The sequence below is a fragment of the Proteiniphilum sp. UBA5384 genome, assembly GCF_002410825.1.
Lineage (GTDB): Bacteria > Bacteroidota > Bacteroidia > Bacteroidales > Dysgonomonadaceae > Proteiniphilum.
Map to the genome: position 1 here is coordinate 57,672 of NZ_DHOS01000030.1, position 57,671 is coordinate 115,342.

General features: G+C 43.4%; 47 protein-coding genes, 2 tRNA genes and 1 pseudogene (2 of these 50 cut by a window edge). 25 read left to right on the plus strand and 25 right to left on the minus strand.

From position 1 onward, the window contains the following. On the plus strand, positions 1-929 hold the 3' portion of the coding sequence (locus tag B4G81_RS05590) for an ATP-binding protein (RefSeq protein WP_294080938.1). The gene continues 415 nt to the left of window position 1, outside the view; 929 of the gene's 1,344 nt are visible here — the last part of the coding sequence; the start codon falls outside the window, past its left edge; its stop codon occupies positions 927-929. A 110-nt stretch (positions 930-1,039) separates the two neighbouring features. Here B4G81_RS05590 and B4G81_RS05595 read toward each other — a convergent pair whose 3' ends face one another. The 6 genes from B4G81_RS05595 to B4G81_RS05620 form a co-directional block, all read right to left on the minus strand. Next, entirely contained in the window at positions 1,040-1,891 is an 852-nt protein-coding gene (locus B4G81_RS05595) for a discoidin domain-containing protein (protein ID WP_294080940.1), read from the minus strand. A 114-nt stretch (positions 1,892-2,005) separates the two neighbouring features. Then, positions 2,006-3,802, minus strand: a complete 1,797-nt coding sequence (locus B4G81_RS05600; RefSeq protein WP_294080941.1) for a RagB/SusD family nutrient uptake outer membrane protein — start codon at positions 3,800-3,802, stop codon at positions 2,006-2,008. Between the two features lie 23 nt (positions 3,803-3,825). Further along, complete coding sequence (locus B4G81_RS05605) at positions 3,826-7,134, minus strand: TonB-dependent receptor (protein WP_294080944.1); 3,309 nt, start codon at positions 7,132-7,134, stop codon at positions 3,826-3,828. Between the two features lie 9 nt (positions 7,135-7,143). Further along, the gene (locus B4G81_RS05610) at positions 7,144-8,346 is read right to left on the minus strand and encodes a FecR family protein (protein ID WP_294080946.1); all 1,203 of its coding nucleotides are present in this window, start codon (positions 8,344-8,346) and stop codon (positions 7,144-7,146) included. A gap of 92 nt (positions 8,347-8,438) precedes the next feature. After that, positions 8,439-9,020 (minus strand): RNA polymerase sigma factor, encoded by a 582-nt coding sequence (locus B4G81_RS05615; protein ID WP_294080948.1) that lies wholly within the window; start codon positions 9,018-9,020, stop codon positions 8,439-8,441. Between the two features lie 72 nt (positions 9,021-9,092). Further along, complete coding sequence (locus B4G81_RS05620) at positions 9,093-9,422, minus strand: cupin domain-containing protein (protein ID WP_294080951.1); 330 nt, start codon at positions 9,420-9,422, stop codon at positions 9,093-9,095. Between the two features lie 556 nt (positions 9,423-9,978). Here B4G81_RS05620 and B4G81_RS05625 point away from each other — a divergent pair. Genes B4G81_RS05625 through B4G81_RS05635 form a run of 3 tightly spaced genes read left to right on the plus strand, consistent with a single transcriptional unit; the run spans position 9,979 to position 15,664 of the window. After that, positions 9,979-11,112 carry an efflux RND transporter periplasmic adaptor subunit gene (locus tag B4G81_RS05625; protein ID WP_294081136.1) on the plus strand — a complete coding sequence of 378 codons (1,134 nt, stop codon included), beginning with the start codon at positions 9,979-9,981 and terminating at the stop codon, positions 11,110-11,112. Continuing rightward, the gene (locus tag B4G81_RS05630) at positions 11,109-14,273 is read left to right on the plus strand and encodes an efflux RND transporter permease subunit (protein WP_294080953.1); all 3,165 of its coding nucleotides are present in this window, start codon (positions 11,109-11,111) and stop codon (positions 14,271-14,273) included. The genes B4G81_RS05625 and B4G81_RS05630 overlap by 4 nt, the downstream gene beginning before the upstream one ends. After that, complete coding sequence (locus B4G81_RS05635) at positions 14,270-15,664, plus strand: efflux transporter outer membrane subunit (protein ID WP_294080955.1); 1,395 nt, start codon at positions 14,270-14,272, stop codon at positions 15,662-15,664. Before B4G81_RS05630 ends, B4G81_RS05635 begins: the two co-directional genes overlap by 4 nt. Positions 15,665-15,699: 35 nt before the next feature. Here B4G81_RS05635 and aspS read toward each other — a convergent pair whose 3' ends face one another. Further along, positions 15,700-17,457, minus strand: a complete 1,758-nt coding sequence (gene aspS / locus B4G81_RS05640; protein ID WP_294080957.1) for an aspartate--tRNA ligase — start codon at positions 17,455-17,457, stop codon at positions 15,700-15,702. 140 nt (positions 17,458-17,597) lie between these two features. Here aspS and B4G81_RS05645 point away from each other — a divergent pair. The 12 genes and pseudogenes from B4G81_RS05645 to B4G81_RS05695 form a co-directional block, all read left to right on the plus strand. Continuing rightward, positions 17,598-17,672: transfer RNA gene (locus tag B4G81_RS05645), tRNA-Pro, on the plus strand. Between the two features lie 206 nt (positions 17,673-17,878). Next, complete coding sequence (locus tag B4G81_RS05650; protein ID WP_294080959.1) at positions 17,879-18,607, plus strand: phage integrase SAM-like domain-containing protein; 729 nt, start codon at positions 17,879-17,881, stop codon at positions 18,605-18,607. 536 nt (positions 18,608-19,143) lie between these two features. Beyond that, on the plus strand, positions 19,144-19,266 hold the full coding sequence (locus tag B4G81_RS05655; protein ID WP_294080962.1) for a hypothetical protein: 123 nt from the start codon (positions 19,144-19,146) through the stop codon (positions 19,264-19,266). Between the two features lie 85 nt (positions 19,267-19,351). Further along, entirely contained in the window at positions 19,352-20,146 is a 795-nt protein-coding gene (locus tag B4G81_RS05660; protein ID WP_294080964.1) for a hypothetical protein, read from the plus strand. Between the two features lie 95 nt (positions 20,147-20,241). Beyond that, positions 20,242-20,445, plus strand: coding sequence for a hypothetical protein (locus tag B4G81_RS05665; protein ID WP_294080965.1), 204 nt, complete (start codon positions 20,242-20,244; stop codon positions 20,443-20,445). Beyond that, positions 20,399-20,608, plus strand: coding sequence for a hypothetical protein (locus B4G81_RS05670; RefSeq protein WP_294080968.1), 210 nt, complete (start codon positions 20,399-20,401; stop codon positions 20,606-20,608). Before B4G81_RS05665 ends, B4G81_RS05670 begins: the two co-directional genes overlap by 47 nt. Continuing rightward, the gene (locus B4G81_RS05675; RefSeq protein ID WP_294080970.1) at positions 20,605-20,940 is read left to right on the plus strand and encodes a hypothetical protein; all 336 of its coding nucleotides are present in this window, start codon (positions 20,605-20,607) and stop codon (positions 20,938-20,940) included. Before B4G81_RS05670 ends, B4G81_RS05675 begins: the two co-directional genes overlap by 4 nt. An 85-nt stretch (positions 20,941-21,025) precedes the next feature. Continuing rightward, positions 21,026-21,268 carry an antitoxin gene (locus B4G81_RS05680; RefSeq protein ID WP_294080973.1) on the plus strand — a complete coding sequence of 81 codons (243 nt, stop codon included), beginning with the start codon at positions 21,026-21,028 and terminating at the stop codon, positions 21,266-21,268. After that, positions 21,265-21,456, plus strand: coding sequence for a PIN domain-containing protein (locus B4G81_RS15230; RefSeq protein WP_349678736.1), 192 nt, complete (start codon positions 21,265-21,267; stop codon positions 21,454-21,456). The genes B4G81_RS05680 and B4G81_RS15230 overlap by 4 nt, the downstream gene beginning before the upstream one ends. 5 nt (positions 21,457-21,461) lie before the next feature. Next, positions 21,462-21,671: a PIN domain-containing protein gene (locus B4G81_RS15235; protein ID WP_349678737.1), complete on the plus strand. Its 210-nt coding sequence runs from the start codon at positions 21,462-21,464 to the stop codon at positions 21,669-21,671. Positions 21,672-21,910: 239 nt separating this feature from the next. Next, positions 21,911-23,314: a S41 family peptidase gene (locus B4G81_RS05690; RefSeq protein WP_294080974.1), complete on the plus strand. Its 1,404-nt coding sequence runs from the start codon at positions 21,911-21,913 to the stop codon at positions 23,312-23,314. A gap of 119 nt (positions 23,315-23,433) precedes the next feature. Then, positions 23,434-23,565 (plus strand): annotated as a pseudogene (locus B4G81_RS05695) (helix-turn-helix domain-containing protein); the annotation flags it as partial. On the opposite strand, the gene B4G81_RS05700 reads toward B4G81_RS05695, so the two are convergent. After that, the gene (locus B4G81_RS05700; RefSeq protein ID WP_294080976.1) at positions 23,558-24,058 is read right to left on the minus strand and encodes a DMP19 family protein; all 501 of its coding nucleotides are present in this window, start codon (positions 24,056-24,058) and stop codon (positions 23,558-23,560) included. The pseudogene B4G81_RS05695 and the gene B4G81_RS05700 overlap by 8 nt on opposite strands. A gap of 200 nt (positions 24,059-24,258) precedes the next feature. Between B4G81_RS05700 and B4G81_RS05705 the strand changes: the two genes are divergently transcribed. From B4G81_RS05705 to B4G81_RS05720, 4 genes are all read left to right on the plus strand, one after another. Then, on the plus strand, positions 24,259-25,500 hold the full coding sequence (locus B4G81_RS05705; protein WP_294080978.1) for a DUF1015 domain-containing protein: 1,242 nt from the start codon (positions 24,259-24,261) through the stop codon (positions 25,498-25,500). Between the two features lie 20 nt (positions 25,501-25,520). Beyond that, positions 25,521-25,997 carry an Lrp/AsnC family transcriptional regulator gene (locus B4G81_RS05710; protein WP_294080980.1) on the plus strand — a complete coding sequence of 159 codons (477 nt, stop codon included), beginning with the start codon at positions 25,521-25,523 and terminating at the stop codon, positions 25,995-25,997. A 164-nt stretch (positions 25,998-26,161) separates the two neighbouring features. Next, positions 26,162-27,610 (plus strand): glycoside hydrolase family 125 protein, encoded by a 1,449-nt coding sequence (locus tag B4G81_RS05715; protein WP_294080982.1) that lies wholly within the window; start codon positions 26,162-26,164, stop codon positions 27,608-27,610. 24 nt (positions 27,611-27,634) lie between these two features. Next, positions 27,635-29,947 carry a GH92 family glycosyl hydrolase gene (locus B4G81_RS05720; protein ID WP_294080984.1) on the plus strand — a complete coding sequence of 771 codons (2,313 nt, stop codon included), beginning with the start codon at positions 27,635-27,637 and terminating at the stop codon, positions 29,945-29,947. A 58-nt stretch (positions 29,948-30,005) separates the two neighbouring features. Here the strand turns inward: B4G81_RS05720 and B4G81_RS05725 are convergent, their stop codons facing one another. From B4G81_RS05725 to B4G81_RS05735, 3 genes are all read right to left on the minus strand, one after another. Beyond that, the gene (locus B4G81_RS05725) at positions 30,006-30,299 is read right to left on the minus strand and encodes a LytR/AlgR family response regulator transcription factor (protein WP_294080985.1); all 294 of its coding nucleotides are present in this window, start codon (positions 30,297-30,299) and stop codon (positions 30,006-30,008) included. A 371-nt stretch (positions 30,300-30,670) separates the two neighbouring features. After that, positions 30,671-31,279: a nucleosidase gene (locus B4G81_RS05730; RefSeq protein ID WP_294080987.1), complete on the minus strand. Its 609-nt coding sequence runs from the start codon at positions 31,277-31,279 to the stop codon at positions 30,671-30,673. 98 nt (positions 31,280-31,377) lie between these two features. After that, positions 31,378-31,450, minus strand: a tRNA-Met gene (locus B4G81_RS05735). Positions 31,451-31,566: 116 nt separating this feature from the next. Between B4G81_RS05735 and B4G81_RS05740 the strand changes: the two genes are divergently transcribed. The 3 genes from B4G81_RS05740 to B4G81_RS05750 all read left to right on the plus strand — a co-directional run bounded on the left by B4G81_RS05740 (position 31,567) and on the right by B4G81_RS05750 (position 35,661). Beyond that, entirely contained in the window at positions 31,567-32,316 is a 750-nt protein-coding gene (locus B4G81_RS05740; protein ID WP_294080989.1) for a polyprenol monophosphomannose synthase, read from the plus strand. A 732-nt stretch (positions 32,317-33,048) separates the two neighbouring features. Further along, entirely contained in the window at positions 33,049-34,419 is a 1,371-nt protein-coding gene (locus B4G81_RS05745) for a dihydroorotase (protein ID WP_294080991.1), read from the plus strand. 168 nt (positions 34,420-34,587) lie between these two features. After that, positions 34,588-35,661: a glycosyltransferase family protein gene (locus tag B4G81_RS05750; RefSeq protein WP_294080994.1), complete on the plus strand. Its 1,074-nt coding sequence runs from the start codon at positions 34,588-34,590 to the stop codon at positions 35,659-35,661. Positions 35,662-35,697: 36 nt separating this feature from the next. Here B4G81_RS05750 and B4G81_RS15295 read toward each other — a convergent pair whose 3' ends face one another. The 11 genes from B4G81_RS15295 to B4G81_RS05800 form a co-directional block, all read right to left on the minus strand. Continuing rightward, positions 35,698-35,829, minus strand: a complete 132-nt coding sequence (locus B4G81_RS15295; RefSeq protein ID WP_414703170.1) for a DUF4411 family protein — start codon at positions 35,827-35,829, stop codon at positions 35,698-35,700. A 143-nt stretch (positions 35,830-35,972) separates the two neighbouring features. Further along, positions 35,973-37,934, minus strand: coding sequence for a DUF5689 domain-containing protein (locus tag B4G81_RS05755; RefSeq protein WP_294080996.1), 1,962 nt, complete (start codon positions 37,932-37,934; stop codon positions 35,973-35,975). A gap of 61 nt (positions 37,935-37,995) precedes the next feature. Further along, positions 37,996-39,138, minus strand: coding sequence for an endonuclease/exonuclease/phosphatase family protein (locus B4G81_RS05760; protein WP_294080997.1), 1,143 nt, complete (start codon positions 39,136-39,138; stop codon positions 37,996-37,998). A 4-nt stretch (positions 39,139-39,142) separates the two neighbouring features. Continuing rightward, positions 39,143-40,915 carry a RagB/SusD family nutrient uptake outer membrane protein gene (locus B4G81_RS05765; protein WP_294080998.1) on the minus strand — a complete coding sequence of 591 codons (1,773 nt, stop codon included), beginning with the start codon at positions 40,913-40,915 and terminating at the stop codon, positions 39,143-39,145. Between the two features lie 29 nt (positions 40,916-40,944). Continuing rightward, positions 40,945-44,514, minus strand: a complete 3,570-nt coding sequence (locus B4G81_RS05770; protein ID WP_294081000.1) for a TonB-dependent receptor — start codon at positions 44,512-44,514, stop codon at positions 40,945-40,947. A 121-nt stretch (positions 44,515-44,635) separates the two neighbouring features. Then, positions 44,636-45,799 carry a FecR family protein gene (locus tag B4G81_RS05775; protein WP_294081002.1) on the minus strand — a complete coding sequence of 388 codons (1,164 nt, stop codon included), beginning with the start codon at positions 45,797-45,799 and terminating at the stop codon, positions 44,636-44,638. A 64-nt stretch (positions 45,800-45,863) separates the two neighbouring features. Then, positions 45,864-46,385: an RNA polymerase sigma factor gene (locus B4G81_RS05780; protein WP_294081003.1), complete on the minus strand. Its 522-nt coding sequence runs from the start codon at positions 46,383-46,385 to the stop codon at positions 45,864-45,866. Between the two features lie 421 nt (positions 46,386-46,806). After that, the gene (aroB, locus tag B4G81_RS05785) at positions 46,807-47,862 is read right to left on the minus strand and encodes a 3-dehydroquinate synthase (RefSeq protein WP_294081005.1); all 1,056 of its coding nucleotides are present in this window, start codon (positions 47,860-47,862) and stop codon (positions 46,807-46,809) included. An 11-nt stretch (positions 47,863-47,873) separates the two neighbouring features. Next, positions 47,874-50,861, minus strand: coding sequence for a glycoside hydrolase family 3 N-terminal domain-containing protein (locus B4G81_RS05790; RefSeq protein WP_294081007.1), 2,988 nt, complete (start codon positions 50,859-50,861; stop codon positions 47,874-47,876). Positions 50,862-50,995: 134 nt separating this feature from the next. Then, on the minus strand, positions 50,996-51,829 hold the full coding sequence (locus tag B4G81_RS05795) for a bifunctional metallophosphatase/5'-nucleotidase (RefSeq protein ID WP_294081009.1): 834 nt from the start codon (positions 51,827-51,829) through the stop codon (positions 50,996-50,998). 66 nt (positions 51,830-51,895) lie between these two features. Next, positions 51,896-52,645, minus strand: a complete 750-nt coding sequence (locus tag B4G81_RS05800; RefSeq protein WP_294081011.1) for a 5'-nucleotidase C-terminal domain-containing protein — start codon at positions 52,643-52,645, stop codon at positions 51,896-51,898. A gap of 213 nt (positions 52,646-52,858) precedes the next feature. On the opposite strand from B4G81_RS05800, the gene rplS reads away from it, so the two are divergent. Both rplS and recO read left to right on the plus strand, forming a co-directional pair. Then, on the plus strand, positions 52,859-53,209 hold the full coding sequence (gene rplS / locus B4G81_RS05805; protein WP_294081013.1) for a 50S ribosomal protein L19: 351 nt from the start codon (positions 52,859-52,861) through the stop codon (positions 53,207-53,209). 116 nt (positions 53,210-53,325) lie between these two features. Then, positions 53,326-54,048: a DNA repair protein RecO gene (gene recO / locus B4G81_RS05810; RefSeq protein WP_294081016.1), complete on the plus strand. Its 723-nt coding sequence runs from the start codon at positions 53,326-53,328 to the stop codon at positions 54,046-54,048. A gap of 61 nt (positions 54,049-54,109) precedes the next feature. Here recO and B4G81_RS05815 read toward each other — a convergent pair whose 3' ends face one another. The 3 genes from B4G81_RS05815 to B4G81_RS05825 all read right to left on the minus strand — a co-directional run. After that, positions 54,110-54,739, minus strand: a complete 630-nt coding sequence (locus B4G81_RS05815; RefSeq protein WP_294081018.1) for a thiamine diphosphokinase — start codon at positions 54,737-54,739, stop codon at positions 54,110-54,112. A gap of 125 nt (positions 54,740-54,864) precedes the next feature. After that, on the minus strand, positions 54,865-55,593 hold the full coding sequence (gene ric, locus B4G81_RS05820; protein WP_294081020.1) for an iron-sulfur cluster repair di-iron protein: 729 nt from the start codon (positions 55,591-55,593) through the stop codon (positions 54,865-54,867). A 77-nt stretch (positions 55,594-55,670) separates the two neighbouring features. After that, positions 55,671-57,671: the 3' portion of a nitric-oxide reductase large subunit gene (locus B4G81_RS05825; protein WP_294081022.1), read on the minus strand. It continues 228 nt past the right edge of the window; 2,001 of the gene's 2,229 nt are visible here — the last part of the coding sequence; its start codon lies beyond the right edge, outside the window; its stop codon occupies positions 55,671-55,673.

Here is a 57,671-nt window from a genome sequence, read left to right on the forward strand (position 1 = left end):
AATATATGCAATTGGCTCCATGTACATTTAGTGAATTCCTGGGAGCGATCGGCGAAGAACAATACAAAAATGCGATTGAGGAAGGAAGGCTGCCTGTTGCCCTGCACGCGGAAGTGATCAAACGGTTCAATACCTATGCTATTATTGGCGGGATGCCGGAAATCGTGTCAAATTACGCGGAGCATAGAGATTTAACCCGTTTAAAGACTATTTACAATACGCTGCTGAAAGGCTACAATGAGGATGTGGAAAAATATGCGTCCACACAAAAACAGACACACATTATCCGCCATATTTTGAATACGGGATGGACAAAAGCAGGGCAGACAATTACATTGACCAACTTCGGTGGATCCAGCTATCTCTCAAAAGACGTAAGGGAGGCATTCACCATTATGGAAAGAGCTTTCTTGTTGGAATTGATATATCCGGCGACCAATGTCCAAATCCCTATCGAAGTGTCTTATCGGCGTGCGCCAAAATTATGCTGGGTAGATACCGGGCTCGTCAACTTTTCCGCCAATTTCCAAGTGGAATTATTGGAGACAAGAGATATACTTGACTCGTGGAAAGGAGCTATTGCCGAGCAAATTGTAGCGCAAGAATTACGTGTGGTGTGTAACAATGCCCATATCGACCATCTTCATTTCTGGGTTCGTAATAAAAAGGGGTCTAATGCAGAGGTCGATTTTATTTGGCAGCACGGCAATCACATTATTCCCATAGAGGTAAAATCGGGAGCCAATGCCCATCTTCGGTCTATCCAGTCTTTTATGGATCTGTCATCGGGGAATGTTGCCGTGCGTGTATGGAATGAAAAGTATTCAGTAGATACAGTTCAGACGCCCAAGGGAAAAAAGTTTACATTACTCAATATCCCTTTTTATTATGTGGGAATACTCCCCGAGCTCTTGATACGAGAGGTATAACGAACAGGGAAATTTCCCAGAAACAAATATTGTGAGAGATCGAAAAATAAAGTAGGAGGAACTACTTTATTCTCCTCCTACTCGATCTTATGATTCTTATGTGCTACCGATTACAGGGGTTCATACGCTTTAAAATAGGATACCTGGCATGTCCCATTCGTATTGTTTGTTTCGGTAATGACAAGCTTGAAATAGCGTGCTGTTGTTATTTCATCCAGTATTACCTCCTCGTAGGGAGGCACTAACGGACTGTTTCCGTTGACGATCGTACCATCGGGAGCAGTCCATGGCAAGGAGAAAGAAAAGCCACCCACTTTTGTGTAATTCTCATTATCTGTACCGGCGTAAACCTCCATTGTTTTCACCGAAGGGTAGTTGTTCCCATTCTCTGCATAATACCTACGCCCAATTTGGACCATGGCAACCGGCTGTTCTTTTTGCATATCAATCACAATCTGGTGGGGAAGCGGTTCGGTCAATGCCGGAGAATATTGGCTATGCCAGAAATTTGTCCGATCATTATTGAATAAGCTGGGGTAACCTCCCCCGTCGGAAGCCTGGACATCTGAACCGGTGGCATTCCATAATGTCCAATCGTATTCCAGGTATTGCTGTCCTTCGTATTTTTGCAATACGGTAAATTCCGTTACTCGATATCCACATCTTAGGGTGACTGTTGCCGTCCTGAAATTATCCTTGCTCGGATTAGCTTGTGATGCTGTGATGGTCAGCTCTTTTCCGTTGACCGACACCGAACACCATTCCGATCCTTCGTCATCGATCCCAATCACCCGGATGGGATCGGATATGTCTGTGTCGGCAGTGAGGGTTGTTGAACCGCCCGATGCCTCGATCACAGCTCGTTGTACGACAATATATCCTACATACGGATGGTCCTCCTCCTTACATCCAAACATTGTCGCGATCAAAATAACAAATACTATATATTTATAAAGTTTCATACGATTTTTTCATTTGTTTATTTCGGTGTATGGAACTCGCGATAATCATCGCACTTAGGTGTAATGATGTTCATGCTCGTTTCATACGATTATCTATTTTAATTTTTTGTAAAATCAAGGGTTTTGCTCCAGTTTATATGGATAAGCATCATACTGAGCTTGGGGGATAAACTCGCACACAGCCGGGGAGTTATACGGTATCTCAAGAAATTCAGCACCTGCGCGGAGAGTATGTCCACCCGGATATTTCCGATCCAGGGTTTGACGGTGCCTGTAGACATCGAAGCGGCGGTGTCCTTCCCACGCCAGTTCCAACATCCGTTCTTCCTCCACGATCTTATGGATATCCTTGGGTTGTCCGCTTTCGGCTGTCGCCATGTTTTGGAGTGTCCATTCAGGAATACCTGCCCGTCTGCGGATAATATTCACATCGTCGAGTGCGAGCTGGGTGTTTTCTTTGACAGCGTTGACTTCCGCGCGTATCAGATACATCTCGGCCAAGCGTGATACCACGGGAGACCATAAGTGCAGGCGTTGCTCCTGGTATGAACACTTGTTAATGGCATATACCAGGAACCGTGCGTCTTTATTGCGCTTGGTGGCCGCATCGAATACTTCGGGCTCAATGCGTCCGATATATTTAGTGCCGTTTGTTCCCATCACGTAAAAACGTTTTCCCAGATTAAAGTCTTCCGATTGGATAATCTCGTCTTGAAACTGCGAAGCATCGGAAGCATTTGTAATCTTATATGTACCGTCGGCCTGTTTGGTCACTTTTACCTTTTTATACTCATAATGGGCATTATCGCCGGACTGTTTGCGGGTATAAGCAAATGTCCAGTTCTGATAGTCTTTGTTGGGATAGCCGGTGATAGAGTAGTCGGACGCACCATCTTCAACGTATCGCTTGCAAAGGAACCGGCTCCGCAAATCCTGCGGCATGTCCCTGTCATTGAGGTGCAGCTCCAACAGCTCCATGTACCTCGACGAGGGCGACATCTCTTCCCATCCGTTATTGTCTATGCGGATGTACATTCCGCCGGGGAGGCTGTAGGAGGCGTCGTCTTTTTCGATCGTACGGCGTACGGCGAAAATCGTCTCTTTATTATTTTCAGGAATATGCTGTGAATAGATCGCATAACGTTCTCCCGTTTCCAATTCAAAACGTCCTGAATTGATCACGGCATCAGCCATATCATATGCGTCATCCCATTGCTCCATATAGAGATAGACTCTTGCCAGTAAGGCTTGTGCGGCTTCTTTTGTGGCATAAATGTTCGTTTTGGGTGAAATGCCGGTCGGGAGCGTCAAGTAGGTGATTGCATCTTGCAGGTCTTTGACAACCTGATCGTATACTTCGGCAACCGTGGCACGGTTCTGGGGAAGATCGTCGGGATCGTAATTCAATTTAAGTGGTACTCCCGGATTATCAGTGGGGTTATTTGAATAGGGTTGGCCGAATTCGTTGACCAGGTAAAAGTAACAGAGTGCCCGTAGGTAGTAGTTTTCACCCATCATGATAACCTGCTCGTCGGTACGTTCATCCCCGAATGCTTGTATGGTTTCAATGACCAGATTACAATTCCCGATGGTACGGTATCCCAACTCCCATGCATACTCGGTAACCGTGCTGCCGATATTGCGGGTGTAATCGTATAACGTAAACGTTCCTCCGGTCGATGTTCCGTTCCAGGTGATATCGTCAGCGCCGAAGTTCTGGAAATAGTAGCCGTTAAAAATTAATCCCCCGTCGGTTTTCAGTAGGCGATAACTGCCTTGTGACAAGTCTTGGATGTTACGGGGATCAAAATCTTCCATCATAACCCCGTCATACATCTTCACGTCTAAATTACAGCTTGCCATCGTTGCCATCAGTCCTATGGCGATCCATATATATTGAATTTTTTTCATTGCAGTAACTATTTATCATTCAATTAAAACTTAAGATTTAATCCCAATGTAAACCGCCTTACGGTGGGGTAAAGCTGGCCGGAGTTCGGTGTCGGTGTCGTAGTTCCGTTGAACCTATCGGACAGCAGGATTTCGGGGTCGTCGCCTGAGTACTTGGTAATCGTAAACAGGTTTTCACCGCCGAGAGATACACTCAGGTCACTTACCCCTAATGAAGTCACCCACTTCTTCGGTAAGCTGTAAGCCACAGAGATGGTTTTCATCTTGAAATAGTCTCCGTTTTCCAGATAGCGGGTAGATTCATTCGATGCGCTGTTATTACCACCTGCTATCAACCGGGGATGTGTGGCAATGTCGCCCGGCTTTTCCCAGCGGCTCCATCCTTTGGCCAGTTTCATCGCCGGTTGAGACCAGCGTTCAGCGTCCCGGTCGAGAGCGCCGGCGCGCCGGCCGTTATAGATTTTGGCGCCTGAGCTGAAGGTGAAAACAGCATTAAAGGAGAGGTCTTTCCAGGTGAGGCTGGTAGTGACTCCACCGTTTATCTTGGGTGACGGTGATGCGTCGAGCAAAACACGTGTAGCTTGATTATAGTTGGAGGTGGCCGTTTTTTCTCCCGTTGCTTCATCCCTGATAAACCATAGCGGTCCTCCTGTCATAGGATCAACCCCTGCCCATTCACGCATGTAAAAGTTATAATAAGGATACCCCACGGCTACGGATTGGAATGCCAGGTCATCGGCATCAGGCAGATAAGTGATTTTATTTTTGTTATATCCGAGATTGAGACTTACATCCCAATACCAATCCTTTGTCTTGATAATTTCGGGGGTGATGGTGATTTCAAATCCTTTGTTTTCGAGTTTTCCGTCGTTTGCCGTCTGACGGTTATATCCGGTCACGGCCGTCAGGTGCCTCAGGTAAAGCAGGTTCTTTACCTTTTTTAAGTACGCATCGAAGGTAATGTTCACCCTGTCGAAAAATCGCATATCCAAACCGAAGTCAAGCGAGCCGGTTTCTTCCCACGATAAATTGGGATTACCCTGATAGTTGGAGTAAAGTGCTACCTCACTGCCATATTCCTCAACGCTGCTCAACTTGGTTGTCCATTCGTAGGCACCACTCGGCTGGTTGCCCGTAATCCCATACGACACGCGGGGTTTCAGTTCGTTGATAAATGTATAAGGTTTCAGGAATTCTTCTTCATGCATATTCCATCCGGCACCTAACGACCAGAAATTCGCCCAGCGTTTATTCGAACCGAAGCGCGATGAACCGTCGCGACGGATTGATGCCTGAAAAAGATATTTGTGATCGAGAGTGTAATTGGCGTTGAAGATATAAGCCGCATTTTTTTCTTCTGTTTTAGCACCTTCTACATTGTGATCGGAGGCTCCTCCGCTCAGCACTTCATTTCCGGGAATCATATTCGACGATTGACCGGAACTGTCCCAGACGCGCCTTTCATCGTATTCATATCCTAAAAATGCATTGATTTCATGTCGCTCGCCAAAGGTTTTCAGCAACCGAAACATCTGATTGGCGTAAATGGCGCGGGTATTGTAACTCCGGTTATAGATGGTGCCATGCTTGGCTTGTCCACCCCGGCTGTAAGGATCGGTGTAGGTCTCTGTATAGCTATTCCCGAATCCTACTTTGTTGTTCGATTCGAAAGTCAGGAAATCTAACAGTTTATAATCGAATCCTAAACCTAAGTCCATTGCATTGTTGCGGTTCTTGCTCCAATTCAGGTGACGGTCGTACAAATAATTAGTGCCGCCGTCGGAATACCAGTAATCACGCGGGTCGGCCGTAAGGGCGTCTTCAGGAGAAGGCATTCCCTGACTTCCATCTTTCAGGTTTCCTTTTGAATCGTAAGGTGTATCCCAAGGCGTATAACTGGTATAACTCAAGGAGTGTTCCCTGTTATCGGTCTCACGGTAACTGGCGGCTAATTTAGCTTTTAGCGTAAGTTTTTTGTTGACGGTATAATCAGTATTCACCCGTAACGTATACCGGTCGTAGGTGAAACCTTTGATGGTTCCATCTTCATTATAATAATCAGCTGAAAGATACGACCTGATCTTGTCATTACCGTACCGGTAGCCGATATTGTAGTTTTGCGTTAATGCGTCTTTGGTGGCTAAATCCCACCAATCGGTATTCTGATTCGCCAGATAGGGTTGTAGCCAGTGTTGCTGGTCCAGGATTCCTGCGTTCCGGTGGGCGGTAACTACATAATCGTAATACTCCGCACCATTCATCATCTCCAGTTTTCCTTTTTGTAGTTGCGAAACGCCCATCCTTACAGAAGCTTCGATTTGTGACACGCCCATTGAGGCCCGCTTGGTAGTGACCAGAATCACGCCGTTTGCTCCGCGAGATCCGTAGAGCGCAGTGGCTGAACCATCTTTCAGTATGGAAATTGTTTCGATATCATTCGGATTCAGTTCGGATACAGCATTCCCCACAACTCCGTCGATTACCCATAGCGGATCTTTGTTCCCCCGGATAGTTCCGGTGCCCCGTATACGGATGGTAACACCCTGTCCCGGCTGTCCAGAAAGAGGAGTCGCCACTACGCCGGCCATCTTGCCTTGCAGCATATTGCCGACGCCCGGAGAGGTAATGTCTTTCAACTTGTCTACGTTGACGGTTGAGATAGCGCCGGTGATAGAACTTTTGCGCTGCATGCCGTAGCCCACGACTACAACTTCATCCAATTCCGATAACTGAGACTCCAGGACAATATTTAGAGTATGTTGATCACCTACTGTTTTTTCCACAGTCTGGTAGCCGATATAGCTAAATACAAGAATGGCGCTGCGGCTACTTACACTGATCGAATAATGTCCGTCGACATCGGTCACTACACCATTCCCGGTTCCTTTTTCCAATACAGTGACACCGATCAGCGATTCGCCTTCCTCGTCAGTCACACGTCCATTAAGCGTAATCCGGTCTTGATTGGTATCTTCCGTTTCTTCGGAAGTCCCGATTCTATCTACCGCATTGCCGGTTGATGGATTCTTATAAATCACGACTTGCCGATCATGAATTTCATATTTTGAACTTTCGTCCAAAATCTTATCCAGCACCTGATTGATAGTTTCCTTTTGAACCGTAATGTCAACATTTCTGTGTAAGTCTACAGCATCTTCGTTATAAAAGAAGATAAATTCACTTTGATCTTCAATTTGACGAAAAACGTCTTTTAATGATTTGTTATGAATCTCCAGCGTTAAAACCGCCTCCTGACTATAAACTGCATCCGCGGCAATAATGCAGTTCCCGACGAATAGCAGAAAAATACAGTTGATGATAAACTTCTTCATAGGCTTTTGTTATTTATTTGATAAATTAGAAATCGTTGCAATACTGTCATTTTGCATGGTATAGCATATAGATGTGGTGATGCTGATGTAATTGAGTGCATTTTCGAGAGAACCTGTCAGGTCGAGTTTCCCGTGCACTAATATTTTGTCGAACCCCGCTCCCTCATAATTGAAAGATACATTGTAATATTTTTCCAATTTTTGCAATACACGGTCAATCCGCTCTCCTTGCAGGGATAGATAACCGTGTGTCCACGAAATATAATTGTTTACATCTACCTCGAGGATATCAACTTTATCAGACCCGGTCTTGAAGGAAAGCATCTGATTTGGATAGATATCATAGGTGCCGCCCAAGGTCTTGCCTTTCACTGAAACTGCTCCTGAAACGAGTACGACCGATTGAACTTCTTCATCGGGATAAGCGGAGACATTGAACCGCGTGCCTTTCACATGAATATCCATCCGGTCGGTCTTGACGATAAATGGGCAATTCTCCTGTGGGGTAGCAGCCAGGTAAATCTCACCACTCACGAAAATTTCCCGTTTATCTTTGCCCAGGACCGACGGATAGATTAATTTGGTTCCTGAATTGATCCAGATTTTTGTTCCATCGCTTAAGGTGAGTGATGTTGTTTTCCCATAAGGGATAATCAGCTGGTTGAGTTGAGCCGATTTTTTATTTCCGGTGGTTTCGATCGTTTCCTTGTTTATTTTCACCTTCCCGGTAGGATCATATTCTACGTTTGAACTGTCGTTCTGTATTCTTACTACTTGATTGTCGGATAATATCAAGCTTATTTCGCCTGATCGGGAAGTGGCATCCTTGTCGATCAGAGAATTGTAATCAATCTTATGATGTTGGTTATAATAATAAAGAGAAGCACCGGCTAATAATCCCATGAGAACCGCTGCGGTTATCCACTGCCTCTTGCCTCGATATCTCCGGGGTATATGTTTTTTTGTTACAGTTGCTTGATGAATGTTTGTCCAAATCAATTTTTTATCTGCGGTCGACAGAGTAGACTCCTTAACTTTTAGTCTCTTTATAATTGTTTTTAATGTTGCTAAATGATCTATATTGTACTCACCTTCAGTTATTTTTTGTTCCCAATAACGGTCAAGTTCCGGTGTAGGTTCAAATACCCAATGCAGGAACAAATCATCGTCGAGTAACGATGACAGTATTATATCCGGGTTGCTTCTTTCCATTTTTGTGCTAAGAAGGGTCTTTTTGATTCAAACGATTCTAAAAAAACGTTTGTACTCAATAAATGGTTTTTTTTTATTAAAAATGCATTTTTTTACCCAAAAGATTGTAAGAAGAGGAAAAGAAAACCGGAAAGTCTCATTTTTTTCTTGATTTTCAAAATAGAGCGATGGATAAGATTGCGTACGGATTGGTAGTTAATCCCCAATAAAAGGGATATTTCTTCATAGGAGAGATCCAGCTGAAAACGCAGGTAAATTGCCTCTTTTTGGCGTGGGTTCAACAGATTGATTACCTGCTCGAATTTTTCTTTTGTGGCTTTGTCTTCCTCGCCGTTTTCATCCTCATCCGGTTGATAAATGGCGATAAAAGGTAACTCCTCGGGAGCTACGTACGTGATGCGCTGCTCACGGGCAATGGCATCGCGGATCATATTTTTCATCGAGAGTAACAGGTAAAAAGTAGGGTTGCCTGATTTCGTCAATAACGGCCTGTTGGTGTGGATTTTTATAAATAAATCTTGTATGCAGTCTTTTACGACCTCCTCATCCGAAATAAATTTCATTCCGTATCTATACAGGATATCAGAGGTCTTTTCAAATAATTCACCAAAGGCGGTTTCATCTCCCGCCATGAACTGGCTCCATATTTCAATCAGAATTTTATCCTTTTCCACAAACTGGCACATTAAAAATCACGACCTGATTCGATATCTTTTACATTGCTTCTGTAGGCGATATCTGTGGTTTTATTCCTCCCCGCGAATCATGGTGAGTAACATCTTGAAACGCTCCACGGCCTTCAAGGCATGCGGTATGTTGGCCGGCATGATAATGCAATCCCCTTTTTTCAGGAGGTACGCTACGCCGCCAATCTGTATTTCAGCTTCTCCATCCAGAATCTGCACGAAAGCATCATAGTTGGCGGTATGTTCGGTTAGCCCTTGTTCTTTATCGAAAGAGAAGATAGTGATATTCCCCGCTTTATTTTTGGTAACCTGTTTGCTCACTACACCGCCAGAAGCGTAATCTATCGATGCTTCAAGGGCAATTACTGTTGATTTTTTGTATGTGCTCATAAATTGTCATTTAAAGAAATTGACATGTACTATATACAAAAATACAATCTAGAACGGATATAAGGTATAATTAAAGTTGCAAAATTATCGTTTTATTGAACTTTAACATAAGCCCGAATAGTCAAATTTGCAGGTTGAAAAAAGTCAATTAGTCAGATAGGAAAGTAGATGCTGAGCCGTGATTTTTACGACTCTATGAAAAAATATTTATATCTTTGTCTCGATAGAAATCCTTCTGCAGAATTATTGTGGATTATGGATAGTCTTCTTATTCAGTAAGTCTGTAGTCGTTTTCTTGTTATCGTTTTAAATGTATTGAAGGATAAACAGGTTCTGTTAGGAACAAAATGAAAGGGTAGATTATTTATAACTTAATTTTTTTGGACCTGTTCGAAGATAAAAACATGGTAGAAATATTGAACATGTTCAATTCCGATGTGTTAAATAGAACGTATCTCGGTGATATGTTAATTGGAATTCATACCGAGGGTATTTAAAACAAACTGCAATAAAATAGCTTATGTGTATAATACAAAGACAGTTCTTTTCAGGATTGATGCTTGTATGCTTCTTTCTTTCATTCTATTCATGTAAAGAGACAGAGGAAGTATACCCTATTGTTGAGGTGGAAGATGTCGTACGTGACAGTATCGAAATCCATGGTTACTATGTAGGTTCCATCCGGGCTTACAGGAAGATAGAGTTGCATGCCAGGGTAGAGGGATATCTGGAAAAGATGACTTTCGAAGAAGGAAAAAGGATCGAGGAAGGAGAACCCCTCTTTTATATCAATAACGCTACCTATAGGGCAAAAGTAGAGAAAGCCCGGGCTCAACTGAAAAAGGATGAAGCGATGGCAGCCAAGGCAAGGAGGGATGAGGAGCGTCTTCGCCCACTTTATGAGCAGAACGCCGCCAGTCGGTTGGATCTTGATAATGCCATTGCGGCGAGGGAGATGGCAGATGCCAGTGTATCTATGAGCAAAGCCGATCTGGCACAGGCTGAGTTGGAACTGAGCTATACGGTTGTCCGTTCACCCCTTTCCGGATATATCAGCGAGCGATATGTGGATGTGGGGACTCTGGTCGGAAAATCGCAGTCGTCGCTACTTGCTACGGTGGTTGAACGTGATACTGTTCTTGTAGAATTCAAACTCACGGCATTGGACTACCTGCGAAGCCAGCAACGTAATGTGCGTCTGGGTGAGCTGGATGCTACCCGCTCATGGCAACCTACCATTACCATCACGCTGGCCGATAACAGTACATATAGGGAGAAAGGAGTTGTTGATTTTGCATCCCCCCTGGTAGATCCCCAGACGGGTACTTTCGGAGTACGTGCGGCGATCCCCAATACCAACCAGGAGCTTTTACCCGGGCAGTTTACAAGGGTAAACTTATTGTTGGATGTGTTGGAAGATGTGGTGGTAGCTCCACGGAAATCCCTGATCATAGAAAAGGGAGGGGCTTTCCTGTTTGTTGTCCGTCCCGACAGTATAGCCGAGAGACGCTTTGTAGAAACCGGATATGAGCAGGGAAACAAGGTGGTTATCACCCGTGGGCTATCGGCTGATGAAAAGATTGTTACCGAAGGATATCATAAACTCACCCATGGACAGAAGGTAATTCCCCGTACAAGAGAACAGATAGAGGTGGATGAACAAACCAGAATGCAAGGAGATAGCATATGAAGCCAGGATTTTTTATAGACAGGCCTGTCCTTTCTACCGTTATGTCTCTCTTTATTATTATAATTGGTATTATAGGGCTGCTCTCGTTGCCTATTGAACAATATCCCCAGATAACTCCTCCGATGGTAAGGGTCAGCACTTCCTATCCAGGTGCTGATGCAACAACCGTATCGCAGGCTGTGGCCACTCCCATTGAGCAGCAGTTGAACGGTACGCCCGGAATGCTCTATATGGAATCGAGCAGTAATAATACCGGTGGATTGAATATCTCCATTACTTTCGATGTAAATACGAATGTGGATCTGGCCGCGGTGGAGGTACAGAACAGGGTGAAACTTGCAGAAGCACGTCTTCCGGCAGAGGTATTACAAAATGGTATCAGCGTAGAAAAACAAGCGTCGAATCAGCTTATAACGTTGGCTCTTGTTTCCGAAGACCTGAAATTCGACGAGATCTATCTGAGTAATTATGCCACCATTAACGTGCTGGATGTATTGCGACGTATTCCGGGTGTAGGGCGTGTATCCAATGTGGGTAGTCGTTATTATGGCATGCAGATATGGGTATATCCCGACCGTATGGCTAGTTATGGTCTGACTGTGCAGGATTTGCAGAAGGCGCTGAAAGACCAGAACCGGGAATCTGCGGCAGGAGAATTAGGTAAACCGCCTGTAGAGGGTGTGGATATCTCCATCCCTATTACTGCACGCGGACGTTTGTCTACGGTACAGGAATTCGAAGACGTAGTTGTCAGGGCCAACAGCGATGGTTCTTTTATCCGTATAGGCGATGTGGCTCGGGTGTCTCTGGAAGCCTCTTCATATAGTACCGAAAGTGGCTTGGATGGTAAAAATGCGGCAATCCTCACTATCTATATGTTGCCTGGCGCCAATGCTATGGAGGTCGCAAAAGAAATTAAGGAGGCTATGCGCACGATAGCCGGTGATTTTCCAGAAGGGTTGGATTATCTGATTCCTTTTGATATTACGGAATATATTTCAGAATCGATAGGGGAAGTTTACAAGACACTTTTCGAGGCATTGTTTCTTGTCATTTTGGTGGTATTCCTTTCGTTACAAAGTTGGAGAACCGCATTGATACCGATCATCGCCGTACCGATATCATTGATAGGTACTTTTGGCTTTATGCTGATGATGGGATTTACACTCAACACACTTACACTGATGGGATTGGTCCTTGCTATCGGGATCGTGGTGGATGATGCCATCGTTGTGGTAGAGAATGTAGAGCGTATCATGGTGGAAAACAAGATGAATGCCCGGGAAGCAACTCATAAGGCAATGAAGCAGTTGACAGGGGCGTTGATCATCACATCTCTGGTTTTGGCAGCTGTATTCCTTCCCGTAAGTTTTCTGGGAGGTATTGTGGGGTCTATGTACAGGCAGTTTACCATCACCATTGTAGTGTCCGTATTTATATCTACCATCGTTGCGCTGACGCTCAGTCCGGCCATGTGTGCGTTGATCCTGAAACCACGGCATGGCAGGAAGAATATTATCTTTAGGCGGATCGATAATTGGTTTGCCAAGGGAAACAGGTTGTACGTAAAGGGTATTTACAAGACAATCGGGCATCCCAAACGTATTATTTTTTGGTTTGGTATGGTGCTGGTCTTTATTTTTCTGTTGAACAGGTTTGTGCCTTCGAGTTTTATACCCCAGGAAGACCAAGGATTCTTTACCGTGGAACTGGAGATGCCTGAAGGCTCTACTATCGAACGGATGCGTGATGTGGCCGAGAGGGCGGTAAGTTATATAGATCGCCACGAAGCTGTAGATCATGTGCAGAATACCACCGGTTCAAGCCCTCGTGTAGGTACTAATCAGGGACGTACAACCCTGATCGTGATATTGAAACCCTGGGAGGAACGGGACAGTAAAGTGGATGATGTTATCAAAGATATTCGACAGGAGTTTTATCATTATCCTGAGGTAAAAGTCTTTGCCAGTAGGCCCCCTGTGGTGCCGGGCCTGGGAGAAGCGGGAGGTATCGAAATGAAATTACAGGCGCGCTCGGAAGCATCGTGGGATGAATTGGTAGCTGCTACCGATACATTTATGCATTACGCCACTCAAAGCCGACAATTAGCCAATATCTCTGCTTCCCTGCAACCTGAAATACCGCAGTTGTACTTCGATCTCGACCGTGATAAGGCAATGGCTTTGGGGGTTCCGGTCTCAGATATTTTCTCTACGATGAAGGCTTATCTGGGAGCGGTATATGTGAACGACTTTAATATGTTCAACCGGGTGTATAGGGTCTATATTCAGGCTGATCAGAGTTTCAGGATGACTGGGGACGATCTCAACCTCTTTTTTGTTCGTGCATCGAATGGTACGATGGTGCCATTGACCACTCTCGGTTCAATGAACTACACTACTGGTCCCGGGAATATATCCCGGTTTAACATGTACACGTCGGCATCGATACAGGTGACCCCTGCGGCAGGTTATAGTTCGGGAGAAGCCATGACGGTGATAGAAAAAATAGTAAAAGAACGATTGCCTGAAAATATCGGGCTTTCCTGGAGTGGCCTTTCATTTCAGGAACAGAGGGCGCAAGGGAACACATTTTTAGTGCTGGCGCTGGTATTCCTTTTCACCTTTCTTTTCTTGGCTGCTTTATACGAAAGTTGGTCTGTCCCTATGGCGATTATTCTCTCTTTCCCGGTTGCTGCATTGGGTGCTTATATGGGAATATGGGTCATGGGGTTGAACAATGACATCTTTTTCCAGATAGGCTTGGTAACCTTGATAGGTTTGGCAGCGAAGAATGCCATCCTTATTGTTGAATTTGCCAAGGTGCAGGTGGATAAAGGTGTGGAACCTGTGAATGCTGCTATTAATGCGGCAAGATTGCGGTTTCGCCCTATCCTGATGACTTCACTGGCGTTCATATTAGGGCTTGTACCCCTGGTGTTGGCGTCGGGTCCCGGTTCGGCCAGCCGCCATTCAATCGGTACGGGTGTCTTCTTCGGAATGATTTTTGCGACTGTGTTAGGTATCGTTGCGGTACCGTTTTTCTTTGTGCTTCTTTACCGTTTAAAAGATAAAATCACTCTACCCGCCTGGGTAAGATTTTCCAGGGTGAGAGACAAGTTTAAAGCATTTTACAATAAAAAAGGCGAAAAAAAAGAATGAAACTTCTGAGATATTCTATCCTAATTATATGCCTGCCGGCTCTTTTATTGAGTTCCTGCAAGGTAGGCCGTCAATTCAGTAGTGTGGAGATGGCAGATATGCCTTCACACTTTAGCGGTACAAAGGAAGATCCGATGCTTGAATTATCGGTGAATGATATAGGCTGGAGTACGTTGTATAAAGATCCTGTTTTACAGAATCTTATAGATGAGGCTCTTGAGAACAATAAAGATATTCTTATTGCTATAGCGCGCATTAAAGAGATGATTGCCAATAAACGAATCAGTTTTGCACCCATGCTCCCGAATATATCTTTAGAAGCCGGTGGACAAAAGGAAATGCTTAATTATGGCGGAGATAATAAAAAGTACGATCCGGAGTTCAGGACCAATATAAGTATGGGGTGGGAGATTGATATATGGGGTAATCTTCGCTGGAAGAATGAAGCTGCAGTAGCAGCTTACATGCAATCGGTGGAAGCGCAACGCGCCTTACACCTGACCATTGTGGCACAGGTGGCACAAGCTTATTTTGAACTGAGAGCATTGGACCGGCAGTTGACCATTGTCCGGCAGACATTGATATCAAGGGAACAAGCGGTACAGTTTGCAAAGCTCCGCTATGAAGGAGGACTGACATCCGAGATCCCTTATCGGCAAAGTCTGGTAGAGCTGGCCCGTACCGAGACACTGGTCCCTGATATAGAAAATGAGATAAAACTGAAGGAGAACGATCTGGCTATTCTGGTGGGTAACTTTCCTTCTTCTGCCATTCCTAGGGGACAGCGTATCGATGAGATCAAATTTCCACCCCAGCTTCCTGTTGATTTGCCGTCCACCCTCTTGCGTCGACGTCCCGATATCCTTCAGGCAGAACAGCGACTGATCGAGAAAAATGCCGGGGTGGGAGCAGCTCTGACCGACAGGTTTCCTAAACTCCAACTTACAGGACGGTTAGGAGGAGAGAGTGACGAGTTGGGCAATTTTCTCGAAAGCCCCACTTGGTTCATATCGGGCTTGCTTTCCGGCCCGGTTTTTAATTTTGGAAAAAATAAGGCACGTCAAACTGCTGCACAAGCTGCTTATGAAGCTGAGGTGCATGCCTATGAGAAAACTGTATTGAACGTATTTGCCGAAGTGAACAATGCCATCTCTTCCCTGGAAAAGGCCAAGACGATGAGATTATCGCATCAGAAATTATATGATTCTGCCAATTCATATCATCAATTAGCACAATTACAGTATATAAACGGTATAGTAAGTTATCTTGATGTACTTGATTCTCAACGTCAGCTGTTTGATGCTGAAATCGCACTTAATGCTGCGACACTCAATGAATTGATTGCTACCGTGAATATGTATAAGTCCCTCGGAGGAGGAGTCAACCGTTGATTTGATTTTTTGTGTACGATTGTAAGATCGGCCACCTATTTTTTCTCTTGCGGATGCAGTCTGATTCCTAATTCATCCAGTTGTTCCTGTTCTACACGGGAAGGCGCATCGATCATCATATCGCGGCCGGCATTATTTTTCGGAAAGGCAATGCAATCCCTGATGCTATCCAAGCCTGCGAAGATAGAGACAAACCTGTCGAGCCCGAAAGCAATTCCTCCATGCGGAGGGGCTCCGTATTGGAAGGCATTCATTAGGAATCCGAATTGTTCCTGTGCCTTTTCTTCGGTGAAGCCGAGTACAGAAAACATTTTCTTTTGTAATCCGCTGTCATGGATACGAATAGAGCCACCGCCTATCTCCACTCCATTAATCACCATGTCGTAAGCATTGGCGCGGACGGCGCCCGGATTCGTATCGAGTAGCGGGATATCCTCTGGTTTTGGAGAAGTGAAAGGGTGGTGTTTTGCAAAAAAACGGTTCAACTCCTCATCTTTCTCTAATAATGGAAAATCAGTTACCCATAGGCATTTATAGTTGTTTTTGTCTCTCAGACCCAGACGGGTTCCCATTTCTAATCGCAGTTCACACAACTGTTTCTGCGTTTTTTCAGTCTCACCACCCAGTATCAGAATCAAGTCTCCCGGTCGGGCATCGCATCGCTCCGCCCATTTTTTAAGATCTTCTTCGGTGTAGAATTTATCGACTGACGATTTCAGTGAACCATCGTCATTATATCTGAGATAAATCAACCCTTTTGCCCCGATTTGCGGACGTTTTACGAAATCGGTCAGTTCGTCTAATTGCTTGCGGGTATAAGAAGCACATCCTTTTGCGCAAATTGCTGCGACATATTCTGCCGAATCAAATACCCCAAATTCGTGTCCGACAGTAAGATCTTTTATTTCTATAAATGTCATTTCAAAGCGGGTGTCCGGCTTGTCCGATCCATACAAACGCATGGCATCGGCATAGCTTACACGGGGGAAGTCGGGTACCTCGATGTTTTTGATTGTTTTGAAGAGATGTCTAGTCAGTCCTTCAAAGATTTGCAGTACATCTTCCTGGTTGACAAATGACATCTCACAGTCGATCTGGGTGAATTCTGGTTGCCGGTCGGCTCTCAGGTCTTCATCCCGGAAGCATTTCACGATCTGGAAATAGCGGTCGAATCCCGATACCATTAATAACTGTTTGAATAGCTGAGGAGATTGAGGCAATGCATAAAACTCGCCGGGGTTCATGCGTGAAGGGACAATGAAATCGCGTGCTCCTTCTGGTGTGGATGCGATAAGTACCGGTGTTTCCACTTCCAGAAATCCCCTTTCGTCGAGATAACGGCGTGTCTCGAAAGCCATCTTGTGGCGTAATTCCAGATTTTGTCTTACCACATTGCGGCGCAGATCCAGGTAACGGTATTTCATCCGTAGTTCGTCACCTCCGTCAGTCTCGGTTTCGATAGTGAAGGGAGGTGTTTTGGAAACATTCAACACATTCAGCTTTGAGACAATGATTTCGATGTCTCCGGTGGGAATATTTGGATTTTTACTACTGCGCTCTTTCACAGTACCTGTGATTTGGACTACCCACTCACGTCCCAGTTTGTTGGCCTGGTCACAGAGATCGGGATTCAGTTCCTGATTGAACGACAGTTGTGTAATACCATACCGGTCACGCAAGTCTATAAAGGTCATCCCTCCCATCTTGCGGATTTTGGATACCCAACCGGCTAAAGTCACCTCTTTCTCTACGTCGGCCAACCGGAGTTCGCCACAAGTGTTGCTTCTGTACATAAGATACTATCTCTTGTTAATGTTTCACTGAAATTAGACTGCAAATTTACACAATATATCGCGTGAATCATGCGGTTCAATAAAAAAACCATTTAGATGTTGAGATTATTGGAAAATAGTTGTACTTTTGCATCCGATTTCGGGGTGTAGCACAGTCCGGTTAGTGTACCTGCTTTGGGAGCAGGGGGTCGCGAGTTCGAATCCCGCCACCCCGACGAAATGTAAGAGGCTTATATTTAGCCAAATAGTTATAAAGCGAGTTGGTGCAATTTTGCGCCCCTCGCTTTTTTTGTGTAAAAATATCCTTATTTTTCACTATTAAGAGTCATTAAATTCACATTTTTCTTTGAAATATCTTTGAAATAATGCCGAGGACGCAAAATTGATTTTGTCAGTGATAACTATTTAAAACAAAATCAAGATGGCAACATTCAAGCCAGTCGTTTTCTCGACAAAAAACCATATAAAATCCGATGGCACTACGAATATCAAGATACGCGTGTACCACAACAAGGAATCGCAATATATTCCGACCGATTACTATATCAAACCCTCTTTTATGTGTTCTGACGGGACGATCAGCCCGATTTACCCGGATGCCGACCTGTTCAATTACGAATTGTCGGAAGTTATTCAGAAATACAGAAAAGCGGCTCTAAAAATAGGTTCGGCGCGATCTTCCAATATGAGTTGTTCCGAATTCAGGGATTTCATTGTTCAATCAGTAAAACCGGATTACGGATACATCGACTTTGTAAAGTTTTGCGGTGATATTATCACGTCTACGAAAAAAGAAAAAACGGCCGAATGGTATCAGCAATCGCTCAAGTCTTTCTTGTGGTTCTACGGTAAGGACAGGATCGATGCAAGGGATATCACCAGCAATAAAATAAACAAATGGATTGATCAATTAAAGATTGCGGGTGAAAAGGGCAGGCCGCTGAGGAATGGCGCAATCAATAATTATGTGCGAGGATTGAGGGCTTTATACAATGCGTGTAAAAAGGAATATAATCACCCGGACCATGATATCATCCTTATACCCAATGAGCCGTTCGCAATCGACAATATACCTGTCTATAAAAAAGTTCGACGGAATATTACAATCGACAGGGTGAATGGAAAAACCAATGTGTGTTGCCCCCTTTGACCAAAATATATTTGCCCCCCTGAAAATTCTTTAATTTCTCCCCCGAGTATCTTGATAATTGGGGTCATTTTTATTTTAGGAAACCATCATCAGAAGATAAACCATTATTTTTTCTTTTTTTTAATTGATATACACTTTATTCATGTAAACGATAGATAAGACAACACTTTTTAGAGATTTACTCTTTCGCCGGCGAAAGGAAGAAATTTCTAAAAACCGCTTGCGGCTTGGTGTTGTTTGATCGTTGGAATGTAGCTTTGTATATCTCTTAAAAAAGAAATTAGACTGCCCTTTATCTCATTCATTCAGCTTTATTTTCCTTTCCTGCAAGCTGTACTTTCTGAAAGTATAAAATCCATGTTGGTTTACGTTTAAATGGGGTCATTTTTATTTTGGATAGAAGGGTCAACTTTATTTTAGAGTAAGAGGTCAATTTTATTTGGTTTAAGGGGTCAATCTGAACTGGATTTTCCACTACAATACCGGCCAGTATACCGGGTGTAAAGGCTACCGGTTCTCCGGCTGCAACATTTGGTATGGGTAATCCGTTCTATCCTGCCAATGCTTTTTCGGGTGCATTGGATGGTAGAGGGGCTTTTGCAAGCAATCCGACATGGCATAACGGCTGGTCTTATTTCCGGGTACAGGAATGTAATTAAGTAATTAGCTAAATCAAGATACGGCAGAAGGACGCTTTCGCCGTATCTTTTTAAATTTTTATACGTAACAGCAATGAAAAAAAGAATGATGAAAATAAAAACTTATTTTATATATTATTTGTCCCTATTTTTATTAGTATCCGTTTCCTGCGAAAAGCAGGAATTGACGGGAGACCCTGTAGCCGAAACCTATACGCTGACGCTCAACGGCCAATCCCTGACCGGAGAACTGGAAGTAAGGGAAAAAGGCAAAACCGAGATACTAAAGACTTACACACTTGATGTAAAAGAAAAAAAGAATCATACGATCAAATTCTACTGGAACGGGGAAGAGATTACCGAACAATTGGAGATGCCCTCACCGGAAGAAGGGTACATCGGATTTCTGCTAAAAATTGATATGGAGGAAACAGGATATACCGAACCGATGGATATAGAAATAAGATATTATTATCCCGATGAGACCTGGACAAATCATATTACCGAACCGTTAGATACCATTAACAACTATATTCCCGGTAGCGGCTACACCCGGTATATTGAAGTGCGGGCAATGAATCCTCCCGCCGAAGATTGGACTGGGCAAGAAGATCTGTTCCTGCGTCTCTACAAAGCGGGAACGAAGGAACCCTATCATACACTAATGAGCCAATGGACATTTAATTATGAGCAACCGGATGAATGTTATATACAAGCACAAGTTTATTACTCATTTGAAGAATATAAAACCAACACGGCATTGATCAGGGTGTATGAATATCCGGGAAGTTTCAGCCTAAATAATGACTATATAGAGTGGGGAAAAACCGGTAATGTCTCGTATTTTGCAGATTTTATTCCCGGCGACCAGGCGGAAGAAGAATCCGGCGAAGATGAATAGTAACACAAAGATGTATATAGAAAACCCATCATCGCTTTGTTGTGATGTTGGGAACAATAACAATCTCATTGAATGCTAACAGGATTAAAAAAAATATGGTACGGTTTTATGATGCATTCCTGATCTTTGAGGTGGCGGCGCGCCATTGCCTTGCGTGCAACAGAATGGACAAGCGTGAGAGGGATGATGGCCTGACGGCCATATACCGGACCTTCGCCCAGTGGGAACATGGAAAGAAGAAAACGAATAATAATGAGGAGGAACGGAATCCGGTTTTATACGGATTATTTATTCAGTAAGGATCGCCGTATTTACAGGGAAATAAGCCGGCGCTACCACTCGCATCCGTGGGTGATATACCGGTTGATGCACGGGACCAGCATCAGGTCGGAAAAAGAGTTGGGTATTTTTCGCCGGTTGACCGAAGAATATCCGGGCAGTCAAAGCGGGTATGGGGAATGAGGAAAATAGACGGTAAAACCCACCGGCGGTTCATCGCCGCCCTGGAAAGCATGATCAGGGATATGGATGCCCTCGGCTTCACCGATGCCGCCGACGAACTGGTGGTATCCCACTGCGAACTGGAGGAGATATACCGCCACTACAACCGGAAAGTGGAGGAACTCAACCAACTTGCCACCGCTTACCTCAGCCTATTCGAAGAGAAGCATTCGGAATACTTCAACGCCTCACGGCTGCGTCAGAAAGTGCAGACCCGCATCCGGCACAAGGAAAAAAATGAAAGCGAGAGGAACCAAAAACTGCCGGTTACCACAGTTAAAAACGCTCTTTGAAATATTGGTTTACACGAAAAATAAGAATTGAAGATTTGTAAATCTTTCGTATCTTTGTCTATATAAAAAATAATAAAACAACGACATGGGATTCGAAACGATTGAAATAAAAAGTACAAAAGGGACGCAGGCAATCAGAATTCCCCGCAAGATGAGAATAAATGATGATAAGGTTTATTTGAAAAAAGTGGGCAATTCGCTACACGTTATCCCCTATCATCATGCATGGCAAAATATGATCGACAGCCTGGAGTTATTTACATCCGATTTTATGGAAGAGCGGGGGCAAACGGTTAATCAGCAACAACGGGAAACATTCGACGAATGAAATACATGTTGGATACCAATATCTGCATTTACATCATCAAAAAGAAGCCTGTAAATGTCCTCGACAGATTTAAAAAGTCGCCTGTCGGCAGTATAGGAATTTCGGCTATTACGTTAGCTGAACTGCAATACGGGATCATGAAGAGTGCAAATCCCCCCAAAATCAGGATGCGCTCGACAAATTCCTAACTCCGTTGGAGATTCTCGATTTTGACTATCTATCCACATTAGAATATGGCGTCATCAGAGCCGGTTTGGAAAGAGAAGGAACTCCCATCGACCCTTTGGATACGTTGATAGCTGCTCATGCTAAAAGCGCTGATGTAATTCTGGTCACAAATAATGAAAGGGAATTCGAGCGGGTTCCCGGATTAAAGATTGAAAACTGGACAAAGAAGGAATAATTCATTCTTTTTTCCGGCATATCACATAAAGCGTGTAAACCAAAATAAAAAAGGGTTTGCACGTTTTTTTGTTGTGCGACCTACCACACGGTACGCTGTATGCCGCCCCTCACGTCAGGGAATGGAAAGGCATCCAAAGCCATGCCGGTGTATGGCTGATAATGGGAAACCCCGGAGAATCCGGGACAAGTTATAAAGATTAGCTGACTTTTTAAAATTAGGATAATGATGGAAAAGAAATGGAAACAAGATCAATTAAATATTACGCTACCTGCCTGATTGCAGGAGTGGGGCTCCTGCTTGCCTGCGAAAAAGAACCGGCGCTGCCCGATAAGCCGGTATATCCCGCAGGCAGTAACGAGGCGGCGAACCAATGGATGTTGGACTCCTTGCGGAGGTATTACTTCTGGAATACATCGCTGCCCGGGAACCCGGCACTGGACAAGGAACCGCAGGCGTTTTTCAGGTCGGTGCTGCACAACGACGACCGTTTCTCCCTCCTGTTCGATCCCAACGACGGGGCTACGCTTACTCCCAGCCTGCGCACGCGCTACGGATTTGAATTAAGCGTACTGGAAACAGGCGGCAGAATAGTGGGCGTGGTTACCCTCGTGCTGAAACAATCGCCGGCCGAACGTGCCGGATTGAAGCGGGGCGACATACTTATCCAACTGAACGGGAAACCGTTTACCAAAGAAAATGCGGCCACGCTGCCCGTGGAGTTTGCCTCCGGAAGCAGCGGCACTGCGGTGCGAGCTACATACGCCGGCAGCATATGGAACGAAGAAGAACCCCTGACGATAGGCATGATGTACACATTCGAACACCAGGACAAATACACCGTACTGGATGTAAACGGCACAAAAGTGGGGTATTATTTTATTCTTTCGTTCAACGAAACAGGCACTTATTCCCTGTTGCAAGCGTTCGGCGAATTCAAACAGGCCGGGGTGCAGGAGATGGTGATCGACCTGCGGTATAACTACGGCGGGAAAGTATCCTCATCGGCAGCCTTGGGAGCAATGCTCGCCCCCGGGATTAGCAGTAACTCGCCGTTCATAACCTATAAAGGCAACGCCAACGGTGGCACGGTACACCATTCCTTCGCACAGGCTCTTGCCGCGGAAGAGCCGGGAACGGACTTCAACCGGATAACGGAACAGTCGTTAAACCTAAAACGGGTCTTCGTCCTCACCACGGAAGCGACGGCGTCGGCGTCGGAACTGATCCTGAACAACCTGAAACCCTATATGGAAGTGATACAGGTCGGCGAAACCACCTACGGCAAGGATGTAGCCTCGTTCGAAATAAAAGACCGGCGCAATCCGCCCGAAGTACGGTGGGTGATGCATCCGGTCATTTATAAATTATCCAATTCGGAAGGAGAAGGGAATTACACTGAAGGGATCGCCCCCACCCAGGGGAACATCCTTTCGGAATTGGAAGGATTGCCCGATGACCTTCTGCGCGAACTGGGCGACAAGGAAGAGGCACTGCTTGCGCACGCATTGCAAATGATAAGCAGAGGCTCATCGGACCTACAGTCGCATAATACCGAATCCCGAGCGAAACCGGAATACGTACTGCTCTCCACGACTGCCGTAATGCAGGCGCATAAAGAACCGCCGGTTTATTTGCGATAACCCGGCAAAAAACGGAATAGGGAGGGAAAAGCCAGGATAATGCGGTACCAACACTTGAACAGACGCTTTCTGCGAGAAGGTGGTGAAGATTTTTTTTTCGGTGTCAATCTCAAGCTGAGCTTGCACAACGCATAGGAGTGGATAAAGGCTATATTTCTCGGGTGGAGAGAGGGTTGACTATACCTACAGTATCAACTTTGTACCGCATAGCGGCTGCCATGGGGATGACGGTAGAGTTACGCCCTATTTAAGTATCTCGGCGAAATCTTCCAGGTTCTCATCCACGTATTGCGCGATAATGGAGATCTCCTCCTCTTCGGTATAGAAGAACTTCTCTTCCAGTTCATCGAACTGCTCAAAGTCGACATACATCGCTGTGAACTCCTCTTCGGTAGTCTCTCGTTCCAGTTCGGTACGATGGGTGTCATATATCTCTTTTGCCTTATAGAGGATTTTTGAAAATCCCTTTGCCCCCATCTGTTTCAGCGCTTTGGCGACCGGATTGTCGAAGATATAACCTCCATAGCCATTCTGGATGAGTTGGACGAATCCACCCTCATTTACTTCTTCTGTAAAAAAACGAAGTGCAAGAAGCGTGTGCTGATACCCGTTCAGTAGATCCATGTTTTCTGCAGTGATCTCTCCTCCCAATGTTTCAAGATAAGCATCGGTAAACACTTTCAGGAATTCATCCATCCCTTTTTCGGCAGCCTCGATAAGCTTGCTTTCGTGAATCTGTATCATTTGAGTCTTGTTTACTTGTTGTAAGAGGAACATGCGGTAAAACGATTGTCCGGAGTCTTTGCTTTGCCTGATTGCTTCCCCGGAACAAAAGTAATGGTTTTTTCTTAAATGGCTTAACGGTGTCCTGTTATTCGGGAGAAAATAACTATATTTGCAAAAAATCCATCAAGAATGAATTGGAAATAAAAAGTTTTAATCAGATGAAAATAAAACCTTTTAGAGGTATCCGCCCGCCAAAAGCACTGGTGAAAGAAGTGGCATCCCGCCCGTATGATGTGCTGAACTCTGAAGAGGCCCGCAAAGAGGCTGAAGGAAATGAGAAATCATTATATCGTATTATTAAACCGGAAATCGATTTTCCTGTAGGAAAAGATGAACATGATGCGGATGTATATGAAAAAGCCGCGGAAAATCTCAAAAAATTCCGGGATAACGGTTGGCTTGTGCAGGATGATAAAGAACTTTATTATGTCTATGCACAGACAATGAACGGAAAAACCCAGTATGGGTTGGTTGTCGGTGCTTATGTGGAAGATTACATGAACGGTAAAATTAAAAAACATGAGCTTACCCGTCGTGATAAGGAAGAAGATCGTATGAAGCATGTAAAGGTGACCGATGCCAATATGGAACCTGTTTTCTTTGCCTATCCCGATCATGGCGAATTGAACGAGATCGTAGATAGAATCAGGACCGGGCAACCGGAGTATGATTTTGTGTCGGTGGATGGGGTAGGTCACCATCTCTGGTTGATAGAAAAAGTTGAGGATATCCGCCGGATTACTGAGATATTTGATTCAATGCCTGCCATGTATATTGCCGATGGGCACCACCGTTCAGCAGCAGCAGCACTGGTGGGTGCCGAAAAAGCAAAAAATAATCCCCATCACAGAGGAGATGAAGAGTATAATTATTTCATGGCTGTTTGTTTTCCTGACAGCCAGTTGACCATTATCGATTATAACCGGGTAGTGAAAGATCTCAACGGGCTTACTCCTGATGAATTTATAAAAAAATTAGAGAAAAATTTTGTGGTAGAATTCGCGGGATCAGAGATACCAAAACCTCAACATCTCCACCAGTTCTCGATCTATCTTGACGGGCGATCGTTTATTGTTACGGCCAAACCCGGTGCGTATGATGACAATGACCCCATCGGTCAACTCGACGTGACCATTACATCCAACCTGATACTGGATGAAATTTTAGGTATCAAGGATCTTCGCAGTGACAAACGGATCGATTTTGTAGGGGGAATTCGTGGTCTGGGAGAGTTGAAAAAACGTGTGGATAGAGGGGAAATGGCACTGGCCATCGCCTTGTACCCGGTCTCCATGAAGCAACTAATGGATATTGCCGATACCGGAAATATCATGCCTCCAAAAACTACATGGTTTGAACCTAAGTTACGCTCGGGATTGGTGATACATCAATTACAATAATATTTAATTTTAGTGAATCTATGGCACATCATGATTTAGACGAACTGGATGAGAAGATTCTCAGGATGATAGTGGATAATGCACGCATCCCTTTTTTGGAAGTTGCCCGCGCATGTGGTGTTTCGGGTGCGGCTATCCATCAACGGGTACAGAAGCTTGTCGGATTAGGGGTGATCAAAGGCTCCGAATTTCTGCTGGATGCAGAAAAGGTTGGTTATGAAACCTGCGCGTATGTGGGTATCTTTCTTACTTCTCCTTCTACCTTTGAGTATGTAGTAGCCGAACTGGAAAAAATTCCTGAGGTGGTGGAATGTTATTATACCACCGGTCAGTATGACCTTTTGGTAAAGGTGTTTGCGAAAAATAACAAAGATTTGTTGAGGATTATCCACGACGAATTGCAGCCGTTGGGATTATCAAGAACTGAGACTATGATGTGTTTTAAGGAAGGATTCCGAAAAAAATTACCTATTCAATTTATTGAAATGGAAAGCTGATTTTTCAGTTAGAATAAACCTGATAATTCATCTTGATTTTAAGAATGGCCATTTTCTAGTTGTATGCCTCCTGGAGAGCTTCTGTTCTAGTTCCCATTCTTATATTTTTCATTAACGGGACAAGTCCATTTATAATCAGGATATTATAAAAACAACCATAAATTATGACGACGCGTAGAAATTTTATTAAAAAAAGCGCCATGGGATTGACCGCATTGGCTGTAAATCCCGCTTGGGCGGCCTCACCGGTAAGAGGAGAGGCTGCAAAGAACAAATTTGTATCCAATCGCCCTGCCACCGGCAACCGTCATTTTACTTCGGTAGCGGTTGAACAGACCATTACAAGAGTGAAAGCAAAGATAAAAGATCCTAAACTGGCATGGATGTTTGAGAATTGTTTTCCCAATACGCTGGATACGACAGTAAACTTCAGTATGAAAAACGGTAAACCCGATACCTTTGTGATTACCGGTGATATCGATGCCATGTGGCTCCGCGATTCATCGGCACAGGTATGGCCTTATCTGCCGCTTACCAAGTCGGACGCCAAACTGAAACAACTCATTGCGGGGGTCATTAACCGGCAAACACAATGTATCCTGATCGATCCCTATGCCAATGCTTTTTATGCTGAACCCAATCCGAATGGGCACTGGGTCTCCGACCGTACAGAGATGAAACCGGAATTACATGAACGCAAATGGGAAATCGATTCGCTTTGTTATCCCGTAAGACTGGCATATAACTACTGGAAAACTACCGGTGACACTTCCGTTTTCGATGCCGATTGGAAAAAGGCTATGGAACTTGTGATAAAGACATTCAAAGAACAACAGCGCAAAGATAGTCTGGGACCTTATAAATTTCAACGGGAAACGGAACGTCAATTGGATACGGTGAATAATGACGGATATGGTAATCCGGTCAATCCTGTAGGTTTGATTGTTTCTACATTTCGTCCTTCGGACGATGCTACCACTTTCCAATTCCTTGTGCCATCTAATTTCTTCGCTGTTACTTCACTGAATCAGATTGCAGAGATCGCTGAAAAAGTTGTCAGGGATAATAAGTTGGCAGCCGAAAGCAAGGCTCTGGCAGAGGAGGTAAATAATGCGCTTAGGCAATACGCCGTCGTGGAGCATCCAAAATATGGAAAGGTGTATGCTTTTGAAGTGGATGGTTTTGGAAATGCCTATTTTATGGATGATGCCAATATTCCTAGTCTGTTGGCCTTGCCTTATCTGGATGGCGTTCCCAAAAACGATCCGGTCTATCAGAATACCCGCAAGTTGGTGTGGAGCAAAGATAATCCCTATTTCTTCAAAGGAAGTGCAGGAGAAGGCATCGGCGGTCCACATATCGGATATGACATGATCTGGCCGATGAGTATCATTATACGTGCACAAACCAGCAACAACGACGAAGAGATCCTCGACTGTCTGCGAATGTTACGTAATACCGACGGTAATACAGGATTCATGCATGAATCGTTTCATAAAGATGATCCATCCAATTTTACCCGGAAATGGTTTGCCTGGGTAAATACCCTGTTTGGCGAACTAATCGTGGATCTGGAAGGTCAGGGAAAAATGGATTTGATTAATTCTATATAAGGTAAAACCTATAAAAAGAGAATAATGAGAAAACTATTGATTGTCGCGGCGATTTTAATGTCGATCGTGTCATGTACGGGGGATAAGACTCCTTCGGTAGGTGTGCCGGTCCGATTGGAAAATACGCCTGTCGATTATGTAAATATCCTGATGGGTACCATGTCGGAATTTCCCCTTTCTCACGGAAATACCTACCCTGCCATCGCGGTTCCCTGGGGAATGAACTTCTGGACCCCCCAGACACGCAAGATCGGCGATGGATGGCAGTATGTGTACAACGATTATAAGTTGAACGGTTTTAAGCAGACCCACCAACCCAGTCCATGGAATAATGATTATGGACAGTTTTCTATTTTCGCGATGACGGAGAGGATGGAGTTCGACCAGGAGAAAAGGGCCAGCTGGTATTCGCACAAGGCGGAAGTAGCAAAACCTTATTATTATAGTGTTTATCTCGCCGATTATGATATCGTAGCCGAAATTACCCCCACGGAACGGGCAGCTGTTTTCAGGTTCACTTTCCCTGAAACGGATAAGGCGTATGTACTGGTTGACGCGTTTGACAGGGGATCGGGTGTAGAAATCATTCCTGAAAAGAATGCCATTGTCGGTTATACCACGCGTAACAGTGGCGGTGTGCCGGAGAACTTCAAAAACTATTTTGTGATAACATTTGATAAACCTTTCCAATACAAGAATGTGGTAAAGGATGGCGAAATCCTGCCACGGGGTGATCAGGCGGAAGCTAACCATACCGGTGCATTTATCGGTTTTGCTACACAAAAGGGTGAGAAAGTGAGTGTGCGGGTGGCATCCTCTTTCATCAGTTACGAACAGGCGTGGCAAAACCTGAAAGAGGTAACCGGAAAAGACTTTGAAACGGTGAAGCAGGAAGGGCGCGATGCATGGAACGGAGTTCTTGGCAGGATTGAAATAGAAGGAGGTGACCTGGATCAACAACGGACCTTCTATTCAACCCTTTATCGTTCCACTCTCTTTCCCCGCAAGTTCTATGAAATCGACGCACAGGGAAATACAATGCATTATAGTCCTTACAATGGGGAAGTCCTTCCCGGATATATGTATACCGATACCGGTGTATGGGATACATTCCGTGCACTATTTCCCCTGTTGAACCTGGTTTATCCTTCGGTGAACGTGGAGATACAGCAGGCATGGATCAATACTTATAAGGAGAGCGGATTTCTGCCTGAATGGGCAAGCCCGGGGCACAGGCAGAGCATGATCGGTAATAATTCCGCTTCGGTAGTCGCCGATGCTTACCTGAAAGGATTGCGCGGATATAATATCGAAACACTTTATGAGGCATTGTTGCATGGTACAGAGAATGTACATCCCACAATCAATGCCACAGGGCGCTACGGTCATGAGTACTATAACAAGCTGGGGTATGTTCCCTATGATGTGGAAATTAATGAAAATGCCGCCCGTACGTTGGAATACGCTTATGACGACTGGACTATTTACCAATTGGCCAAGGAGCTGAACCGTCCCCAGGAAGAGATTGACCGCTTCGCTAAACGTAGCCAGAATTATCGGAACCTCTATTCGCCGGAATATAAATTGATGCGGGGACGTAACCAGGATGGTTCTTTCCAGTCTCCTTTCAATCCTGTAAAATGGGGAGATGCCTTTACGGAAGGTAATAGCTGGCATTACACGTGGTCGGTATTTCATGATCCGCAGGGACTGATCGATCTGATGGGTGGCAAGGAGGAATTTGTAAATATGCTCGATTCCGTGTTTGTAATGCCTCCTGTTTTTGACGACAGTTATTATGGAGGAGTGATTCATGAGATCCGTGAGATGCAGGTGATGAATATGGGGCAGTATGCCCATGGCAATCAGCCTATCCAACATATGCTCTACCTTTATAATTATGCAGGTGAACCGTGGAAGGGGCAGTATTGGATCCGTGAAGTGCTTGATAAACTGTACAGTCCCAATCCCGACGGTTATTGTGGTGATGAGGATAATGGACAGACTTCAGCATGGTATGTATTCTCTTCGCTTGGCTTCTATCCCGTTTGTCCCGGTACCGACCAGTATGTACTTGGGTCCCCCCAGTTCAATAAGATGACCCTTCATCTGGAGAATGGAAAAACCGTTGAGATCAATGCGCCGGACAATAGCCGTGAAACGCGGTATGTGTCCGGTATTAAGGTGAATGGGGAGGAGTACACCAAAAATTATTTTACCCATGATCAATTAATGGATGGAGCAAAAATCGACTTTACCATGTCTGCTACGCCCAATAAGACACGAGGTACGAATGAATCCGATTTTCCTTATTCGTTCTCGAATGAGAATAAATAAAGATATAATTATATCAAATGAAAAAGGTGTCGCCGGAAATTATCGGGCGGCACTTTTTTTATTTTCTGTGACTATTCTCATTGATATATTTTTTCAGGTCGGCTTCGTATAGTTTGCCAACAGGTATATGCTGCTCGTTCTGAAGTACCAGATGCTTTTTTTCAATACATTTTATGGCAGAGAGATTCACAATATAGGACTGGTGTACACATAGGAATAAGGAGGGAAGTAGCTTTTCCTGAAACGATTTTAAACTGCCCAGTGTCATGACTGGCCTTTTGTAAGGGGAAAATATGCGTACGTATTCATTGCGGCTTTCGATGAAGATGATGTCCTCAATATCAATAGCCATTGTTTTGTATTACGCCCCGACAAAAATTGTATGCTTACTGCTCTTCTTTTCCTTTGTTTCTTACTTTAATAGATATTGTCGATATACCCTCTCTGCTGACCGCACAAAATCCAGATAATCGATCGGTTTAAGAAGATAGTCGGTGGCTTTCACCTTAAAAACCCTCCAATGCATTTCGGAATGACCCTGTCAGTTCCAGGAATTCAGTTCCGAGTATACATTGTTTTCGATTCATCGGGTCATGTTTCGGATTGTGTGTCAATTTGCATAGTGATATTTCAATGCAAATATAACAACAACCAGAGGTATACGTTGAAGGAATCAACGAACAACACTTTTTTATCAACGAATGGAAAGAGTCCTGAATTTTTTCACGGATGTTTAGTGATAAGATGTCCCAATATAGACGGGATATTCTGCTCTTCAAACCATTTAGCCAGCCCCGTACGGGCTTCAGTAAGCTTATCTTCCCAATGTTTGACGGAATTTTTGCCGATTATATCCGTGACATATTTTACTGAAAGGAATGGTATATTCAATTCTTTGCATACATATGCCTGTGCATATGCCTCCATCTCTACTATGTCTCCTTGGAAGGAAGCGGCTTCGGTAATAAATGTGTCTCCTGTGCTGCAAATACCGGATTTATCATAATTTGAGACCCAGTTTTGTAATGATGGATGGCTCCCCAGCAATTTCAGACCGTTGATTTTATATTCAATCCCGGGGAGTTGAGTCGCTTCGTAATCCCTGTCAATAAAATAAGTCGATATGAAAATGTCCCCGATCCTGTGTTTTAAAGTTCCGGCTGTTCCAATATTCATTATCAGATCGGGTTTATCCTGGCAGATATATTTGGTTAAGACATAAGCCGATTTTGTTTTACCAACGCCTGTCGGTATATATACTATTTCACATCCATCCACCTTCAAAGGGATAAACTCCTCCTTTACGGCATAAGTGACAAAAATTTTCTTCATTATCTGTGTGGAATTTAGTATATTTTCTAAATTATCAGTGATTTACAGAGATGAGGAAATGAAAAAAGAACCGCAAAATTGCGATTCTTATTCGATAGTTGCGGAGACAGGACTCGAACCTGTGACCTTTGGGTTATGAGCCCAACGAGCTACCAACTGCTCCACTCCGCGGTCTATTTTCCTTAATTGGACTGCAAAGATAGACTTTTTTATTCAGAAAACAAAATATTCCCCAAACTTTTTTATTTATGATTGAAATATCGTACTTTTGAAAAAATTTCTCCTTTATGTCAGATAGTGCAGATAGTGTAGTGCTTATACCTACATACAATGAAAAAGAGAATATTGAAAATATCATCAGGACGGTTTTTGCCTTGGAGAAAGATTTTCATATTCTGGTGATTGATGATAGTTCTCCCGACGGAACAGCTTCCATCGTGAAAAACTTAATGTTGGAAGAGTTTGCTAGCCGCCTGTTTATTGAGGAGAGAAAAGGAAAATTGGGCCTTGGCACAGCGTATATTCATGGGTTCAAATGGGCGTTAGCACGTAGTTATGACTATATTTTCGAGATGGATGCCGATTTTTCCCATAATCCTGAAGATCTTCCCCGATTATATGCCGCCTGCCACGACGAGGGGTATGATGTTTCCGTGGGATCGCGTTATGTGACCGGTGTGAATGTAGTAAACTGGCCGATAGGTCGCGTGTTGATGTCTTACTTCGCATCCAAATATGTACGGGGCATTACAGGATTGAATATAAAGGATACTACTGCCGGCTTTGTCTGTTATCGCCGCAAAGTATTGGAGACTATTGATCTCGATCGTATCAAATTCAAGGGATATGCTTTCCAGATCGAAATGAAATATACAGCGTATATACTTGGATTCAAGATAAAAGAGGTCTCGGTGATTTTTGTGAACAGAAGGCTTGGAACCTCCAAGATGAACTCGAGCATTTTTGGGGAGGCGTTTTTTGGGGTGATTGACTTGCGTCGCCGCAAAGCTATCGGAAAAATAAAACCGCGACCGTAAAGAAATGGAGAATTTAGCCAAACTACCTGCCCTTTAAAATAGGAAGTATAGTAGATAATACTATTCCTTCACTATTTTGTAAACCCCATTTTCTTCAACGACTTTCCATCCTTGATTTAATTGAATGTCATAGTCATTTCCTTTAATAATACTTGAATTTATTTCTTTAGGGCGTACAAAGCCATTTTTAGCATTGATTTGGCCCCCATTCTCCCATAAGAGATATGTTGCGTAATAACACTGCGTTATTCAATACTATTACCCTATCATGAGGATTATAGGTGAAATTGACTCTATTATTTGTAATGCATATTTTACTTGTCTCAGGTTTAAGCAAGTCTTCAAAAAGAACAATATCTCCAAAAGATTTTAACTCATCTTCTTCATTGGATATTATTTGTTCATAATTATATTTATCAAGTAAAGTCTATATAAAGGATTGGTAGACGGTACTTAAATTTGACGTATTTGATTTGGCCAATTTATTATAGAGAGACTCAACCTAAACCGGAATCAATTATCGGTTTTAATATTTTGTCCAATAATACTGTAAAGTCTTTTTAGTAACTTTGTGCTTCAAAGGCCTCTATTTACGAAATTATCCCGTTTGTCAGTCGTAATGGTAAAGCCTGAAATGTATTGTTTCAGTTCCCGATTAAAGGTAAACCTCTTAAATGTAGGTATATATTCATCTATATCACTAATGATAAGATATATAAATTAAGTGTGAGAATGGAAAAAGTGAGAGAAATGCAGTCTTCAACGATTCTTATTCATAAAGCGACCATAATCAATGAGGGAAGCAGCTTTACAGGATCGCTGCTTCTGGAAGGAGAGAGGATTTCCCGTATTTTCAGGGAGGAGGTGCCGGAAGTCATATTGAATGCCTGTCGCCGGGTGATCGATGCCCGCGGCATGTGGCTCATGCCCGGCGTAATTGATGATCAGGTGCATTTTCGCGATCCCGGATTGACCTACAAAGGTGATATCCATACCGAAAGCCGTGCGGCAGTGGCGGGAGGTGTCACCTCTTATATGGAAATGCCCAACACCAATCCGCAGACAGTCACATGGGATGCCCTCTGCAGGAAGATGGAGATGGCTGCCGGGAAATCGGTTGCCAACTTCTCATTCTATCTGGGTGCCACCAATGACAATACGGAAGAGTTGAAAAGGGCGGATCTTACAAATATTTGCGGTGTGAAGGTGTTTATGGGATCTTCTACCGGGAATATGTTGGTAGATAATGAAAAGGCACTGCAACGGATATTTGCCGAAGTAGATGCATTGATCGCCACCCATTGTGAGAAAGAGGAAATAATCCGGAAAAATATCGATACCTATAAAAAAGAATTGGGAGAGTTTATTCCCATCAAATATCATCCGCTGATCCGTAGCGTGGAAGCATGTTATCAGTCGTCGGCACATGCTGTGGAACTGGCCGATAAATATGGATCGAGGTTGCATGTCTTGCATCTTTCCACTGCCCGTGAATTGAGCCTGTTTGATGTAAAACCGTTGGAGGAAAAGAAGATCACGGCTGAAGCGTGTGTGCATCATCTCTGGTTTTCTGATGCCGATTATGAAAAGCTGGGAGCACGGATCAAGTGGAACCCGGCGGTTAAAACGGCAGAAGACAGGGAGGCCTTGCGGGAAGCATTGAAAACCGGTAAATTGGATGTAGTAGCAACCGACCATGCCCCCCATCTCTTGCGTGAAAAAGAGGGTGGGGTGTTGCAGGCCGCTTCAGGCGGACCGCTGGTACAGCATTCTCTGCAGGTGATGCTTGCACTGGTGAAAAAAGGACTCTACACGAAGGAGTTGGTGGTGGAGAAAATGAGTCATGCCCCTGCACGGTTGTTCCGGGTACGGGAAAGAGGCTATATCAGGGAAGGTTATTATGCTGATTTAGTACTGGTGGATCCCTCCAAACCCTATACTGTTACGCCGGAAAATATTTTCTACAAATGCGGATGGTCGCCTTTCGAGGGAGAAACCTTCAGTTGTTCGGTGCATACCACTTTCGTCAATGGAAATATTGTCTACCAAAATGGGAACGTGATGGAAGGAATATTTGGAAAAGCGCTTGAATTTAACAGGTAATAAGGATATTAATAGGCCATTTGGAAGTAAGTGTATCTTATTGCATCTTTTCCGGAATCGGTCAGGGTAATTTCTTAAGTCTGTTAAAGAGAATTAACCAGTATTATGGGAGGAGTGTGGGGCAATTTTGTATTTTTACGCCGGAATTTTTATTTAAAATCTTGACGGGTGAGATTTTTGTTTACTGTGCAGGGTGAGGGGAGAGGTCATTATACGCAGGCACTGTCCCTGGCTACCGTCCTTCGTAAGCATGGACACGAGGTGGTTGCCGTGCTTATTGGTAAAAGTGATTCCCGGCAAATACCGGTCTTCTTTATCGACAAGATCGGAGCCCCCATTTTTGAATTCGATAGTCCCAATTTTACCTCTTTCTACAAGCAGAAACGCCCCAATATTCTGATAAGTATGGCGAATAATATTCGTCGCCCTTTTGTTTTCAAGGACAGCCTAAAATTTATTAAACAGAAGATTGAAGAATTGAAACCCGACAAGGTGATCAATTTCTATGAGATGATCACCGGCATGGCGTATGGTATTTATCGTTTCGATAAAAAGATGAAGATCGAGATGATCACCCTTGCCCATCAGTATGTGCTGCTCAATCCCCATTATAAAACTACGGCAGAACAGGATGTGAAATTCTACTTCCTGCGGATGCTCTCCAGGATCAATTCCACGCGGGCTTCTAAGATACTGGCACTCTCTTTCAGGGATATGCCGGGAACGAAAAAGATCATAACAGTTCCGCCACTATTGAGAGATGAAGTGCTTGAAGCTGAACCTGCCTCGGGCAATTATGTGCATGGTTATATGCTGAATGCCGGCTACTTTGACGAGGTATTGGAGTGGCACAAAAAAAATCCTGAAATTCCGTTACGGTTCTTTTGGGACAAGAAGGATGCCAAAGAGGTAACCTATATCGATGATAATTTTACACTGCATAAACTGAACGATGACGGTTTCCTGCGGAGTATGGCCGGCAGTATGGCTTATGCCACCACTTCCGGCTTTGAATCTCTTTGTGAAGCGCTTTATTACCGTAAGCCCACGTTGATGGTACCCGTACATGTGGAGCAGGAATTCAATGCTTACGACGCAACACTCTCCGGAGTGGGAATTTCAGCCAAAAAGTTCAAATTAAGTAAATTGATTGAATTTATCCCCCGGTACACGCCCGATGAGCATTTCAGGGAATGGGTCCACCAAGCTGAAGTCCGGTTTATAAAGGAGATTTGTGGGTAGGTGATGTACAAATTTGTACAATCTGGCGTAACCGACTTATAATAATGCGACTTTGCCTACTCCCATGTTGTCATACACATTTGGAACTTTGACCCTTTTTGAATTTGATGCCGTGATCTTTTTTTCTTTCGTTACAACAGCTGTATTTTGATTGATAGCATGTGCTATTACCTATGGACTATGGACCAGCCAATAAGCGCGCTTTGGTATATCGACCAAGGTTTTGTGTTGTCCTTGCTGCAAGCGGCAAGGACAACACTGTGAATAGCATATATAGAGTGTTTTTATATCTATACATCTTCTCTCTCTTTTTACTTAGTATATCTTATCGAGAAATGTGCCAAACGACTTGTTGCACTGGGAATAGTTGTAGTGCCTCCGGTGACTGAGGTATTGTTCACATTCATCAATCTGATCTTTATATTTGGTTTATTGAGGAGTTCATCCGGTAAATTATATGTAAATATCTTGGGACCTGCAGTTACATTTTGTGTCATGCCTGCCTCAATTTGTCCTGTGAGTTGATAAGATGCAACTTGATGCCAGCTTTCTCCATCGAGTGAATATTCAACTACGAAGTCTCTTGGACCGCCCCATGTTCCTGTACTGCCTACACTATTTGCCTCAATTGTCAACGAGAGGGATGTAGTAATACCTAAAGTGGAGACATTATCCATGATCCAATACCTTCCAGTACCCCATGAGTCAACATTGAAATTGGATTTGGATATAACAGTGTTAGCCCCAAGTTTGTCTCCTCGATACTTATCGATGAGATATATTCCATTGGGCGTATTACCGGAATGAAATCCTGTTGTTCCGTCTTTCAGAAGAGTTGCGTTTGAAGATCCTGTGGTAGGTGGTAAACTGGGTGTTCCATTGGAGAAGCCAGTAGTGGGTTCAAGTTCCCATTCAACTAATATTTCTGAGAATCTTTTTGTCGGATCCGGATCGATATTGATATCAGACTCTTCAAGATGGCGAATTGAATATGTCCCTAAGTCACCGTACGCGCTATCGTTCATTTTGACCACTAAACCGGTAATCATTCCTGATCCCTTGGGTATAGGGTTGCGGCGATAGGTGACCTCCCTATTAGTGATCAGGTATAGGTTACCCCCCTCAATGTCTCTCATCGGAGCAGGATAATGTTTGGTTGCATAATCAGCAAACGGTTGAGTTACATAATACTCATGAAAATTGGCATATCCTCCATATGGCATGGCAAACTCTACGTCCTGTAATGTTATGACAGAGAGCAAGTGGTCTTCTGTCAAATCAGTAATATGTATAACTTCCGGAGCAAAGTTTACATCAGATTCACTCTTCAATATGTTTGCTGAATTTATACCTTTTATAACCCTGTAACGTGTCCCGCAATCGTCAAAGGTCTCTATTTGAGATCCATCCAGAAGTAATTGGACTTTGTCATATTTGTTGAGTGAGAGATTTTCACTGGCTTCAAAAGCTATGGCAGAGCTGTTATCGTTCTGAATGATATGCGTATTCTTCCTGAAATTGTCCGACACCCCTGTGGAAACAATATTTCCCTCGATGTATATATTTTCTGTTATTTCTCCCAATGGTAGGTTTTTTACATAGCTAAAATCAGCTCTTTCTGCCGGGGGTTCATTGCCACTGGCCATCTGGGTGACTGTCAACATATCCCATACTTCGATCTCTTCTCCTGACACATCTTGATATGATAGAATAATGGTTGCCACCCTTTCGCTTGACAGATTGTTAAGAATAGTCTGGAATGTAAGTACATTCGGTTCGACGTTTATGCCGACAATCCAGTTATCACCTTCTTCCTGTTCATACTGAATCTCCACACTGATTCCTCCGGCGGGGATATTGGTATTTAACTCTATTTCATGACTTCTTGGTCTTGCTCCCACCTCCAAATTGTTTTGATCGAGTTCTATGAATGGAGTAGTAGCTAACTGTGTAAGTTCAATTTTACAATATTTACCATCCTTTGTTGTTACGATAAAAAATTCGGCAGTTCTGGATGAAACAGTTCCATTTTTATCGGATGATAGAACCAACTTACCATCGCCTGTTCCGCTTCCATTTTCCACACTTAACCATGCAGCATCTACCTTTCCTACTTTCCAAGTAGCATTAGAGGTAATGTCCAGGGTAATAGATCCTCCCGTAGCAGGTATAACCGGAGACAGGTTGTTAATTTCCAATGTTTCGCTAATTTTATCCTCATCGCTACATCCTGTAAAACTCACGTACATAAAGAGCATGAATATTATTTCCAAAATGGGATATATTATCTGCTTAGAATGTTTATTATTTAACATAACGGTTGTATTTGATTTATTATTTCTTTATTTCGATATAATTAGGATAGTGATCGGAAAACTTATCGGTATAGGTCGATTGTATAATATCCGAAAAGACAACTGAATTCTTCAGATTATCGCTGACAAAAATATAGTCTAATCTGGCTCCCTCATTGGGACCATTTGTTGATATGTTGTTTACCGGCCATGAAGGCTTAAACGTATTGTTGATCAAGGGATATACGTCATGAAAATTGCGTCCCTTCACCGTATTATATACGGTGTGGTCCCTTCCGGCATATCGGTAGCCATTGCCATAACTATCACGATCGAACGTGTTATGATCATTAAAATCTCCACCAATTATGACCGGGACAGTTGTATATTGTGCTACATCATCCATGATGATTTTTATCTCATCTTTCCTGGCAATATTATGGCTATTTCTATCGTCATCCACCTCGAAAGGACATAAATGTATACTAAATATCCTCATTCCATAGGTTTCACCGGTTACATAACCATGATGCAACACCCCGGTCTTAATTACGGCCCTGACATTTTTGATTTCTTCTTTAGAAGTAATGCCGGTTGGAAATCCCACCGTTTTTGATAGCACCGCATAGTCATGTCCATAAGTTTTGGCAAACGCTGTAAAGGAGGCTTCCGTAAAGTGCATCATTTCCTGTAACAAAATAATGTCAGGGTCGTACTGTGCTACCCAGTTAGCAAACTCTTGCCTCTGTTGTGCATTATTTTTAAATCCCTCTTCTATGTTATAACTCATTATCTTGAGCACATCTTGTTTCGCCAGGGTCACATCGATATTGTTTTCCTGATTCGGTTCAATATCAAGCATTATCTTCCGTGAATTATAACCCGGGGCTACAACGGTTGCATATCCTGTTTTCGAATGGCTCGGGTCTTCTATTTCTATTTCTCCTTGTTCATTCGTGAAGCCTTCTCCAATCCGTATATGTTTAGGTGATAGGCTCCTATAGGATACCACATAGGCGCTTTTTATAGGATTTCCTGTAGCATCCGATACCTTAAATGTAAGTAGGGTTTTAGAGTCTTCCTTGTCCCGTGCGAAAGGGCCGGGATCAAACTCCTCATTTCCACATCCTACAGAAATCAGAAATATAAAAAGAAGTAATTGAGTCATATTTTTTGTTTTCATATTTTTATTTATTATTTTCATCAACAATTCCTCCTGCCGTATCCCAGCCCGGATTTTGGGTCAGACTTGAATTTAATAATAATTCATCTAATGGTATGGGATATAAATAATCCTTTTCTTCATCCCATTCTTTAGTGATATCCGGTAAATTGATAATCCGACCGCCATCTTTTCCGTTCTCCAGCACCAACTCTCCAAGACGTTGGTATTGTCTTCCCGGAACCGGTGTGGGGGCACTGCCCTCATAAATAACCAGATCGATAGTGCCATTCCTGTCAAGGTCATACTCTCCTACTCCCGGGAAATACATTCCATAGAATGGTCTTTCAAGACGTTTCCCTTCTTTCCATCGCATCAGATCGCGATAGCGGTGCCCTTCTTTTACAAGCTCAATCCGCCGTTCACGCCTGATTTCAAGGATTACACCCCTATTGGTTCCGGTGGATACATTTGGATATTCTGAAATAAGATAAGGATCGGGACTGGCATTGGCGGTTGCCATATCCAAATTAGGCATATCTACACGATCACGCAGGAGTTTGATGCTCCGGTTGATATCATCTTGGGCAAGTGTTCCCAGTTCAGCTTTGGCTTCTGCAAAGTTCAGCAGTACTTCTGCATATCGGAATATGGGCATATCGTTAATATTACGACCGGCATCATACTGTGGGGCGAGAATATATTTTGAATACTGGTATCCTGTGACAGATGTGGCAAAATCGGGGACGCTCATCTGATTACTTCCAATCCGCTTATATCCCGGAGTACGGATAGTTTGCGCCATACGAGGATCCCGATCCTGCGTTTCCTCATAGAATTGCATGGTTTCATACCCGTCGATATCTGTAAATCGGCTTCCATCTTTCATCAGATAGCTGTTCACCAAAGATTTTTGCATTCCCGGTCTACCATAAGAAGCAGAGAGTATATAAAAATTGGCTGAATGTATGAATGCTGCACCTTCCGAATATTGACGAGCCAGAATCATTTCGTCCAAGATTGCATTTTCTGCAATAAACAACTCATGATATGCGCTGGTGGGATTACTTGTATAGATACTATATATCCCGTTGTTCATCAACTCTTGAGATGCATTGACACATTCCTGTAGAATCTCCTCCCAGTCACCCAAATCATGGTATTTACGAAAAGTCCCCTCAAAAAGGCACATCCGTGATTTAAGCGCCAATGCCGTCCATTTGGTGATTAACTGACCACTTTTCTGTGTCCGACCGTGCTCAATGGCAAAATCAATATCTTCCAGCATCTTTCCAAAAACGAATTTACGGGAGTCGCGAGGTGCCCTGAGCCTTTCATCATCTACACCCAACACTGAATCAAGCCAGGGCACATCTCCAAACCGGATTATTTTGTCGAAATAAAAATAAGCCCTGAAAAATCGTGCCACCCCGTCGTACAGGAACCGGGCAGTTTCATCGTCACACTGGTGCGAGTATTCAAGGTAAAGATTGATCCTCCGTAATGCACTCCACGACCAACCACCTCCGCTACCCGGTGTAATACGTGTTCCGCGGAACTCATCCGGTAAAGTGTTACGGGCTTCATCATCGGCTTGATGCGGATTGTTATAATGGATTGCCAGGGCATCAGGCAATTGATCGTAAAAAGAGTTTGTGTAATTTTCAAGTTCTTTAGCGTTGCGGAAGTAGTTTTCCGGAGCTAATTCCGCCAGCGGATAACGTTCTAAATAACTATCATTGCAGGATAGCAAGAAAATAGTTATACTGATTACTATATAATGGAATATCTGTTTCATATGACTATGCTTAATATATTGATTCTCTACTAAAAAGTTATTTGTGCTCCAAATGAGTAAACTCTCCCCATTGGGTAGTTTCTCCCTGTCGGGTCAGACATTACGTCTTCCGGATCGAGATAATCGGTTTTTAATTTAGTCCATGTATGGAGATTCTCTCCTCCTACATATACTCTCAGACGGGATACTTTAATCCGATCCATCCATTTTTTTGGCAATGTATAGCCAATGGTTACATTCCGTAGTTTCAGGTATGCCAGGTCTTGTAGATACATGTCATTCGCTACTGACAATTCTGAGTTTTGGGCGGTATATCCGCGCAGGAAAGGGAAATAAGCGTCAGGATTATCTGGTGACCATACCTTGCTAGGAAAATCAATCGGAATAAATGAATCATAAGGGCGAGCATATACAGACCAGAAAGCCTGGCTTTCAAGATTTGGATACCAATTCTGCTTCCCAATACCTTGAAAAAAAACAGTAAAATCTATACCATTCCAATCGCCTCCCAAGGTAAGACCAAAAGAATATCGCGGCAGACTGTTTCCGATAATCTCCCGGTCACCGGGATCATTCAGGGTATTTGCCCCTGTATTGATGATCCCGTCGCCGTTGAGATCTAAAATTTTGATATCTCCTGCCTGTAACCTACGTAATTCTTCCGTAGGTGCCTGAACCCGACGCTTGTTAATCTGGTCTTGATTTACTATTGAAGCCCATGCTTGTGCTTCTTCGGTAGTTTTGAAAAAGCCATCATAACGATAGCCCCAGATTTCACCCCATCGTTTGCCCTTGTAATGAGAACTAAGATGTCCATCAGGATTCTCAAATTTAGTGATGTGTGCCACATAATCAGACAATATTCCACGGATATTATAGGAGAATGGTTTTCCTGCCAACTGGAACTGATCGTGCCACCCAATAACAAGGTCGAATCCCTTAGTGCGCAAGTCAGCCGCATTTACGCGCGGTTCATCGGCTCCAAATACACCGGGTAATTGTTGACCGACACTCAACATATCCTTTGTATCCCGAATATAAAAATCGGCCTCTACTGAGAGTCGGTTCTGTAATATATTGAGATCGATTCCCAGATTCTTTGTAGTAATGGTTTCCCATGTCAACGTATTGGCGACAGGTGCCGGTGGACTGGTTATGTTAATCCGTTGTCCATCCACTAAATATCCAAGTTGCCCGGTACTCATTGAAGATATATACTCGTATATGCCTACTTCTTGGTTACCAAGCGAGCCGTATGAAGCTCTGATTTTTAAGTTATCCACGTAAGGTCGCAGATTTTCGAAAAATGATTCTTCACTAAGTCTCCATCCACCAGAGAAAGAGGGAAAGAATCCAAATCTGCTATGTTTGGGGAAACGAGATGTGCCATCGTAACGGCCACTTGCTTCAAAAAGGTATCTTTCGTCAAAATTGTAATTGAACCGATAAAAACCTCCACGTACCGCCCATTCGTCGGCACCTCCTTTGTACTGTTTATTTCCTACGACTAAACTCAGGTCGTTCAATGATTCAGAGAGCAAATCATCACCAATACCTCCAATTCGTTTATAGGCCCTATCCTCCTGGTTAAAACCTGCGGTGACACCAAGGTTATGCTTCCGTATCGATTTTTGGTAATTGGCAAATACATTGATAAAGTTCCAATGATACTTCGTCATATGTTCGTCAAGCCTATCTTGACTGAGGGCTGCTAAACTATGCTTCTCCAATACTCCGGGGAATTTGGAATAATACTGGGGCGTAAAACGATATGAATATTCTGAGCGAAATTCGCGATATGAATAATTGGCCGTCACAGTCAACCCTTTCATCAGTGTAAGTATGGCTTCGGTAGTGTTAGTCATCTCCGTTCCTTTATTGAATCCTTTCATAGTACCACTTTCCAAAGCATTATGCATACCATAACCAATAGGATAGCTATTGATACCCGAATATCCGGTAAGTGTGCCGTCGGGATTTCGAGGTACATACATGGGATGGTACTGATAAATAGGGTCATTGCTCACATTATTTGAGACCGTATTGAAAGGGGTAGCTAATCCATGCCAGTCATACGACGATTTAAAGAAATGGGTATTATTACTTATCGTCAACCAATCTTTTAATTGACTCTCTATTTTTGCACGAAGATTATAGCGTTTAAAATGATCGGGATTGATATTAAGAATACCTTGTTCTCTTGAAGTGGAACCAGTCAAAGAATAACGAGTTTTGTCATTTCCTCCGGAGATTGTGATATTGTGCTCCTGTTTGGGGCGTCTCTTGTTATAGAAGTAATTAAACCAATCAAAGTTCCCATAGTAACGATACATATCCTGCCCACTGGCATTTTGTTTCACTACTACCCAAGGACGGTCGGGATGCTCAGTTTTATCGTTTACACGTGCCCAGAGCTCTTCATAGTCTTCTTCGGAATAGCGGGTTGTCCCATATCCAAGGGCATTATACATGGCCTCATCATTAATCTTGGCATTCCAATATCCTGATGTGATAAATTTAGTATTTACTGCATGGGTAGTATAACCTATATTGGTTGAATAGGAAATACTCGTTTTACCCTCTTTTGCGTTTTTAGTGGTGACAAGGATAACACCAAAGGCGCCCCTTGCTCCATATACTGCCGTGGCAGATGCATCTTTCAACACTGTAACCGATTCTACATCATTTACATTGATACGGTCCAGTGTCCCCAAAATGCCATCAATTAAAATCAATGGTCCCCCTCCATTAATGGATGTTGTTCCCCGCACGTTGATGCTACCACTGGTCCCAGGCTTTCCTGATCCGAAGGTTACATTTAAGTTGGGAATTGATCCTTGTAATGCTTGTGTCAGTTGTGTCACGGGGCGCTGTTCAAACTCTTCTCCCGATATCTGACTTACAGCACCTGTCAGATTCACTTTTTTCTGCGTTCCATACCCCACCACAACCAATTCCTCCAAACTCTTCGTATCTTCCCTTAAAACAATATCCAATACCGTTTTGCCGACCGTATTAATTTCCTGAGAAAGATAACCGATATAGGAAACTTGGATTACCGCATTGTCGGATACCATAAGAGAAAACTTTCCGTCAATATCAGTTACCGTACCATTTGTAGTGCCTTTCTCAATGATATTGGCACCGATAATGGTTTCTCCGTCTTTGTCGGTAATGGTGCCTTTAATCGTCTTTTTTGCTTGTTGTGGTTCCGGTGACATCAAGGGAGTATCTTCTTTCCGTTTATTGACCAGGATATAGCGGTCATTGATCGTGTATTCATAGATAGCGGGAAGTACTTGTTCCAATACTGCATTAATATCTGCATTTTTTGCTTTGACATTTACTTTCACGGAGGTGTTTACCTGATCATTGTTATAAAAGAACTCGAATTCGCTTTGTTTTCGGATAGCATCGAATACTTCTTCCAACGTCACATTGTTAAGGTCCAAGTTTAGTGATGTGATCTGGGCATAAGTTTGCCCTGCCCATACCAGATTGGAACTCAACAACAAAAAGAAAAAAACCAATTTCATGATACATAATAGTTTCTTGAATTCCTCTAAAGGGAATTTTTGTTTAAGTCTCTTTTTTTTCATAAATTTGAGTGCTTTAAATGAATTGTTGATGATTAATTTTTAAGATGACAACAGTTTTTTATTGCATAAGGCTGTCCGAAAGGCCTAAGATCGGGCAGCCTTCTCTATTTTGTACGGAATGTTATTTATACAGGATTATTTTATCCCCTTCAGATTTGTATTGAATGTCTGTAACTGATTGAATCAGATCCAACAAATAATTAAGAGGTCTTGCTTTCTCCGCACTTCCGGTAAAACGCATTTTCGCTATATTGGGGTTTTCATATTTGATCTTGAAATCATACCATCTCTCCAACTGGGCAAATATTTCAGTCAAAGGTTGGTTCCTGAATATGAACTCTCCTTTTACCCAGGCTGTATGAATGTCAGTATCTACCCGCTGAACGGATATTTCTTTTGATAATTTATCTAACCGGAGATTATGATCGGGTTGTAACAGAAAAGTTTCCTGTTTTTCCGACAGCCGGATACGGATACTCCCTTCCACTAAAGTGGTATTTATATACGGATTTGTCTGATACGCATTGACATTGAACGAAGTGCCCAGTACTTCGATACTGAGATCCGGAGTTTGGATAATAAACGGTTTTCCATCTTTTTTTACTTCAAAATAAGCTTCTCCGGTCAATTCCACGCGGCGGGTATTTCCTTCAAAATAGGAGGGGAACGTCAATTGTGATTCCGAATTAAGAAAGACTTTAGATCCATCGGCAAGTACCAGTTCATATTCACCGGATTTGGGTACATAGATGGTTTGTTGTTCTATTTTTTTCTTGACAGATGCCGTTTTTTCAAAACTTATCACTCCCTCACTACTATTTGAAATAACTGTACCATCCTCTTTTTGCACCTCAAAAGATTCGGAGAGGTCAATCTTTTCACCTTTCATTGAAAGAAGATAGGCTTTTTTAGAGCCCGGATCATAAATATTTTTCTCTGCTTTTTCAGGAATTGTGTTTTCTTTAGAAGTATAATGATTTAGTGCGATAAAAAATAGAGCTATGACTGCCACGGATGAGGCAACGTATTTAAACCCTCTTTTTAGATATAAGGGTTTTTTCCTTTCGATATTCAGGTTGAGTATATTGGAGATATTATTGAAAACCTGCTCCTTGTCGAATGGCTCGTCGTTTTCTTCTCCCTCTTTTAATGATAGGTAGAGCTTCCTGTTTTCAATGTCTTCATTAAGCCAATATTGAAAATGGCGGTCCTCTTCGGGTATCTCTTCACTTAATACCCTTAATAGCAACTCCCATTTATCAAATATATTTTTTTCTATTTTCATCTATTCGTTTGTTTACTCTATAACACGACGATTTTGAAAAAGTATTATCCGGATATTGTCTCTTTTATCCTATTTTTTCTCTTAAAATACGATAAGCTTTGGATACCTGTACTTTAACCGTGTTGACGGATATACCCAACAGATTGGCTACTTCAACGTATTTTTTCTTCTCCAGTGTTGTCATTACAAATATTTTCTTACACCGGTCGGGTAATTCGTCAATGGCTTTCAGGAGTAGTCTTTTTAATTCTTCCACATCTTCATCCGGCACATCGTCGTCAATCAAGTCTATAGTGATTTCATAACCCTGTACAAAACGTTTATTGTCCCTGATATGATTCAAGGAGGCGTTGTAAATGGATTTATAGGCGTAGGCTTTGAAAGAACAGTTATTAGGCAGTATATCTCTTTTTTCCCAACATCGGATAAAGAAATCCTGTACAATATCGGCCGCTGCCATGGGGTCACGGGTTATATTGTTCGCCCAGGCGAAAAGCCGGTCGCTATAGAGATAGAATAGCCTTTTAAAGGTTATTTCATCCCCGGCTTTCAGTTTTCTTATCTGCCTCTCCTCTTCGTTTTTCATACGATTAAACTGCACGAACAATTCGTATGCCCGTTTTATATATTATATCTCCAACAACTATATTGTATTAGGAAACACGGTTGTTTGTAAAAAGTATTATTTGAAAAATACTTTTAACATTATAATTATGTATAAAGTGAATGCTTATGATAAATCTACAAAAGCGTATAATGGTAAATTGTAATGCATGTTTCTTCTTGATAGCTTGTTAGGACATGCTCTATCAATCTTTCAAGTATCCGGCAGGTACTGCAAGGACGTCATCTTCAAGTCGTTCATAAGTATGGGGTCCTGCCTTCTTATCTGTCTGTAATAATAGTGTAAGGTGTTGTAATACAGTGTTTTTTTTCTTTGAGTTTTATATGGCGTTTGACATATTTTGATAGTGCGTCTGGTGGTTTTCGGGTGCCACTGTATACCGTTACAGCCCTACCGAATCCCTGTAGAAATCGAATGCTTCGAACACCAACTCCTTGTCGGAGGTTTGATCGATCTTCACTTCTCCTATATCACTCAAGAGGGTAAAATGGATAAGATCGCCTATATTTTTTTTGTCGTGCCGGGCAATTTCGTATAATGCTTCGTAATAGTCGCACGTAATAGGAAAAGCACCATAATGGTCTCGGATAAAACGAACGCTTCTTTGTAATTTATCCTTCGGAAAATCACATAATCTGTAAGATAGCCAGAGTTCCACGATCATACCCCATGCTACGGCATAACCATGCGGGACAGGTCTCCCGCTGGACATGGCGAAGCTTTCGAAAGCATGGGCGGTTGTGTGACCGAAATTCAATGCTTTCCGGATATTTTTTTCGAACGGATCTTTTTCTACCACATCCTGTTTGATCTTTATGGAACGAAAAACCAACTCATTCAATTTGGTATAGTCGATCTCGTCGAAAGAATAGGCCATGATTTTCTCCCATTCTGCTTCTGAATGGATCAATGCATGTTTGATCATTTCAGCATACCCCGATAGGAGGGCTGTATGATCGAGTGTCCGGAAAAAATCGGATGAAATAATTACCGATTTGGAAGGGTAAAAGGAGCCGATCTCGTTTTTATATCCTCCGAAGTTAATAGCTGTCTTACCTCCTACAGCGGCGTCTACCGCCCCGAGTAGAGTGGTGGAGATATTGATATAAGTGATTCCCCGTTTGAAGGTTGCGGCGGCAAAACCTCCCAGGTCAGTCACCATTCCTCCTCCCAGGTTTGCCAGTAGCGAATGGCGGGTGGCACCGTTTTCGGTGAGGAGTTGCCAGACCCTACTCAGGTTTTCAATTGTCTTGTTGGAATCGCCGGCAGGGATTACAATTTCTTTGGCATCGTGCAACAAAGGTATTTCTGTAAGTAAGGGAAGACAATGGGTATGGGTATTTTCATCCGTGAGTATGAATAGTTTATCATAATGGATACTTTGGATCGCTTTTTCTACATCGGTGGCAAGATGAGCGCTTTTGATGATTTGCTGCATAGTATATATTTCTAATTCGTTGTTTTAGTGTTTGCTGTTGCTTTCAGGGCTTGATACAACTCTTCCTGAATGCGCTCCCTGATGTTCAATGTGGATTGACGGTTGGGCGTACGGGAAGGATTTACCCTGTTTGAAAGGAAAATATAGATCATATTATTGACAGGATCTACCCAGAAGCTTGTGCCGGTGAATCCCGTATGTCCATATACTTCGATGGGTGTTCCTGGGCTGGTGGGGCTGTATCTGCTGTTGGCAGGATCAGGTTTATCAAATCCCAGACCACGGCGACTAACACTGCTCTTCGTTTTTGTGAAAAGCTTGACCGTCTCTTCACTGAGATACCGTTCTCCCCCGTATTCTCCTCCATTGAGCCACATCTGGTAGAGTTTGGCCAGGTCGTTGGCGCTGGAAAAAAGTCCCGCATTTCCTGAAATTCCACCGAAAAGGGCGGCTCCTTCATCATGTACATATCCACGTACGTGTTGCTTGCGGAAAAATGGATCATCTTCAGTGGCGGGAATCCGTTCAATGGGTATTTGCTTCAGTGGCTGGAAGGTGGTGGTATAAGCTCCCAGCTTATGGTAAAAATTTTGTTTCACATAACTGTCAAGATCGATTCCTGAAACAGACTCTACGGCTTCCTTCAACAGCATGAAATTCAGGCAGCTATACCGGTAATTCCCTTTCCGACTCAATGGTGTGTCAATGACCTCTTTCAATAGCTTGTCGTGCATCTTGTCGTTGGCATAAATGCCTTTGGCCACGGGGAGGTGAAATTCTTCCGATTCACGGGTAGAGATTAGCTCGGGCAGGAATTTATAATCGGTACGGCCCCAGGCTCCTGCATAACGGGCATGGTAAACTGCCGATTTTTTGCCGAACAATGTGCCGGAATAGCTATTCTCGTCAATGGCTGACGTATAATAGGGAATAAAAGCGGGTACTCCGGTTTCATGTAGTAATAAAGAACGTATGGTGAGGCTGGCTTTATTGGTTCCTCTGGTCTGCGATAGGAATTTGCTGAGTGGATCCTGAAGACGTATTTTTTTTTCATCATATAATTTCATGATGGCAGGAAGTGTGGCAGTAGTCTTGGTAACTGAAGCCAGATCATAAACGGTCTCGTCTGTCACTTCGGGGCTTTCTCCATAATCGAATTTACCAAATTCCCTTTCATAAATGACTACCCCGTCTTTTGCCACCAGTATCTGACATCCTGGATAGGCCCGCTGCCTGACTCCTTCCAATGCAATACTTTCTATCTCACTGAAATCCTCAGAATACAGTTCCACCTCTTCGGGCATAGAGTAACCCAGACGCATTTTCTCTGTATTCAGCCCGGTTCCTTCCCCGAAAGTTCCTGCCGAAACCGGCAGTCTCCCACTCATCCCGATTCCTCCGAAAACACCCTGTGCGGCACTCATCTGCGCAAACGCAGTAGTATCATATGCCATTATCACTGTTGCAGCATTGCCGACCAAATCTTGAAAATTATCCAATCTGTAGGGAGAAGTGAAAAATACCAATACTATTTTTCTGTCTTTCGCCAATTGTTGGAGGGCAGGAGCATCGACCACGTTATTTGAATGAATGGAGATAATAACTGTATCATATTCCTTTAATCCCTTTATTTCTGATAGGGATGCTGTGGATTGAGTAGTAAATGTGCTTATTGAGGTATATTTCTTCAGGTATTTGTGAAATATATTATTAGTTGTAGCACCAATAGCTATGGCAGCGATCTTTGTCTCGTCGAGTTTTTTAATCGGAATCAATTCCTGTTCGTTTTTGAGGAGAGTGACAGCACCATCGTAAATCTTCCGTTGTACCCATTCGGCGGAAGGAGCATTGACACGATTCAGGACGGTAGAGGTATTGATAGGAACGAATTGGTTAACTCCGAGGATATATTTATAGGAAAGGATTTTCCGCACCTTTGCCTCCAAGAGTGTGGTGGGGATTGTCCCCTCTTCGATTGCCTTTTTTACTGAGGTGAATTCCTTTCCCTGATTTATCACGCCCAGTATAATGTCATTACCGGCCAGCAATGCTTTTACACTTGCGTGGGGCTGATCTGAAACACCTTTCATTGCCATCCCATCGGTAAAAGTAAGCCCGGTAAAGCCCATCTCTTCTTTAAGGAGACTGACACCCACTTCAGGAGAAAGCGATGCAGGCATTCCATTTGTCCCCAATGCCGGTACATCGAGATGTCCCGTCATAATTCCTGATAACCCTGCGTTAATATATTCACGGAAGGGCAGCAGTTCCACCTCTTCCAGCCGGTTACGGCCATGGAGGATGGTTGGAAGTGCCTTGTGCGAATCTTCTGAAGTATCGCCATGACCGGGTAAATGTTTGGCTACCGACATTACGCCATTCTCTTCCAGCCCTTTCGAATAAGCAATCCCTTTCTTCGCAACATTTACCGGATTCTCTCCATAAGCACGGGTGCCGATAATAGGATTTTTGGGATTACTATGCACATCCAGCGAAGGGGCAAAATTCACATGGATACCCATTTCTTTGCATTGGCGCGCCACCTCTTGCCCGTAAAGTTTTACGATCTCCTCATCCTGTATAGCACCAATAATTATATTACGTGGATATTTTGGGGCATCAGACAGTCGCATCGACAGACCCCATTCACCATCGAGACCAATCAGAAGTGGAATATCGGCAACCTGCTGGGCGTAATTAGTGATATCTGCCTGTTGAGTGACAGTTCCTTTGGAAAAGAGTAGTCCTCCCACTTTCTGGTTCCGGATATATCCTGATATTTTTGTCTTCCATCCGCTGCTGGGTTCTACTATGGGCATGAAAAGCTGGCCGATTTTTTCGTCGAGGGACATTTTTGAATATACCGAATCAACCCATCGGTCCATTACCTGCTTGTCCGCCTGTCCATACAAACCGGTAGTTATCTGTGCCGTTGTTAGTAATGGACATACAACGGATATATAGAGAAAAAGTATCTTCCTTATCGTAGGTCCCTTCATAATTATTCTCTTCTTATCTTAATTGTAAATTTATTATTTTTAGCTAGTTATATAAATGTGTAAGTTCTATTATTAAATCAAACTCAATCAATCTCCCTTGAATCAACACATCTCCAAATTATCACATCATCGAATTATCTTTCGGTTTTTTCCAGTTCCACATCAATCTTTCCCACATATCTCCCGCGGCCATTGGTCTGATAAATCATTACATCTTTATTGTCCAGATTCTTACGTATCTCCGGTTCTTTCATATAAGTATGACTATGCCCTCCAATGATCAGGTCGATATGGCGGGTAGATTCGGCCAGTTTTTGGTCTTGCTGGTAGCCAAGATGGGAAAGGCAGATCACCATATCGCAATTTTGTTGCGAACGAAGCTGTCCGGCCAGTTTATTGGCGGTCTTTACCGGATCAAGAAATTTCATTCCCTTGTAATTTTCGGCAGCAATTAATCCCTGAGGTTTTACACATATACCGATAATACCGATCCGCACACCATCTTTTTTCAGGATTACATAGGGTTTTACTAAATTGGCCAATCCTGTCTGAGAGAAATCGTAGTTACTGGTGATAACGGGAAAATCAGCTTTGCGGATTATCTCTTCAAGTACCTCCAATCCGTAATCGAATTCATGATTGCCTAATGTGGCTGCATCGTATTTCATCAGGTTCATCGCTTTTACTTCTACTTCCCCTTTGAAAAGATTGAAATAGGGTGTACCTTGTACAAAATCACCTGCATCTAAAAGAAGTACATTTCTGTTTTCTCTTCTCACTTCATTGATAAATGATGCCCGTCGTTCCACTCCGCCTTTGCCCGGAGCTGTCTTGTCTGTTTTGGGTAGAGGTTCAATACGGCTATGGGTATCATTGGTGTGGAGAATGACAATTCTTTTCTGGGAAAAAACCGGAGAGGAGAATAGTAGGGCGAGGCAGAGTATGATGATGTTATTTGTTGAATGCATTTTTATTTGAATAGTTAATTTATTGATGTGTTGATTAATGAGTAGATTTGTCCCGACTTATCGGGATCACCGAACCGTGATGCGACCATCGAGAGTAGATTCGACTTCATCTCCGCGCCGGGTCTGTTCCTGTACCCAATCAATCATCACGTCGCGTAGCGTGACGCCGCTATTGACGCTGGTGACAGCATTGTGAAAAGCACTCATATTGTCATTCCCCTCAGCCAAATAGTCGAGCGTGACGATATGATAGATTTTGTCTTTGTCAATAGTTTTTCCGTCGACGGTGACACTTTTTACTTTATTCTTTTCGATAATCAATTTTACATTCGACGATATACCTGCACCGCCGATACGGGCATATGCATCGAACATCTTTTTCAGGTCGCTGCCTTTCAGATCGAGAAAGGTGATGGTATTGTCGAACGAGTAAATTTCGTAGAGGTTGCCAATAGTTATATCCCCGGCGGGCAAAGTGGCGCGATGTCCGTGGACGTTCATCACCCCCATATCTGCTCCCTCGGGCAAATGCTCATCTCCGTACGCTTTCATTACATCCGAGGTGAGATTTGTTAACAAACTCTCGGGTCTTTTGTAGTCCATAAGCTGTGCTGATTTACCGATCACTACGTTCATTTCCCGGTCAAGTTCCGTTTTATAGGATTCAATGAGTGTTTCCATCTCCCGGTCGGGGTCTGCATCGAACGAGGAGTTCATCTCGACGATAGTGCCGGACATTTCTGTAATCCGGTATTGTTGATTGCATGAAAGCAGGATGATGGCTGTAATGGCAATCCATATTGTTTTTAATTGCATATCACAAATATATTAATTTCAACAGGTCAAAAGTACGTTTTTTTACCTTTCGCATCAAGGTAAAGCGCAAAAAATAAACATTAAATTGTATTTTATATATCAGATTTAAAGAAATTTTCCTACCTTTGCATTCGCTTTACGCAATCTCTGTCGGTAACATGCCGTTATATTGCGTTGAAAGGGTTAATTATTAACATAAAGCTTGATTAAAAGATGGATTTAATAAAAATCGCGGAAGAGTCTTTCGCGGGAGAAAAGAAAGAATTTCCCAAATTCAAGAGTGGTGACACGATCACGGTAGCTTATCGTATTGCGGAAGGGAATAAAGAGCGTATACAGCAATATAGGGGTGTGGTAATCAAGATCGCCGGTCATGGTGATGCCAAGCGTTTTACAGTTAGAAAAATGTCTGATAATATAGGTGTAGAGCGTATCTTCCCGATGAATTCTCCATTCATTGACAATATCGTACTCAACAGCGAAGGGAAAGTACGCAGGACTAAACTGTATTACCTGCGTAATCTGAGGGGAAAAGCTGCCCGAATCAAGAAAAAAGTATATTAACGACTTGCAGTGAGAAAAGATATATAAGCTCCGGATTTTTTCGGAGCTTTTTTTGTAGTTTGCAGTAGTATTTCATTATTTTTGTCGTACTGTTTTTATTCACGGTAGCCTGAGGCATGTTATTCAAAACAGAAGGTATAGTACTTGGGGTCAATTCTTATAGCGATACTTACTCTATCGCACATCTCTTTACGCGTGATTTTGGTAGGGTTTCCTATCTGCTGCCGATATCTCGTGGAAAAAGGATAAAAATACGTAATTCTCTTTTCTTTCCATTATCGGTCTTGTATCTGGAGGTAGAGCATATGCCATTGCGCGATGTGCAGCGGTTGAAAGAGGTAGAGAGGCAATTCCCGTTATATGAGTTATGCACCCATATCACCAAAGTGTCACTGGCCTTTTTTATTTCGGAGTTTTTATCGTTTGTCCTCCGGGAATCGGATAATAATGAATCGACCTTCGATTATCTGAAAAATTCAATAGAGATACTGGAAGCCACAGAAAAAGGATTGGCTAATTTTCATCTGGCGCTTATGATGGGATTAACCCGCTTTTTGGGAATCTATCCCAATGCGGAATTTCTTGACGAACACTCCTATTTCGACCTGCAACACGGTGAGTTTGTAGTAAATGAACCGATGCATACCTATTATCTGAATAAGAAAGAAAGTGCGTATCTACGTGACCTTTATCGCATCAATTATGGCAATATGCATCTTTTTAAATTGTCGCGAAATAATCGTAATGAGATTGCGGACCAGTTGTTGGATTATTACCGGTTACATACATATAATTTTCCGCCGCTGAAATCGTTGGAAGTTCTGAGGAAATTGGGATGATGCACAATTGACAATGGGAAATTAGGCGCCTCACCACCTCACCGCTCAGGTACTAAACCACTTATTTATACACTTGGAAAACAATCACCCTGCCTTTAGGATCGATACTAAAAGAATCTCCCAATGATTCATTCAATGTCCCTTGCCACCAGTTTGTCAATATTCTTCCATTGATCTCATACTTAAGGTTGTACGTCGTGAGTTCTTTGGGGTCGATGGCGAAAATAGAAACCCGTTCTTCCTTATAGCTCTTGAATGCCGTAAAAGATTGAATAGGGGTAAAAATACCCCAGTCGGTAACCATCACTATTTTTGCCATCTCTTCATAGTCGGCTAATAATGAGATGTTGCCGATGGTATGATCTTCCCGCCTTCCGGTCCCTCCCACAATTACTATCTCTTGCCTGCCGTTCTCGACACAAAACCGTACTGATTTAGTGAGATCATTGGTTTCCTGATCAGAGTCGGGATGAAGGATATCAACAAAACGGTTCTTATTTTCTTCTGAGATGGAGTCACAATCACCTACAATTGCATCCGGCATTCCACCACGGGCAATAAAGTCATTGACGGCACCGTCGCAACAGACAATATACTCAGCGTCCCGGATATAGGAGAGGGGTACCGGATGTTTTGGAAATCGCCCATTGGCAATGATGACAGCAGTCGTGGCAGATTTATTTCTATTCATCTTCTATCTCTTATCTCTTTGGTTCTATACTCTTGTCGAATGAAATTATTGCCACAAAGGTATAAAAGAAGGATTAATGAAAGATACCTATAGGAATAAATTCCACAATTACTTTATGAAATCGATCACACTCTTTCCAGTTTCTCCTCCAATTGAATCGATTTTGGAAATAAAATGTTATTTTCCAGATGAATATGCCGATGCAAGTCTTCTTCAAATTCTTTCAGCAGGCTGAGTGTCACCCTATAGGTATTGCAAGCATCTTCGGGCGGAGTATAATTCCCTGTCAATTCACTGATTCTCCTGAAGCGCTCACCTTCTGCGGTATGTTCCTGTTCCATTTGGGTGATGTAGGCAGCGGCTGATCCTAATCCGGTCTGTGGCCTTTTCCCATCGGATAATTGGGCTCTTACCAAGAGACGGATGTAGGGAAACAGCATCAATTCCTCTTTTTTCATGTGTGCTGAGAGATCTGCCGCCGAGTCGAAGAAGAGTTGCTCCACTTCGGTCAATTCGGGGTGGTTATCGCTGTGAACCCTTACCACTTTTTGAAGGAAAGGTGTGATTTCCGGAATCTTTTTCTCCACATAGCGGTGGTGCGTTTTCTCTATGTAATCGGTCAGTAGGTCGAGTGGGAAAGCATTGACGTTGATATCTCCTGCTGCCTTTTCGTTGATTACTTCGGAGAGTTCACCGATCAACCGGTTTTCATCGATTTGTTTTTGACGGCAGGCGTCGGCTATCGTCCTGTTTCCATTGCAGCAGAAATCTATATTGTATTTTTTGAATACTGAGGCAGCTTTGTAGTTCTCTGCTACGAGTTTGCCTATGATGCTTTGATTGTTTATGTCCATATTATAAATATTTTAAAGAGCTTCCTCCGCTCTATATTTGGAATGAACCGGAGGAAAGGCTCGTAAGTGAATAATTATTACTTTTTTTTCTTGATCGTTAGAGTATATACAAACCAGAATAGGGCAAGGGTACCTATTGCAAAGACTGTGTCGCCTATGATACGCAACCATTTAAATGTCCCGACTAGCGGTTGTTGCATGAATTCAGCAGAACGGGCATACCACATCCCTTCCTTGACGCTGGCGACGGTCTGCATCAGTCCGACCGGCAGCAGGCTCAATACTACCATCAGGAACAGCCCGATATTGAGAGTCCAGAATGTGAATGAAATCAGTTTGTTGTTCCATTTTTGTTTGCGGTACATACTGCGCAATACGAACAGGATAAGCCCGATACCCAGCATGCCATACACCCCGAAGAGTGCTGCATGGCCATGTACCGGTGTGGTGTTCAATCCCTGCATATAATAGAGGGCGATGGGAGGGTTGATGATAAATCCGAAGATTCCGGCTCCCAGGAAATTCCAGAAGGATACCGAAAGCAGGAAGTATATAGGCCATTTGTAATCCGCCAACCATTCGGTGGCTTTACTCATCCGGTAGTTGTGATAGGCTTCGAATCCAATCAATACCAGCGGAACCACTTCGAGGGCGCTAAAAGTAGCTCCCAGCGCCATAACAGCCGTCGGTGTCCCGGTGAAGTACAGATGATGGAAAGTACCCAGAATGCCGCCTGTCAGGAAAATCACCGTGGCAAAGAGCACGTTGTTGGTCGCCGATTTAATGCCCAGCAATCCCATGCGTGTAAAGAGGAAGGCGGCTACCACGGTAGCAAATACCTCGAAGAATCCTTCTACCCAGAGGTGTACTACCCACCAGCGCCAATATTCGGCTACCGCCAGGTTGGTAGTCCTTCCCCACATTAGTCCCGCACCATAGAATAACGCTATGGCGGCACAAGAAATCAGGAACAGGATGAGTAATCCCCTTTCGGATGTCCCTTTCTTGATGATAGGCAGGATAGGGCGGATCATCAATGTGAGCCAGAGAAATAGTCCCACCACCAGCAGTATTTGCCAGAAACGTCCCAGGTCCACATACTCATATCCCTGATGGCCGAACCAGAAGTTATTCACGAGGTCGAGCCGCTGCATAACCCCAAACCATTGCCCGATCATGGAGCCTGCCACCACAATGAGCAGCGCGATAAAAAGCAGATTGACTCCCAGCTTCTGGAATTTGGGATCCTTTCCGTTCAACGAGGGCGCAATATACAATCCGGTAGCCAGCCATGCCGTGGCTATCCAGAAGATGGCCAGCTGGATATGCCAGGTGCGCGTGATGGAGTAGGGTATAAATTTGGCTATATCGATACCGTAAAACGCATCTCCTTCCACTCCGTAATGGGCGGTGATTACACCCAACAGTACCTGGACAAGAATCAGCAGGTTCACAATCCAGAAGTATTTCTTTACTGCCCACATCGATGGGGTGATGTGCTGGTTCATCAACGGGTCTTCCCTCGGTTTCAGGGTTTCCTCCTGACGGCTGCGTGCCTGTACGAAAATCATGATGCCAATCCCTAAAAGCAGCATGACGATACTGAATCCCGTCCAAAGTACCAGGTCGCTGGTCGGCACATTGCCTATCTGTGTGTCCGGGGGCCAGTTGTGCGTATAGGTCACATCCGAGCCGGGGCGTTCAGTGACACATGCCCAGGATGCCCAAAAGAAAAACTTCGCCATTTTATCCATCCTCTCTTCCGATTTAATACTGTTTTTTGCGATGGCGTAATCGGAACGTAATTTGTCCAGTGCCGGATCATCCATGAAGAGTCCCGCATAATGTTGTTTGTTATGTAGGAATGCCTCATACCGTTCGTTGGAAATAGTGAGCGTTTTGGTTGCTGCATCGTAGGTGTTCTTCCTGAGAAACTGCTGCAACCTTGACTCTAACGATGCCTTGTCGGCCGGAGCCAATGCGTCGAACGGTTTCCCGTAATCGGCTTGTGACCATTTATTCAGGAGATACTGCGCTTCCCGGTGCAGATAATCGGCAGTCCAGTCGGGTGCGACATA

What these genes read in the sequence shown, in the direction of transcription:
- B4G81_RS05595 (WP_294080940.1), bottom strand. Translation starts at nt 1,891, where the DNA reads ATGAAACTTTATAAATATATAGTATTTGTTATTTTGATCGCGACAATG.
- B4G81_RS05600 (WP_294080941.1), bottom strand. Translation starts at nt 3,802, where the DNA reads ATGAAAAAAATTCAATATATATGGATCGCCATAGGACTGATGGCAACG.
- B4G81_RS05605 (WP_294080944.1), bottom strand. Translation starts at nt 7,134, where the DNA reads ATGAAGAAGTTTATCATCAACTGTATTTTTCTGCTATTCGTCGGGAAC.
- B4G81_RS05610 (WP_294080946.1), bottom strand. Translation starts at nt 8,346, where the DNA reads ATGGAAAGAAGCAACCCGGATATAATACTGTCATCGTTACTCGACGAT.
- B4G81_RS05620 (WP_294080951.1), bottom strand. Translation starts at nt 9,422, where the DNA reads ATGAGCACATACAAAAAATCAACAGTAATTGCCCTTGAAGCATCGATA.
- B4G81_RS05625 (WP_294081136.1), top strand. Translation starts at nt 9,979, where the DNA reads ATGCTTGTATGCTTCTTTCTTTCATTCTATTCATGTAAAGAGACAGAG.
- B4G81_RS05630 (WP_294080953.1), top strand. Translation starts at nt 11,109, where the DNA reads ATGAAGCCAGGATTTTTTATAGACAGGCCTGTCCTTTCTACCGTTATG.
- B4G81_RS05635 (WP_294080955.1), top strand. Translation starts at nt 14,270, where the DNA reads ATGAAACTTCTGAGATATTCTATCCTAATTATATGCCTGCCGGCTCTT.
- aspS (WP_294080957.1), bottom strand. Translation starts at nt 17,457, where the DNA reads ATGTACAGAAGCAACACTTGTGGCGAACTCCGGTTGGCCGACGTAGAG.
- B4G81_RS05650 (WP_294080959.1), top strand. Translation starts at nt 17,879, where the DNA reads ATGGCAACATTCAAGCCAGTCGTTTTCTCGACAAAAAACCATATAAAA.
- B4G81_RS05655 (WP_294080962.1), top strand. Translation starts at nt 19,144, where the DNA reads ATGGGTAATCCGTTCTATCCTGCCAATGCTTTTTCGGGTGCATTGGAT.
- B4G81_RS05660 (WP_294080964.1), top strand. Translation starts at nt 19,352, where the DNA reads ATGATGAAAATAAAAACTTATTTTATATATTATTTGTCCCTATTTTTA.
- B4G81_RS05665 (WP_294080965.1), top strand. Translation starts at nt 20,242, where the DNA reads ATGGTACGGTTTTATGATGCATTCCTGATCTTTGAGGTGGCGGCGCGC.
- B4G81_RS05670 (WP_294080968.1), top strand. Translation starts at nt 20,399, where the DNA reads ATGAGGAGGAACGGAATCCGGTTTTATACGGATTATTTATTCAGTAAG.
- B4G81_RS05675 (WP_294080970.1), top strand. Translation starts at nt 20,605, where the DNA reads ATGAGGAAAATAGACGGTAAAACCCACCGGCGGTTCATCGCCGCCCTG.
- B4G81_RS05680 (WP_294080973.1), top strand. Translation starts at nt 21,026, where the DNA reads ATGGGATTCGAAACGATTGAAATAAAAAGTACAAAAGGGACGCAGGCA.
- B4G81_RS15230 (WP_349678736.1), top strand. Translation starts at nt 21,265, where the DNA reads ATGAAATACATGTTGGATACCAATATCTGCATTTACATCATCAAAAAG.
- B4G81_RS05690 (WP_294080974.1), top strand. Translation starts at nt 21,911, where the DNA reads ATGGAAACAAGATCAATTAAATATTACGCTACCTGCCTGATTGCAGGA.
- B4G81_RS05700 (WP_294080976.1), bottom strand. Translation starts at nt 24,058, where the DNA reads ATGATACAGATTCACGAAAGCAAGCTTATCGAGGCTGCCGAAAAAGGG.
- B4G81_RS05705 (WP_294080978.1), top strand. Translation starts at nt 24,259, where the DNA reads ATGAAAATAAAACCTTTTAGAGGTATCCGCCCGCCAAAAGCACTGGTG.
- B4G81_RS05710 (WP_294080980.1), top strand. Translation starts at nt 25,521, where the DNA reads ATGGCACATCATGATTTAGACGAACTGGATGAGAAGATTCTCAGGATG.
- B4G81_RS05715 (WP_294080982.1), top strand. Translation starts at nt 26,162, where the DNA reads ATGACGACGCGTAGAAATTTTATTAAAAAAAGCGCCATGGGATTGACC.
- B4G81_RS05720 (WP_294080984.1), top strand. Translation starts at nt 27,635, where the DNA reads ATGAGAAAACTATTGATTGTCGCGGCGATTTTAATGTCGATCGTGTCA.
- B4G81_RS05725 (WP_294080985.1), bottom strand. Translation starts at nt 30,299, where the DNA reads ATGGCTATTGATATTGAGGACATCATCTTCATCGAAAGCCGCAATGAA.
- B4G81_RS05730 (WP_294080987.1), bottom strand. Translation starts at nt 31,279, where the DNA reads ATGAAGAAAATTTTTGTCACTTATGCCGTAAAGGAGGAGTTTATCCCT.
- B4G81_RS05740 (WP_294080989.1), top strand. Translation starts at nt 31,567, where the DNA reads ATGTCAGATAGTGCAGATAGTGTAGTGCTTATACCTACATACAATGAA.
- B4G81_RS05745 (WP_294080991.1), top strand. Translation starts at nt 33,049, where the DNA reads ATGGAAAAAGTGAGAGAAATGCAGTCTTCAACGATTCTTATTCATAAA.
- B4G81_RS05760 (WP_294080997.1), bottom strand. Translation starts at nt 39,138, where the DNA reads ATGAAAACAAAAAATATGACTCAATTACTTCTTTTTATATTTCTGATT.
- B4G81_RS05765 (WP_294080998.1), bottom strand. Translation starts at nt 40,915, where the DNA reads ATGAAACAGATATTCCATTATATAGTAATCAGTATAACTATTTTCTTG.
- B4G81_RS05770 (WP_294081000.1), bottom strand. Translation starts at nt 44,514, where the DNA reads ATGAAAAAAAAGAGACTTAAACAAAAATTCCCTTTAGAGGAATTCAAG.
- B4G81_RS05775 (WP_294081002.1), bottom strand. Translation starts at nt 45,799, where the DNA reads ATGAAAATAGAAAAAAATATATTTGATAAATGGGAGTTGCTATTAAGG.
- B4G81_RS05780 (WP_294081003.1), bottom strand. Translation starts at nt 46,385, where the DNA reads ATGAAAAACGAAGAGGAGAGGCAGATAAGAAAACTGAAAGCCGGGGAT.
- aroB (WP_294081005.1), bottom strand. Translation starts at nt 47,862, where the DNA reads ATGCAGCAAATCATCAAAAGCGCTCATCTTGCCACCGATGTAGAAAAA.
- B4G81_RS05790 (WP_294081007.1), bottom strand. Translation starts at nt 50,861, where the DNA reads ATGAAGGGACCTACGATAAGGAAGATACTTTTTCTCTATATATCCGTT.
- B4G81_RS05795 (WP_294081009.1), bottom strand. Translation starts at nt 51,829, where the DNA reads ATGCATTCAACAAATAACATCATCATACTCTGCCTCGCCCTACTATTC.
- B4G81_RS05800 (WP_294081011.1), bottom strand. Translation starts at nt 52,645, where the DNA reads ATGCAATTAAAAACAATATGGATTGCCATTACAGCCATCATCCTGCTT.
- rplS (WP_294081013.1), top strand. Translation starts at nt 52,859, where the DNA reads ATGGATTTAATAAAAATCGCGGAAGAGTCTTTCGCGGGAGAAAAGAAA.
- recO (WP_294081016.1), top strand. Translation starts at nt 53,326, where the DNA reads ATGTTATTCAAAACAGAAGGTATAGTACTTGGGGTCAATTCTTATAGC.
- B4G81_RS05815 (WP_294081018.1), bottom strand. Translation starts at nt 54,739, where the DNA reads ATGAATAGAAATAAATCTGCCACGACTGCTGTCATCATTGCCAATGGG.
- ric (WP_294081020.1), bottom strand. Translation starts at nt 55,593, where the DNA reads ATGGACATAAACAATCAAAGCATCATAGGCAAACTCGTAGCAGAGAAC.